The sequence below is a fragment of the Bradyrhizobium sp. 25ACV genome, assembly GCF_054863005.1.
The window spans coordinates 54,861-110,947 of the sequence record NZ_JAVAYO010000015.1 but is presented as its reverse complement, the minus strand read 5'-3'; the positions used below and the strand labels follow the sequence as shown (position 1 = coordinate 110,947).

General features: G+C 64.4%; 53 protein-coding genes and 1 pseudogene (1 of these 54 only partly in view). 26 read left to right on the top strand and 28 right to left on the bottom strand.

The window, feature by feature from the left end:
- Positions 1–20 precede the first annotated feature (20 nt).
- The 3 genes and pseudogenes from RAD04_RS29430 to mddA form a co-directional block, all read right to left on the bottom strand.
- Positions 21–773 (bottom strand): hypothetical protein, encoded by a 753-nt coding sequence (locus RAD04_RS29430; protein ID WP_461626600.1) that lies wholly within the window; start codon positions 771–773, stop codon positions 21–23.
- A 27-nt stretch (positions 774–800) separates the two neighbouring features.
- Positions 801–1,778: an NADPH:quinone oxidoreductase family protein gene (locus RAD04_RS29425; protein ID WP_461626599.1), complete on the bottom strand. Its 978-nt coding sequence runs from the start codon at positions 1,776–1,778 to the stop codon at positions 801–803.
- A pseudogene (gene mddA / locus RAD04_RS29420) lies at positions 1,775–2,556 on the bottom strand (methanethiol S-methyltransferase). The gene RAD04_RS29425 and the pseudogene mddA overlap by 4 nt, the downstream one beginning before the upstream one ends.
- A 147-nt stretch (positions 2,557–2,703) precedes the next feature.
- Between mddA and RAD04_RS29415 the strand changes: the two are divergent.
- Together RAD04_RS29415 and cynS are read left to right on the top strand one after the other, a co-directional pair.
- Positions 2,704–4,275, top strand: a complete 1,572-nt coding sequence (locus RAD04_RS29415) for a bifunctional AfsR/SARP family transcriptional regulator/alpha/beta hydrolase (protein ID WP_461626598.1) — start codon at positions 2,704–2,706, stop codon at positions 4,273–4,275.
- 72 nt (positions 4,276–4,347) lie between these two features.
- A complete protein-coding gene (gene cynS / locus RAD04_RS29410) occupies positions 4,348–4,836 on the top strand; it encodes a cyanase (RefSeq protein WP_104462481.1) in 489 nt (162 codons plus the stop codon).
- Here the strand turns inward: cynS and RAD04_RS29405 are convergent.
- Complete coding sequence (locus tag RAD04_RS29405) at positions 4,823–5,650, bottom strand: isocitrate lyase/PEP mutase family protein (protein ID WP_461626597.1); 828 nt, start codon at positions 5,648–5,650, stop codon at positions 4,823–4,825. The two genes, cynS and RAD04_RS29405, sit on opposite strands and share 14 nt — an antisense overlap.
- A 113-nt stretch (positions 5,651–5,763) precedes the next feature.
- Between RAD04_RS29405 and RAD04_RS29400 the strand changes: the two genes are divergently transcribed.
- Complete coding sequence (locus RAD04_RS29400) at positions 5,764–6,738, top strand: LysR family transcriptional regulator (protein WP_461626596.1); 975 nt, start codon at positions 5,764–5,766, stop codon at positions 6,736–6,738.
- 5 nt (positions 6,739–6,743) lie between these two features.
- On the opposite strand, the gene RAD04_RS29395 is transcribed toward RAD04_RS29400, so the two are convergent.
- Complete coding sequence (locus RAD04_RS29395) at positions 6,744–7,067, bottom strand: DUF1476 domain-containing protein (protein WP_461626595.1); 324 nt, start codon at positions 7,065–7,067, stop codon at positions 6,744–6,746.
- Positions 7,068–7,389: 322 nt separating this feature from the next.
- Between RAD04_RS29395 and purC the strand changes: the two genes are divergently transcribed.
- A complete protein-coding gene (purC, locus tag RAD04_RS29390) occupies positions 7,390–8,157 on the top strand; it encodes a phosphoribosylaminoimidazolesuccinocarboxamide synthase (protein ID WP_173015815.1) in 768 nt (255 codons plus the stop codon).
- Between the two features lie 13 nt (positions 8,158–8,170).
- A complete protein-coding gene (gene purS, locus RAD04_RS29385; RefSeq protein WP_179734149.1) occupies positions 8,171–8,413 on the top strand; it encodes a phosphoribosylformylglycinamidine synthase subunit PurS in 243 nt (80 codons plus the stop codon).
- Between the two features lie 139 nt (positions 8,414–8,552).
- Here purS and RAD04_RS29380 read toward each other — a convergent pair whose 3' ends face one another.
- Complete coding sequence (locus tag RAD04_RS29380; RefSeq protein ID WP_461626594.1) at positions 8,553–9,569, bottom strand: magnesium and cobalt transport protein CorA; 1,017 nt, start codon at positions 9,567–9,569, stop codon at positions 8,553–8,555.
- 166 nt (positions 9,570–9,735) lie between these two features.
- Between RAD04_RS29380 and purQ the strand changes: the two genes are divergently transcribed.
- Complete coding sequence (gene purQ / locus RAD04_RS29375; RefSeq protein ID WP_028142842.1) at positions 9,736–10,437, top strand: phosphoribosylformylglycinamidine synthase subunit PurQ; 702 nt, start codon at positions 9,736–9,738, stop codon at positions 10,435–10,437.
- The gene (locus RAD04_RS29370; protein ID WP_461626593.1) at positions 10,434–11,420 is read left to right on the top strand and encodes a tripartite tricarboxylate transporter substrate binding protein BugD; all 987 of its coding nucleotides are present in this window, start codon (positions 10,434–10,436) and stop codon (positions 11,418–11,420) included. The genes purQ and RAD04_RS29370 overlap by 4 nt, the downstream gene beginning before the upstream one ends.
- Positions 11,421–11,470: 50 nt before the next feature.
- On the opposite strand, the gene RAD04_RS29365 is transcribed toward RAD04_RS29370, so the two are convergent.
- Positions 11,471–11,860 carry a RidA family protein gene (locus RAD04_RS29365; protein ID WP_461626592.1) on the bottom strand — a complete coding sequence of 130 codons (390 nt, stop codon included), beginning with the start codon at positions 11,858–11,860 and terminating at the stop codon, positions 11,471–11,473.
- A 135-nt stretch (positions 11,861–11,995) separates the two neighbouring features.
- On the opposite strand from RAD04_RS29365, the gene RAD04_RS29360 reads away from it, so the two are divergent.
- Together RAD04_RS29360 and RAD04_RS29355 are read left to right on the top strand one after the other, a co-directional pair.
- Positions 11,996–12,592: a TetR/AcrR family transcriptional regulator gene (locus tag RAD04_RS29360; protein ID WP_461626591.1), complete on the top strand. Its 597-nt coding sequence runs from the start codon at positions 11,996–11,998 to the stop codon at positions 12,590–12,592.
- 238 nt (positions 12,593–12,830) lie between these two features.
- On the top strand, positions 12,831–13,568 hold the full coding sequence (locus RAD04_RS29355) for a hypothetical protein (protein WP_461626590.1): 738 nt from the start codon (positions 12,831–12,833) through the stop codon (positions 13,566–13,568).
- Between the two features lie 57 nt (positions 13,569–13,625).
- On the opposite strand, the gene RAD04_RS29350 is transcribed toward RAD04_RS29355, so the two are convergent.
- Positions 13,626–15,203 carry a TRAP transporter large permease subunit gene (locus tag RAD04_RS29350; RefSeq protein WP_461626665.1) on the bottom strand — a complete coding sequence of 526 codons (1,578 nt, stop codon included), beginning with the start codon at positions 15,201–15,203 and terminating at the stop codon, positions 13,626–13,628.
- A gap of 14 nt (positions 15,204–15,217) precedes the next feature.
- Positions 15,218–16,240: a TRAP transporter substrate-binding protein gene (locus tag RAD04_RS29345; RefSeq protein WP_461626589.1), complete on the bottom strand. Its 1,023-nt coding sequence runs from the start codon at positions 16,238–16,240 to the stop codon at positions 15,218–15,220.
- Positions 16,241–16,522: 282 nt separating this feature from the next.
- Here RAD04_RS29345 and RAD04_RS29340 point away from each other — a divergent pair, with 282 nt between their 5' ends.
- Together RAD04_RS29340 and RAD04_RS29335 are read left to right on the top strand one after the other, a co-directional pair.
- Entirely contained in the window at positions 16,523–17,428 is a 906-nt protein-coding gene (locus RAD04_RS29340; RefSeq protein WP_461626588.1) for a LysR substrate-binding domain-containing protein, read from the top strand.
- Positions 17,429–17,567: 139 nt separating this feature from the next.
- Positions 17,568–18,923, top strand: a complete 1,356-nt coding sequence (locus RAD04_RS29335; RefSeq protein WP_461626587.1) for an NAD(P)H-dependent oxidoreductase — start codon at positions 17,568–17,570, stop codon at positions 18,921–18,923.
- Here RAD04_RS29335 and RAD04_RS29330 read toward each other — a convergent pair.
- Positions 18,920–19,885, bottom strand: coding sequence for a DMT family transporter (locus tag RAD04_RS29330; protein ID WP_461626586.1), 966 nt, complete (start codon positions 19,883–19,885; stop codon positions 18,920–18,922). The genes RAD04_RS29335 and RAD04_RS29330 overlap by 4 nt on opposite strands.
- Before the next feature lie 76 nt (positions 19,886–19,961).
- Positions 19,962–20,441: a PaaI family thioesterase gene (locus tag RAD04_RS29325; RefSeq protein WP_038948054.1), complete on the bottom strand. Its 480-nt coding sequence runs from the start codon at positions 20,439–20,441 to the stop codon at positions 19,962–19,964.
- A gap of 184 nt (positions 20,442–20,625) precedes the next feature.
- On the opposite strand from RAD04_RS29325, the gene purL reads away from it, so the two are divergent.
- Positions 20,626–22,836 carry a phosphoribosylformylglycinamidine synthase subunit PurL gene (purL, locus tag RAD04_RS29320; protein WP_461626585.1) on the top strand — a complete coding sequence of 737 codons (2,211 nt, stop codon included), beginning with the start codon at positions 20,626–20,628 and terminating at the stop codon, positions 22,834–22,836.
- A 155-nt stretch (positions 22,837–22,991) separates the two neighbouring features.
- Here the strand turns inward: purL and RAD04_RS29315 are convergent, their stop codons facing one another.
- Positions 22,992–24,179, bottom strand: a complete 1,188-nt coding sequence (locus tag RAD04_RS29315; RefSeq protein WP_461626664.1) for an acyltransferase family protein — start codon at positions 24,177–24,179, stop codon at positions 22,992–22,994.
- Between the two features lie 206 nt (positions 24,180–24,385).
- Here RAD04_RS29315 and RAD04_RS29310 point away from each other — a divergent pair, with 206 nt between their 5' ends.
- Entirely contained in the window at positions 24,386–24,559 is a 174-nt protein-coding gene (locus RAD04_RS29310) for a DUF1328 domain-containing protein (RefSeq protein WP_007612121.1), read from the top strand.
- 50 nt (positions 24,560–24,609) lie between these two features.
- Here RAD04_RS29310 and RAD04_RS29305 read toward each other — a convergent pair whose 3' ends face one another.
- A complete protein-coding gene (locus tag RAD04_RS29305; protein ID WP_461626584.1) occupies positions 24,610–25,677 on the bottom strand; it encodes an alpha/beta fold hydrolase in 1,068 nt (355 codons plus the stop codon).
- Positions 25,678–25,777: 100 nt separating this feature from the next.
- Entirely contained in the window at positions 25,778–26,137 is a 360-nt protein-coding gene (locus RAD04_RS29300) for a DUF427 domain-containing protein (protein ID WP_212251766.1), read from the bottom strand.
- 176 nt (positions 26,138–26,313) lie between these two features.
- On the opposite strand from RAD04_RS29300, the gene RAD04_RS29295 reads away from it, so the two are divergent.
- Both RAD04_RS29295 and RAD04_RS29290 read left to right on the top strand, forming a co-directional pair.
- Positions 26,314–26,550: a BolA family protein gene (locus tag RAD04_RS29295; RefSeq protein ID WP_018316584.1), complete on the top strand. Its 237-nt coding sequence runs from the start codon at positions 26,314–26,316 to the stop codon at positions 26,548–26,550.
- 25 nt (positions 26,551–26,575) lie between these two features.
- Positions 26,576–27,769, top strand: coding sequence for a low temperature requirement protein A (locus tag RAD04_RS29290; protein WP_461626583.1), 1,194 nt, complete (start codon positions 26,576–26,578; stop codon positions 27,767–27,769).
- Positions 27,770–28,005: 236 nt separating this feature from the next.
- Here RAD04_RS29290 and egtD read toward each other — a convergent pair whose 3' ends face one another.
- Together egtD and egtB are read right to left on the bottom strand one after the other, a co-directional pair.
- Complete coding sequence (egtD, locus tag RAD04_RS29285) at positions 28,006–28,977, bottom strand: L-histidine N(alpha)-methyltransferase (protein ID WP_461626582.1); 972 nt, start codon at positions 28,975–28,977, stop codon at positions 28,006–28,008.
- A gap of 50 nt (positions 28,978–29,027) precedes the next feature.
- The gene (egtB, locus tag RAD04_RS29280; RefSeq protein WP_461626581.1) at positions 29,028–30,323 is read right to left on the bottom strand and encodes an ergothioneine biosynthesis protein EgtB; all 1,296 of its coding nucleotides are present in this window, start codon (positions 30,321–30,323) and stop codon (positions 29,028–29,030) included.
- Between the two features lie 239 nt (positions 30,324–30,562).
- Between egtB and grxD the strand changes: the two genes are divergently transcribed.
- Genes grxD through RAD04_RS29260 form a run of 4 tightly spaced genes read left to right on the top strand, consistent with a single transcriptional unit; the run spans position 30,563 to position 34,038 of the window.
- Positions 30,563–30,889 (top strand): Grx4 family monothiol glutaredoxin, encoded by a 327-nt coding sequence (grxD, locus tag RAD04_RS29275; RefSeq protein ID WP_018316580.1) that lies wholly within the window; start codon positions 30,563–30,565, stop codon positions 30,887–30,889.
- 3 nt (positions 30,890–30,892) lie between these two features.
- Positions 30,893–31,444, top strand: coding sequence for an O-acetyl-ADP-ribose deacetylase (locus RAD04_RS29270; protein ID WP_461626580.1), 552 nt, complete (start codon positions 30,893–30,895; stop codon positions 31,442–31,444).
- Between the two features lie 46 nt (positions 31,445–31,490).
- A complete protein-coding gene (locus tag RAD04_RS29265) occupies positions 31,491–32,777 on the top strand; it encodes a serine hydrolase domain-containing protein (protein ID WP_461626579.1) in 1,287 nt (428 codons plus the stop codon).
- 1 nt (position 32,778) lies between these two features.
- Complete coding sequence (locus RAD04_RS29260) at positions 32,779–34,038, top strand: serine hydrolase domain-containing protein (protein WP_461626578.1); 1,260 nt, start codon at positions 32,779–32,781, stop codon at positions 34,036–34,038.
- Here RAD04_RS29260 and RAD04_RS29255 read toward each other — a convergent pair whose 3' ends face one another.
- The 6 genes from RAD04_RS29255 to murI all read right to left on the bottom strand — a co-directional run bounded on the left by RAD04_RS29255 (position 34,039) and on the right by murI (position 39,030).
- On the bottom strand, positions 34,039–35,106 hold the full coding sequence (locus tag RAD04_RS29255) for a threonine aldolase family protein (protein WP_461626577.1): 1,068 nt from the start codon (positions 35,104–35,106) through the stop codon (positions 34,039–34,041).
- An 88-nt stretch (positions 35,107–35,194) separates the two neighbouring features.
- The gene (gene rpsD / locus RAD04_RS29250) at positions 35,195–35,812 is read right to left on the bottom strand and encodes a 30S ribosomal protein S4 (protein WP_018316575.1); all 618 of its coding nucleotides are present in this window, start codon (positions 35,810–35,812) and stop codon (positions 35,195–35,197) included.
- A 269-nt stretch (positions 35,813–36,081) separates the two neighbouring features.
- The gene (locus RAD04_RS29245) at positions 36,082–36,849 is read right to left on the bottom strand and encodes an acyltransferase (RefSeq protein WP_461626576.1); all 768 of its coding nucleotides are present in this window, start codon (positions 36,847–36,849) and stop codon (positions 36,082–36,084) included.
- Positions 36,850–36,951: 102 nt separating this feature from the next.
- Positions 36,952–37,335, bottom strand: coding sequence for a cupin domain-containing protein (locus RAD04_RS29240; protein ID WP_461626575.1), 384 nt, complete (start codon positions 37,333–37,335; stop codon positions 36,952–36,954).
- A gap of 68 nt (positions 37,336–37,403) precedes the next feature.
- Positions 37,404–38,177 carry an HpcH/HpaI aldolase family protein gene (locus RAD04_RS29235; RefSeq protein WP_461626574.1) on the bottom strand — a complete coding sequence of 258 codons (774 nt, stop codon included), beginning with the start codon at positions 38,175–38,177 and terminating at the stop codon, positions 37,404–37,406.
- 61 nt (positions 38,178–38,238) lie between these two features.
- Complete coding sequence (gene murI, locus RAD04_RS29230) at positions 38,239–39,030, bottom strand: glutamate racemase (protein ID WP_461626573.1); 792 nt, start codon at positions 39,028–39,030, stop codon at positions 38,239–38,241.
- Between the two features lie 242 nt (positions 39,031–39,272).
- Here murI and RAD04_RS29225 point away from each other — a divergent pair, with 242 nt between their 5' ends.
- Entirely contained in the window at positions 39,273–39,914 is a 642-nt protein-coding gene (locus tag RAD04_RS29225) for a glutathione S-transferase family protein (RefSeq protein WP_461626572.1), read from the top strand.
- A gap of 10 nt (positions 39,915–39,924) precedes the next feature.
- Here RAD04_RS29225 and RAD04_RS29220 read toward each other — a convergent pair whose 3' ends face one another.
- A complete protein-coding gene (locus tag RAD04_RS29220) occupies positions 39,925–40,731 on the bottom strand; it encodes a Crp/Fnr family transcriptional regulator (RefSeq protein ID WP_461626571.1) in 807 nt (268 codons plus the stop codon).
- 251 nt (positions 40,732–40,982) lie between these two features.
- Positions 40,983–42,062 (bottom strand): SecDF P1 head subdomain-containing protein, encoded by a 1,080-nt coding sequence (locus RAD04_RS29215; RefSeq protein WP_461626570.1) that lies wholly within the window; start codon positions 42,060–42,062, stop codon positions 40,983–40,985.
- Positions 42,063–42,310: 248 nt separating this feature from the next.
- On the opposite strand from RAD04_RS29215, the gene RAD04_RS29210 reads away from it, so the two are divergent.
- The 4 genes from RAD04_RS29210 (at position 42,311) to RAD04_RS29195 (ending at position 49,940) form a co-directional block, all read left to right on the top strand.
- Positions 42,311–44,218: an acyl-CoA synthetase gene (locus RAD04_RS29210; RefSeq protein WP_461626569.1), complete on the top strand. Its 1,908-nt coding sequence runs from the start codon at positions 42,311–42,313 to the stop codon at positions 44,216–44,218.
- Between the two features lie 165 nt (positions 44,219–44,383).
- Positions 44,384–46,225, top strand: a complete 1,842-nt coding sequence (locus tag RAD04_RS29205; RefSeq protein WP_461626568.1) for a caspase family protein — start codon at positions 44,384–44,386, stop codon at positions 46,223–46,225.
- Positions 46,225–48,102: a caspase family protein gene (locus tag RAD04_RS29200; RefSeq protein ID WP_461626663.1), complete on the top strand. Its 1,878-nt coding sequence runs from the start codon at positions 46,225–46,227 to the stop codon at positions 48,100–48,102. Before RAD04_RS29205 ends, RAD04_RS29200 begins: the two co-directional genes overlap by 1 nt.
- 23 nt (positions 48,103–48,125) lie before the next feature.
- Positions 48,126–49,940, top strand: a complete 1,815-nt coding sequence (locus RAD04_RS29195) for a caspase family protein (protein ID WP_461626662.1) — start codon at positions 48,126–48,128, stop codon at positions 49,938–49,940.
- Between the two features lie 123 nt (positions 49,941–50,063).
- Here RAD04_RS29195 and RAD04_RS29190 read toward each other — a convergent pair whose 3' ends face one another.
- Complete coding sequence (locus RAD04_RS29190; protein WP_028142874.1) at positions 50,064–51,236, bottom strand: M20 aminoacylase family protein; 1,173 nt, start codon at positions 51,234–51,236, stop codon at positions 50,064–50,066.
- A 147-nt stretch (positions 51,237–51,383) separates the two neighbouring features.
- Between RAD04_RS29190 and RAD04_RS29185 the strand changes: the two genes are divergently transcribed.
- Complete coding sequence (locus tag RAD04_RS29185) at positions 51,384–51,878, top strand: hypothetical protein (RefSeq protein ID WP_461626567.1); 495 nt, start codon at positions 51,384–51,386, stop codon at positions 51,876–51,878.
- Between the two features lie 58 nt (positions 51,879–51,936).
- Here RAD04_RS29185 and purB read toward each other — a convergent pair whose 3' ends face one another.
- Positions 51,937–53,244 carry an adenylosuccinate lyase gene (gene purB / locus RAD04_RS29180; protein WP_014494164.1) on the bottom strand — a complete coding sequence of 436 codons (1,308 nt, stop codon included), beginning with the start codon at positions 53,242–53,244 and terminating at the stop codon, positions 51,937–51,939.
- 558 nt (positions 53,245–53,802) lie between these two features.
- Here purB and RAD04_RS29175 point away from each other — a divergent pair.
- On the top strand, positions 53,803–54,390 hold the full coding sequence (locus RAD04_RS29175) for a TetR family transcriptional regulator (RefSeq protein WP_461626566.1): 588 nt from the start codon (positions 53,803–53,805) through the stop codon (positions 54,388–54,390).
- A 431-nt stretch (positions 54,391–54,821) separates the two neighbouring features.
- On the opposite strand, the gene RAD04_RS29170 is transcribed toward RAD04_RS29175, so the two are convergent.
- Entirely contained in the window at positions 54,822–55,472 is a 651-nt protein-coding gene (locus RAD04_RS29170) for a response regulator (protein ID WP_461626565.1), read from the bottom strand.
- Positions 55,473–55,479: 7 nt separating this feature from the next.
- Positions 55,480–56,087: the end of a sensor histidine kinase gene (locus RAD04_RS29165; protein ID WP_461626564.1), read on the bottom strand. 763 nt of this gene lie beyond the right edge of the window; 608 of the gene's 1,371 nt are visible here — the last part of the coding sequence; its start codon lies beyond the right edge, outside the window; it ends in the stop codon at positions 55,480–55,482.

Genomic DNA, 56,087 nt, shown 5'->3' with positions numbered 1-56,087 from the left:
TTTGCCTACCCTGCGCACCGTCACCGGCGCCCGAGCAGTACCTCGCGCTCCACCGCAATCCATGTCGTCCGCGCCAACGCCAGCAAGCTGCCGGCTTCATCATGCAGCGCGGCGTCGGCCGTGCGCTTGCGGCCGTCGCGGCCGGTGGGCCAGGCGGTGATGATGCAGCGCTCGCCGGGGCGGGGGCGCGCTTCGATGCGGGCTGACATCCGTCCGAGCAGGAGCGGGGTCTTCTCGAAGCTGCCGCTCTGCTGATCGAAATTGCAGGCAAAGCCGGTCGGGCAATCGAGCGCGGACCAGAGGAATTCGGGTGCGATGAGGCCATCCTCGGCGGCGAGATTCGGATCGGGTGCCCAGCTCGCGGCGAGAACGGGAGTTTGTGCTTGACGGCGGAGCGGGCCGGCGAAGATGCGCAGGCCGTCGCCTTTCGTCCTGGCAGGACCGCAGACGAAACAGTGTGGCAGCGGATGTTCGTGCGGCTTGAATAGCGCCAGCAATTCGGCCGCGCGGGCTTCCGGCAAGGTGGCCGTCTCCACTTGCGCGAGCTCGACGCTGACGGCGCGGGCGGTGGCGACGGCCTTGCCGCCGTCGCGGAGCTCCCATGTGTCGCCGTCCGTCGCGATGGCATCGAGCGGCGTGTCCAGCGGGGGCGGCGCGCGCAGCGTCACCTCTGCAGCCCCGGGAATGTGACGAGCGAGCCGGCCGCAGACATAGCCGCCGTTGCCGGAGTTCGGAGGACCGCAATAGCGCTTGTCGATGATGATTGGTGTCATCGGTTCTCTCTTCGTCGTTGGCGCACTCTACCTGATCTTGAGCACAATTCGTCCCTGAACCGTGCGATTGGCCACGGCCCGCATGGCGTCGCCGGCCTCCTCTAAGGGAAGGACGCGGTCGATGTGCGGACTGATCTGCTCTTCGGCCAGCAATTGCATCAACGTGTCATTCATGTGCGCGGCCTCGTGCGGGAACTTCTCCGCCCAGGCACCGGCAAAGACGCCAATGATGGAATAGTTCTTTAGCAGCGGCAGGTTCATCGGGATGGACGGAATCTCGCCGCCGGTGAAGCCGATCGGCATCAGCCGTCCGCCCCATTTCATCAGCCGGGCCATCTGCTCGAAGATCGCGCCGCCGACATTGTCGAAGCCGACATCGATGCCTTCTCCTGACGTGACCGACTTGATCCGGTCGCGCAGATCCTCGCTGCGATAATTGATGACCTCGCTGGCGCCGTAGCCGCGGACCAGGGCCGCCTTGTCGTCGGAGCCGACGCCGGCGACGACACGCAGGCCGAGATGGCGGCCGAGGTCGACGGCGGCCAGTCCAACTCCGCCGGCGGCGCCGGTGACGAACAGCGTTTCGCCGCGCTCGGCTCGTGCCCGCTCGACCAGCGCATAATAGGCCGTGCCGTAATTGTGCAGGATGGTTGCCGCCGCCTCGAACGCGACGCCGTCCGGCAGGCGCACGGTCTTCGATTCCTTCGCGATCATTCGTTCGGCGTAGCCGCCGGTCCAGCTGCTGCAGGCCACGCGATCGCCTGGCGCGAACCTTGTCACCCTGTCGCCGATTGCGACGACGGTTCCGGAGGCTTCCGTGCCGGGCACGAAGGGCGTCTGCGGCCGCATCTGGTAGAGACCCGAGACCAGCAACTGGTCCATGAAGCTGACGGAGGCCGCGTGGACGTCGATGAGGATCTCATCGCCGGCTGGCTTGGGCACATCGATCTCGCCGAGGCGCAAATCGCTGGGTCCGGTGAACGAGTGGCACAGAATGGCTTTCATCGCGGCGCTCCGATGCTCCGGGCCACGTCATGGTCTTTCGTCCGGGTCCGCGCGAAAAGGCGCGGCACCAGCATCGGGACGCGGCGGCGATACTGCCGATAGGTCTCCCCGAACTCTGCGATCAGATCCCGCTCTTCGAACTGCAACGCGGCCAGGATATAGGCGGTGTTCGCGAGCGCGAACAGCAGATGGCCGGCGGTCATCTCGGGCGTGGCCCAGAATGCGAGGAGGAAGCCCAGCATATCGGATGCCGCACGATCTTGTAGAGCAGCGGCGCCTTGAAGGAGTGACCCTGCGGCTCGGTCCCGCGTAGCGCCGAGATGGCCTGGCGCAGGCCAAACAGGTCGAAATGATCGATCATGTGGGTCGAGGCGAATGCGATCAGCCAGCCGAGCCAATGGACGCCGGTCAGCAACCACGCCACGATTCCGCTGGTCTGCCAAATCGGCATCGGGATCGGACGCCACTGCCAGAACAGCAGGAGGAGAATGAGGCTGGAGAGCAGCACGTAGGTGCTGCGCTCGCAGGCCACGGGAAGAACTTTGGTCCACCAGCGTTTGAAGGCCGGGCGCGCCATGACGCTGTGCTGGATCGCGAACAGGCTCATCAGCAGCAGGTTGACTACGATGGCCTCGGTCAGGCTGCGGACGTCGGTCCCCTGATCGACCGACTTCGGTACGACATAATTGCCGACGAAACCGAGCGCATAGAGAAATGACACCGTGAATAATGCATAGCTCACGATTGCGTAGAGCAGGATTGCGAGGCGTGAGAACATGGTTTTTCCTATTGTGCCTGATCCAGCGGTGCCGCATGCAGAGCTAGAGGCGGTCGCCGGCCAGCGGGCTCGATCTGGGCCTATGGCTACCGCGGCGCCGTCCCCTGTGCGTCCCCTAGGGACGTCCCAAGGGGTAAGAGGGTTTCCATGACGGCTTTCTCGCTGGAGACATTCGGGTTCCCGGAGGTCCATGCTGACGGCGGCCCGATCAAGTTGAACCTGCGCAAGGGTCTTGCGCTGCTCGTCTATCTCGCGGAGGCCAAGGCTGCGGTCGCGCGCGACGTCATCGCCACGCTGCTCTGGCCCGAGACCGATCGCGAGACGGGCCTTGCGCGGTTGCGGCGGCTGCTTCATCGCGTCGAGCTCGCGCTCGGCCAGCCGGTGTTCGAGACCGATCGCACCAGCGTGCGGTGGTCTCCGGCGGTCGTACTCAAGGTCGATGCGCATTCATTCGAGAGCGCCTGCGACCGCGGCGACTTTGAAGCGGCCTGCCGGGTCTATCGCGGCGACTTCCTTGCGGGCTTCGCTCTCGACGATTGCCCTGAATTCGACGATTGGGCGTTCTTTCGCCGCGAGGCGCTGAGAGGACGGCTGATGCATGCGCTCGAGCGTCTGGTGCAGGACAAGAATGCCGCCGGCGATCATTTTCCAGCGACCACGTATGCGGCGCGCCTGGCTGAACTCGATCCGCTCAGCGAGGTCTATGGCCGGCATCTGATCCGCAGCCTGCTGCTGGCCGGCGACCGCAGCGCGGCCGAGCGTTATCATGCGGCCCTGACACAGCGGCTGCGGGACGAGCTTGGGGTTGCACCGGAAGCCGAGACCGAGGCGCTCATGAGTCCCGCAACGGCGCTGCACGCTGTTCCGACCACGCGCTATGTGAAGGGCGCCGGCGTGCATCTGGCGTATCAGACCTACGGAAGCGGCCCGCTCGATATCCTGGTGATGCCCGGCTTCGTGTCGCATGTGGAGCGGGCCTGGGAGAGCCCTGCAAGCCGGACGTTCCTGGCGTCGTTGATGAAGCTTGGACGGCTGATCGTCTTCGATCGTCGCGGGATCGGGTTGTCCGACCGGGTCGGATCGGCACCTGGGATCGACGTGACTGCGGAGGACATCGGCACCGTACTGCGGGCAGTGGATTCGCGCCGCGTCGTGCTGTTCGGCGCCTCCGAATGCGGGCCGGCCTGCGTCAAATTTGCGGTCGATGAGCCGCGCCGTGTGGCCGGGCTCATCCTGTTCGGCGCACTGGCCAAGGGTTGCTGGTCGGAGGATTATCCGCACGCCTTGCGCGCCAGCCAGTATGACGCCTGGAGCAGGCAGCTCGTCGCGCAATGGGGCGGCCCGGTCGGCATCGAGACGTTTGCGCCGAGTCTGGCCGGCGATCCCCAGGCGCGCGCCTGGTGGGCCGGGCTATTGCGCGCGGCCTCCAGTCCCGGCGGCATCTCGGCCGTGCTCGAGGCCTTTCGCGACGCCGACGTGCGGCATCTCCTGGCGCAGATCGCGGTGCCGACGCTGGTGCTGCATCGGCGCGGCGACCAGGCGGTGCGGATCGCGGCCGGCCGCGATATCGCGAGCCGGATCAGCGGTGCGGAATTCGTCGAGCTCGACGGCAACGATCACTGGTTCTTTGCGGGTGATCAGCGACCGGTGCTCGGGGCGATCGCGCGATTCATCGACGGCTTGCAGAGGCGAGGCGAGGACGCCGGGGCGAGGCTCTAGCCTCATTTTTTGGCACGTTTCGTGCCTCTCAAAGCGGCAGGCTGATACGACGCCTTGCAAGGGAGACCTAACATGAAACGCGAAGACCTCACCGAGAAGCTGCTCGACATCAAGCGCGAGAAGGGCTGGAGCTGGAAGCACATCTGCGACAAGATCGGCGGCTATTCCGAGGTCCTCATCGTCGGCGCCATTCTCGGCCAGATGAAATTGACAAAGCCGCAGGCTGCCAATGCCGGCGAGCTGTTCGGCCTGTCGAAGGCGGAAGTTGCGATGCTCAACGAGGTGCCGATGCGCGGCACCGGCACGCCGATGCCGCCGACCGATCCCTTGATCTATCGCTTCTACGAGATGGTGATGGTGAACGGTCCTGCCTGGAAAGCACTGATCGAAGAGGAATTTGGCGACGGCATCATGTCGGCGATCGACTTCGACATGGGAATCGAACGCGTCGCCAACCCGAAGGGCGACCGCGTCAAGATCACCATGAGCGGCAAATTCCTGCCGTACAAATATTACGGCGCCAGCGGCAACGTGCCGGAATACGGCTTCAAGGAGGAGTGACCGCGGCGAAGGCGGCGCGCAGGTCCTTGATCGGTGCCATCTCGCGAACATAGGTGAAGGAGCCATTCTCCTTCATCTCGCGCGCGCTCTTCAGGAAGGCGGCCAGCGCGTATCGCGACATGGCGCCACCGACGCTGATGCGCTTGACGCCGGCCGCGGACAATTGCGCGACCGTCAGCGTCGGATCGGCAAAACCCATCACGAGGTTGAAGGGCTTTCCGACCGAGGCGACGACCGTCCTGATCGTGGCAAGGTCGTGGACCCCGGGGGCGTAGAGGACATCCGCGCCCGCCGCTTCGAACGCCTGAAGTCGCCGGATCGTGTCGTCGAGATCGTTGCGCCCGTGGAGAAGGTTTTCCGCCCGCGCCGTCAGCGTAAAGGGAAATGACAGCGAGCGCGCCGCCTCGACGGCCGCCTGCACGCGCTCGACCGCGAGCGAGAAGTCGTAGATCGGCCGATCGCGGTCGCCCGTTGCATCCTCGATCGAGCCGCCGACCGCACCGGCCTCGGCGGCGCGCAGGATCGCTTCGGCCGCGCGCCTCGGCTCATGTGCGCCACAGTTTTCCAAATCGACGCTGACCGGCAGAGCGGTGGCGGATGCAATCGTCCGGCAATTGTCGAGGATGGCGTCCAGGCTGACGGTCGACGTTCCCTGCATGTTGGCAAGGCCGAGGCTCGTGGTCGCAAGCGCCTCGAAGCCGAGGGCGGCGAGCAGCCTTGCGGTGCCGGCATCCCAGGGGTTGGGGATGATGAACGCGCCGGGGCGCTCGTGCAGCGCGCGAAACGCTCTCGCTTTGTCCAGCTGGCTCGTCATGTCTTGCCTCCGCTTCACCTTGTCCGTTCGAGGCAGCCTTAGGCCCGTTTTCTTCATCCGCCAAATTTGTTATTCCTCTGAACATTATCAGTTTTTTGCATGAGGTGTCCGGCATGGACAGCGACGCCCTCAACACCTTCCTGACCGTTCATCGCAGAGGCGGGATCTCGAATGCCGCCAAGTTTCTGCACCGCTCGCAGCCCGCCATCTCGCGCAGAATTGCATTGCTTGAGCAGGAGCTCGGCGTGCCGCTGTTCGAGCGCATAGCGGGCCGCACGCGGCTCAGTGAAGCCGGGCGCGTGCTGATCCCCTATGCCGAGCGCGCCGTCGCCGCGGCGGAGGATGCCGAGCAGGCGATACGCGCGCTGACCAAACACAATGCGGGGCCGGTCGCGCTCGCCGTGACCGGGACGCTGGCCGACGGCCGTCTGTCCGGCATCATGAAGCGATTTGCCCGGGAGAATCCCGCCGTCGCGCTGACCTTACGGACCGCGACCAGCGCGGAGGTCAGCGATCTCATCCGGCGCGGCGAGGCCACGATCGGTCTGCGCTACAACGTTGACCGCGCCGGCGATCTCGCTTGCGAGCTCGTGCTGACCGAGGCGTTGCAGGTCGTTTGTGCGCCCGAACATCCGCTTGCCGGCAAGCGCGTGAGGCGGCTTGCCGAGCTTCGCGGTGAACGCTGGATCGCATTCCCGGAAACGCGCGGACGCCGCGAGATCGCCGCCGCCCATGTGTTCGCGCTGTTTCTCACGCAAGGGCTAGGCGAGGTCGAATGGACGGCAGTCGACAGCCTCACCGCGCAGAAACGCCTCGTGGAGGCCGGCTTTGGTCTTGCGCTGCTGGCGAGAAGCCACGTCGTTGAGGAGCTGCGCGCGGCCTCGATCGCGACGATCGCCGTGGGCGATCTTGCCGCGGATCAGGATATCGTCCTTGTGACGCGCCGCAGCGGCTTCCTGAGCCTCGCCGCTCAGCGCCTCCTGGAGACGATCCGCAGCGACTATGGTGCGCCGGATGTCTCGACCGCGCAGGATGTCAGAAAGAAGACGCCGGCGCGCAAGGCCGTTGCGCGCCGGCGTCTTGCCTGAATGGCTTACTTCCCCGCCTTCACCTCGGCGGCCGCCACCGCGAGCAACTCGCTCATCTTGGCGCGAATCGCCTGCTCGGTGACGGCGACGTTCTTGGCGGCGAAATCGGCCGTGATCTTGCGCAGGACGTCGTCATCGCCGGCCTCCTCGAAATCGGCCGCGACCACTTCCTTGGCATAGGCGGTGGCGGCATCGCCGGACATGCCGAGCTTTTCGGCCGCCCACAGGCCGAGCAGCCGGTTGCGGCGGGCCTCCGCCTTGAATTTCTGCTCCTCGTCGAGGGCGTATTTCTTCTCGAAACCTTCCTGGCGCTTGTCGAACTCGCTCATGCCTTGTTCCAAATCCCGTGCTGATGGAGCGGGAGCCTTCCGTTGCGGCGACCCGACTGCATGCCTACATAGAGAGCACGAATCGGCAAAACAACGGGCCGTTAAGCCGCAGGGCAAGACGGTATAAGTTGGCGCCGGACGGCCGGATCGATTGTGCTCGGTCAGCCAATCGGATAGGTTGCCTGAAGGCTTGGTTCCCGTTCTGTTTCCAAGGGTTATAGAGGGGGTTCCGGGCTGTTCACGGCAGCTCCGCTGTGGGTCGTAATCCTAGTAACCGGAGCACACCAAATACATGGATTTCAACAAAACACGGTACATCCCCATGAGCCGTCGGCGTCGTATTTATGAAGGCAAGGCAAAGGTTCTGTATGAAGGCCCGGAACCCGGTACCTTGATCCAGCACTTCAAGGACGACGCGACCGCGTTCAATGCGAAAAAGCATCAGGTGATCGAGGGCAAGGGTGTCCTCAACAACCGGATCTCGGAGTACCTGTTTCAGCACCTCAACGACATCGGGGTGCCGACCCACTTCATTCGCCGTCTCAACATGCGCGAGCAGTTGATTCGCGAGGTCGAGATCGTGCCGCTCGAGGTGGTGGTGCGGAACGTCGCCGCCGGCTCGCTGTCGCAGCGCCTCGGCATCGAGGAGGGCACCCAGTTGCCCCGTTCGATCATCGAATTCTACTACAAGAACGACCAGCTCAACGATCCCATGGTGTCGGAAGAGCACATCACGGCCTTCGGCTGGGCGACGCCGCAGGAGATCGACGACATCATGGCGCTCGCCATCCGTGTCAACGACTTCCTCACCGGCCTCTTCCTCGGCATCGGCATCCGCCTCGTCGACTTCAAGATGGAATGCGGACGCCTGTTCGAGAACGAGATGATGCGCATCATCGTCGCCGACGAGATCTCGCCGGATAGCTGCCGTCTGTGGGACATCAAGTCGAACGAGAAGCTCGACAAGGATCGTTTCCGCAGGGATCTCGGCGGCCTGCTCGAGGCCTATACTGAAGTTGCAAAACGCCTCGGCATCCTCATGGAGAACGAGCGTCCGCAGGGCTCCGGCCCGGTGCTGGTGAAGAGCTGAGGGGATTTTCGACGTGAAGGCACGTGTCACCGTTACCTTGAAGACGGGCATCCTCGATCCGCAAGGCAAGGCCATCGAAGGCGCGCTGAAGTCGCTCGGCGTCGACGGCGTCGCCAGCGTCCGCCAGGGCAAGGTGTTCGACATCGAGCTCGCCGGCGCCGACAAGACCAAGGCGGAAGCCGCGCTGAAGGAAGCCGCCGACAAGCTGCTGGCGAATACCGTGATCGAGAACTATCGGGTCGAGCTGCTCAGCTAGGCCCGCCTTTGTAGCCCGGATGGAGCGAAGCGAAATCCGGGCTGTTCGCTGTGGCACTGTCCCGGATTGCGCGGAGCCTGTCATCGGGCGGCCCTTCGCGCCGACCCGTTGGCTCCATCCGGGCTACGAAGCAATTTCCTCACAACCACCCGGCGCGGCGAAACCGCCAGTACAGCGCGCCGCACGCCGTCAGCATCACGCCGAGCAGCATGAAGTAACCGTACTCCCATTCCAGCTCCGGCATGTGCTTGAAGTTCATGCCGTAGATGCCGGCAAGCGCGGTCGGGATCGCGATGATCGCAAGCCAGGAGGCGAGCTTCTTGGACACCGCCGTCTCCTGCGCCTGGCCGACCAGAAGGCTGGCCTCGAAGGCGAAGGCCAGCACCTCGCGCATGGAATCGATCCGCTCCTGGATGTTGCGGACGTGGTCGGTGACGTCGCGGAACAGCGGCTGCATGGCCTGCCGCACCATTGACAGCTCGTCATGCTCGAGACGGCGGCAGACCTCCACCAGCGGCCCTATGGCGTTGCGGAGCCGCAAGAGGTCGCGGCGGAGCATGTAGAGACGTTCGATCTGTGCTTTGGTGATCGCGTGCGCGAGCACGTAGTCCTCGATCTCCTCGACCTCTTCGTGAATACTTTCGAGCACGGGCGAGTAATTGTCGACGATGAAATCGAGGATCGCATAGAGGATGTAATCCTCGCCGCGCGCGAGCGCGCGCGGGCAGCTTTCGCAGCGTTCGCGCACCGGCTTGTAGGACGTCGAGGCGCCGTGGCGCACCGAGACCAGATACCCTTCGCCGACGAAGATGTGAGTCTCGCCGAAGACGATGCGGCCCTCGACCAGTTGCGCCGTTCGCGCCACGATGAACAGAGCCTCGCCATATTGCTCGATCTTCGGCCGCTGATGGGCGTGGTTGGCGTCCTCGATCGCGAGCTCGTGCAGGTCGAATTGCTTCTGCACCGCGCCGAGCAGCGCCATGTCGGGCTCGTGCAGGCCGATCCAGACCACGTGGCCGGGCTTGGCCCGCCAGCTCGAGGCCTCGCTGATGGCGATATTGGCGATGCGGCGGCCGTCGACATAGGCGCCGGCGGCGACGACGCCCTCGGTGGACACGGGCTCGGAGGGGGATGTGGGCGGCGACGGGACGTTCATGGCTTCAATCCCGGGCAAGATCGTCGGGCAAAAGTGCCTCGGCTATGGCCTGTGTACAAGGCCGCACCGCGAGGCTAGCACTGGTAAAATCCCCGTCAAATGGCTATGTCTCTTCACGAATTGGCCCTTTGGCCAGCCCGATTCCCATCACCGTCGGAACCTGAACATGAAAGCCGCGATCCTCGTCTTTCCCGGAATCAACCGCGAACGCGACATGGCGCGGGCGCTGAGGATGATTTCGGGCAGCGAGCCGGCGATGGTCTGGCACGCCGAGCCGTCGCTGCCTGCGGGCACGGATCTCGTGGTGGTGCCGGGCGGCTTCTCCTACGGCGACTATTTGCGCTGCGGTGCCATCGCGGCGCGCGCGCCGGTGATGGACGCGGTGCGGGACTATGCGGCCAAGGGCGGCCTCGTGCTGGGCGTCTGCAACGGTTTTCAGATCCTCTGCGAGTCCGGCCTGTTGCCGGGCGTGTTGATGCGCAACGAGCGGCTGAAATTCATTTGCCATGACGTGCATCTGCGCGTCGAGCGGTCCGACACGCCGTTCACCCGCGGCTACAATGCCGGACAGGTGATCCGCGTGCCGGTCGCCCATGGCGAAGGCAATTACGAGGCGGACGAAGAGACCATCAAGCGGCTCGAAGGCGAGGGGCGGGTGCTCTATCGCTATTGCTCCGCCGAGGGCGTGGTGGACGAAGCCCACAACATTAACGGCGCCGCGCATTCGATCGCCGGCATCGTCAACGACAAGGGCAACGTGCTCGGCATGATGCCGCATCCGGAAAACCACGTCGAAGACATCATGGGCTGCACCGACGGTCGCGGCCTGTTTGCCGGCCTGACCGCGCACCTGGAAAAAGCCGCGTGATTGCGTTCGCGGTGAAGCGGGCTCTCGCTGCAATCGCGGCGCTGTCGCTCGCGTCTTTTTCGCTCGCAACTGGCGCGTTCGCGCAGGATTATCCCAAGCGTCCTGTTACCATGATCGTGCCGTTCGCGGCTGGCGGCACCTCGGACGTGATCGCACGCGCGGTGGCCGAGCAGATGGGCATCGCGCTCGGCCAGACCATCGTGATCGAAAACGTCGCCGGTGCCGGCGGCTCGACCGCGCTGGCGCGCGCCTCTCGCGCCGAGCCCGATGGCTACACCATCGCGATTGGCAATGCCGGCACCAATGCCGCGACCTACACGATCTATCCAAAACTGCCGTTCACGCCGGACTCTTTCGTGCCAATCGCCATGGTGGCGAAGACGTTCGGCATCATCGCGCTGCGCAAGGATTTTCCGGCGAAGGACCTCAAGGAGTTCATCTCCTACGCCAAGGCCAATCCCGGCAAGATCAATCTCGGCCATGCCGGCGTCGGCTCCTCGAACTATCTGATCTGCAAGAGTTTCGTCACCGCCGCTGGCATCGACGCGACGCTGGTCGGCTATCGCGGCGCGGCGCCCGCGCTGACCGACGCCGTCGGCAGCCAGATTGACGGCGTCTGCGACGCCGCGGCCTCGGTCTCGCAATCGATCAACGAGAAGCTGGTGAAGGGGCTCGTGGTCGGCTCGACCGTGCGGCTCGCCACGCTGCCGGACCTGCCGACCTCGGCGGAGGCGGGCCTGCCCGAATTCGAGGCACAGGGCTGGAACGGCCTGTTCGCACCCAAAGGCACGCCGCCGGCCGTCATTGCCAAGCTGAACGCCGCCGCGCGCACCGCCGTCGAGACCGACGCGGTCAAGAAGCGCTTCGCTGACCTCTCGACCGTTGCGCCCGATGCAGGCGAGCATACGCCGGAGCTGCTGCAGCAGCTCGTCACGCGCGACGTCGAAAAATATCGGAAAATGCTGGCGGACGACGCCAAGTAGTAGGCCGCTCCTGCCGGCTCCGGCATTGGCGGGAGACGGCTTTGCGCGACTCAAGGAATCCGCGCGACGACCTTGATCTCGAAGTCGAACCCGGCAAGCCAATTCACGCCAACAGCCGTCCAATTCGGATAGGGCGCGTCGCCGATCTCGGTGCTACGGACAGCCATCACCGTATCGATCTGTTTGGCAGGATCGGTGTGAAACGTGGTGACATCCACCACATCGTCCAGCGTGCATCCGGCAGCTTCGAGCACCGCGCGCAAATTGGCAAACGCACGCCGGACCTGGTCCTCGAACACGGGCTCGGGTGACCCGTCCTCGCGGCTGCCGACCTGTCCCGAGACGAACAGCAAGTCGCCGGTCCGGATCGCGGCAGAATACCGATGGGCTTCATAAAGTGCGTGACGGTGAGCGGGGAAGATGGCCTCGCGCTGGAGCATGGGCTGTGCCTTTCGAAAGGGGGCAGGCGACCGCGAATTGCCTTGCGGCGCCGGCCGTGACATTGTTGATATACGGTTCGTATGTGAGCTTATCTCTCACATACGTGGCGTATGTCAACAGAAAATGGGTCGAGCATGCTCGAGGGAAAACGTGCCGCAGCCATGGCGGAAAATCGGGCCAAGCTCATCCGCGCTGCGCGCAAGGCCTTCGCCACGCAGGGTTATGCAGAAGCGTCGATGGATGAGCTGACGGCCTCGGTCGGGCTGACGCGGGGCGCGCTCTATCACAATTTCGAAGACAAGAAGGGGCTGCTCGGGGCCGTCGTCGCGCAGATCGATAGCGAAATGGCGGAGCGGCTGCGCGCGATCCGGGAGCAGGCGCCAACCTTGTGGCAGGGCCTGCTCGCAGAGGGCAGTGCCTATATCGAAATGGCGCTCGATCCTGAAATTCAGCGCATCATGCTTCTGGATGGCCCTGCCGTACTCGGTGATCCATCCAAATGGCCCGGCGAGAACGCCTGCCTGGATATCACCATGCGAACGATCCGGTCACTGATCGACGAGAAGGTGGTGAAGCCTTTGGATGTTGAAGCAGCCGGGCGACTGCTGAACGGCGCCGCGCTCAGTGCCGCGTTATGGGTCGCCGCAGCCGACGATCCGAAAGTCGTGCTGGACAAGGCCGTGGACGCGTTTCGAGCGCTGGCAAGCGGATTGTTGCTCAAGCCGGTTTGACTGCGCATGATGCACATGTTCGTGTCCCGCTATGCGCAGCTCGCGGCGCCAGACATCAGGCGCGCTGCTGCTGTCTCATGAACCTTCATTGCGTTCAAGACGACTGACTCCTCGTTGCCATCAAGGCGCATGCGTTCGATATCGTGGATTTTCGCGAGAAGCGGCAACTCAAAGTTGTTTCATCGCATGAGTTGCGATATCAGGAAGCCTGTGCTGTCGTTGTGCTTCCGGATGTCACATGCCCGTTGCTCTCGTCGTTCTGCTGCTCGATATCACGCTCATCTATCACGCCTCGCGGACCGGGCGGTTGCAGCCCTGGGCCTTCATCATCCTGATGGTGCCGCTGATCGGCGCGCTCGCCTATATCGCCGTCGAGCTCGTTCCCGAATGGTTTTCCAGCCCCGGCGCGCGTCAGGCGCGGCAGCGCGTCGCCAATCGGCTCGATCCCGAGAAACGCTATCGTGAGCTGTCCGACCACCTGGCTGGCGCCGACACCATCGCCAATCGCGCAGCGCTGGCCGAAGAGTGCGCAAATATCGGCCGGTTCGGCGAGGCCGCGCAGCATTATGATCACATTCTGAAGCTGCCCATGGGCCACGATCCGGCCTATGCGCTTCGCAAGGCCCAAGCGGAGTTTTCCGGCAGGTGTCCCGCAGATGCGCTCGCGACACTGGACGATCTGCAGAAGCAATGGCCGGATTTCGATTCCGCCGACGCGCATCTGCTCTATGCCCGCGCGCTCGCCGAGGTCGGGCGGCTCGACGAGGCGCTAGAGGAGTATCACGCGCTCGCCGGCTACTTCCCGGGCGCCGAAGCGCAGGTGCGCTACGGCATCCTGCTGCAAACGGTCGGCCGCAGCGCCGAGGCACGCATGGTCTTCAACGAGCTCCTGATCCAGATGCGGCGCGCGCCGAAATATCTGCGCAAGGCGCAGGCCGAATGGCTGTCGATCGCGGAGAAGCAGCTTTCGACCTGAGCGGGGCGGGCCGGGAGCTTCATAGGAACGCCAGCGATATCCAGGGCACGAAGGTAATCAGCAGGAGGCCCAGGAATAGCCAGGCGAGATAGATCCAGATCCTGCGCATGCCGGCATCCGGCGGCTGCGCGCCGCCAGATCGTGTGAGAACCCGGATTGCGCCAGCGCCCAAGCCATCGCGCTCGCGGCGCCCACGATGAACAGGATCGAGCCGGAGAGCGAGGCCGTCTGGACCAACATCGGCAGCACGTTCTTCCATGTCAGGCTGCCGCGGTAAATGGCCAGGCCGAGCACGAGGCAGTAGGCGATGCCGATCGTCGAGACTTCGGTTGCGGTCGCAACGCCTTCGACCACGGCGCTGCGGATCAGGAACGGCAAAGCGAGCGCCGGCAGCGCTACCCAGAGCGTTCTTGCGACCACGGACGGGGGGGCGCGCGCGACCTTGACCCCGGCATTCTCCTCAGTGCCCGCCCGATAACGCGCGACGAAGGCAAGCACGATCGCCAGCACGATCCCCGGCAGGATGCCGGCGGTGAACAGGGCCGCGATCGATACGCCGGTGACGGAGGCGATCGCGATCAGAACGATCGACGGCGGAATGGTCTCGCTCATCGCGCCCGACGCCGCGAGCAGCGACACCAGCTCGCCATCCTTCATGCCGCGCTTGCGCATTTCGGGAAACAGCACCGGCGCGATCGCGGCCATGTCGGCGGTCTTGGAGCCGGAGATACCCGAGACCAGCAGCATGGCGCCGAGCATCACGTAGGATAGCCCGCCTCGGACATGACCGAGCACGGAGGCGAGGAAGGCGACCATGACGCGCGCCATGCCGGTCTGTTCGACCAATTGCCCGAGCAGCACGAACAGCGGCACCGCGAGCAGGATCAGCGAGCTCATGCCCTCGTCGATCCGTCCGACCACGACCAACAACGGCGTCCGCGTCGTCGTCAGCAGGAAAGCGACGGTCGCAAGACAGAAGGAAAACGCGATCGGCACGCCGGCCATCACGGCGCAGCCGAGCAGCCCGACGAAGAAGATCAGCAGGTTCCAGTTGCCGAGCGACTTCAGCGAAGGCCCGGCGAAATAGAGTGCACCGGCGATCGCTGCGAACAATAGTCCAACGGCCAACAGATCCTTGGCCGAACGCTTGACCAGCGTGAGACAGATGCTGGCCAGCGCGACGATGCAACCGGCCGGAATCGCCGCGGCACGGACCACGCCGGACCAGCCCAGCGCAGGCGTCTCCACGAATGCCTGGTCTTCCACATAGTCCAGCGCCGGATGCAGGATGATTGCTAGGAACAGGGCGACGGAGCCGGCTGCGAGCGTTGAGGTCCACGCCTCCGCGCGGGGCGACAAATGGGAGGTGAAGAAAGTCAGGCGCATATGCGCCGAGCGCTGCACCGCGATGGCGCTGCCGAGCATGGCGAGCCACAGGAACAGGATCGAGGCGAGCTCGTCCGACCAGATGATCGGTCGATGGAAGACGCCGCGCGCGACGATGCCGGCGAACAGGATGATGACCTCCGCGACAACGGCCATTGCCGCTGGGATCTCCACCAGCCAGCGCAGCGCCTGCTCCGGCCAGCGTCCCCGGATCGACCGTGCCTCGCCGAGCGTGACCGCCTCGGGCATCCCGACGACGGCGCTCACGCGAGCGCTCCGACGGCGGCCTCGAGCGTCTTCCAATTGTCCTCACCGAACTTGCCGCGCCACTCCTTGTAGAATCCGGCGCTCGACAATCCTTTGCGGAAGGCCTCCTTGTCGGACGCCTCGAAGGTAATGCCTTTGGCGACCAGCTGATCCTTCAGTGTCATATTGAGCTTTGCAGTGTCCGCACGCTGCTCCATCGCGGCATGGTCGAACTCTTTACGGACCAGCGCCTGCAGATCGTCGGGCAGCGCTTTCACCGAACGGCGGTTGCCGAGGATGAAGAACGGATCCCAGATGTGATTGGTCTCGGAAATATACTTCTGTACCTCATAGATCTTGCCGGCTTCGATCGTGACAAGGCCGTTCTCCTGCCCGTCGACCAGGTGCGTCTGCAACGCCGTGTACAATTCGTTGAAGTTGATCGAGGTTGGGTTGGCACCCAGCGACTTGAACAGCGAGGTGAAGATCGGCGACACCGGTACGCGGATGCGATAGCCGGCGAGATCGCCCGGCGTCTTGATCGGCTTGGTGAAGGAGGAAATTTGCCGGAACGTGTTGTCTGCGGGCTTGGCCACGACCAGCGCGCCGGTCTTCTCGATCTGGATCGCGATCAGCTTTCCAAGATCGCCGTCCATCGCGTTCCAGACCTGGGTGTAATCGGAGAACGCGAAGCCCACGTTCGCGATTCCGGCCACCGGCGACACCGTCGACAGCACAGAGCCGGCGATGTTGAGGAAATCGACGCCGCCACTGCGGATCTGGGTCAACAGATCCGTGTCGGAGCCGAGCTGCGAGGCCGGAAAGAACCTGATCTCCAGCCGCCCGCCGCTGGCTTCCTTGATCCGCTTCACGGCCTGGTCGAGCCGGGTGTTGATCGGCTGCGTCAGCGACTGGCCGGTGGCGAGCTTGTACTCGAACTCGGCGGCCTGCGCCGGCCTGGTGCGGATTGCGACCAGAGGTATGGCCGCGGCAGCAGTCATGAAATTGCGGCGCGAGATGGTGTGGCGCTGACCCGACATCGTTCGTCCTCCCCTGGTGCTCGTTTGCCGCGCCTTTTCGACGCGTGTTTGTTCATTGCCGCGCGCAAGCCCTGCGGCGGTGTCGTCAAAGTCGCTTGTCTGGTGAAAGGGCTTAAGCCGTACGTTCCTTCCCCCGGGCGGATCGGCGCTCTGGGCCGTCCTGTTTCCTCGATCGGCGCCCGTCTGTCGCGGGCTGCTTTGACCCTGAAGCCTAGATCGCTGGCCATGCACGACAATTGAATTATATTCTTCGTCACTTTAGCTGGCCTAAAAGGTTTTCCGATGCAGATACCGTTCCGCGCCATCATTGTCTTCCACGCGGTGGCGCGTGCGGGCAGCATTTCCCGTGCGGCGGACGAACTGCGGGTGACGCCGTCGGCCGTCAGCCAGCAGATCCAGGCGCTGGAGCTGCACCTCGGCACCGCCCTGACCTCGCGGGTCGGACGCAACATCACGCTGACCGAGGCCGGTGAGCGCTATTTCGAGATGATCAGCCGCGAGATCGAGCATGTCACCGACGTGACGCAGCATGTCCGCGGCATCCGCTCCGCCACCACCTTGACGGTGCGCGCGGCCCCGAGCGTGTCGAGCAAATGGCTGCTGCCGCGGCTCGCGAGCTTCGTCGATGCCAATCCCGACATCGAATTGCGGCTCGACGGCACCAATGAGCCGACCGACTTCCGCAAGGAAAATGTCGACCTAGAGATCCGGCACGGCGAAGGCGGCTGGGCCGGTCTGTTCGTCGAAAGCCTCGGCAAAGAGCGATTTTTTCCGCTGTGCGCGCCTTCATCGTTTGCGGCGGGCAGCCTATCCGCCCAAGACCTGCTCAAGCACAGGCTGATCCATTCGGTGAAATCGCAGATGCAATGGCCGCGCTGGTTCGCGCAGGCCGGTATCGAGCCCGCGGAACGCTGGAAGCGCGTGCTGTTCGACCGCAGCCACATGGCGATCGACGCCGCCATCGACGGCCTCGGCATTGGCCTCGAAAGCGAGCTGCTGGCCTGGCGTGAATTGCGCGACGGCCGCCTGGTCTGTCCGGTCAAGAATCCGCCGGAGGTCGTCCTGACCACGCAGTGGATCGTCTGCCTGCACGGCCATCTGCGCCATCGCAAGACCCGCACTTTCCTCGACTGGCTGCGCGGGGAACGTGACAGCTGGAATGAGCAGCAAGCCGCACGGATTGTTTAGCGCGTCTACATCGTCGCGGCAGATAATCTGAATTGCTCCCGGATTCGCCGCTGCCTAACGTTTCCGTGCAAGGCGAGCACGGCCGGACCTCACGGCCGCAACGATCGCCGTCACCCGAGGAACGTTTAGGGAAATCCAGATGAATCTCCATCGCATGCTGCTGGAGCGCAAGGCCGCCGGCAAACCTGTGACCATCGGCCTGATCGGGGCCGGAAAATTCGGCCTGATGTTCCTGTCGCAGGTGCGCCAGACCGACGGCATGCATCTCGTCGGCGTCGCCGACCTGAACACGGCCCGCGCCCGCGCGCAGCTCAAGCTCGGTTGCTGGCCGGAACAGCAATACGCGGCTGCCACGATCGATGACGCGCTCAAGCATGGCAGCACGGTCGTCACCGATAACGCCGACGCGCTGATCACCCATCCGGCGGTCGAGGTGATCATCGAGGCGACCGGCGATCCCGGCGCCGGCATCCGCTTCGCGATGAAGGCGATCGAGAACGGCAAGCACATCGTGATGGTCAATGTCGAGGCGGACGCAGTCGCGGGCCCGATCCTGGCGCGCAAGGCGAAGCAGGCCGGCGTCGTCTATTCACTCGCCTGGGGCGACCAGCCGGCGCTGATCGCCGATCACGTCGACTGGGCGCGCGCAGCCGGCTTCAAGGTCGTCGCCGCCGGCAAGGGCACGCGCTACCACCCGACCTATCACCAGTCGACGCCGGATACGGTCTGGGACATTCTCGACAAATACATGAAGATCAAAGACCGCAACTCGATCAATCCGAAGATGTTCAACTCGTTCGTCGACGGCACCAAATCGGGCATCGAGATGACCGCGGTCTGCAATGCAACCGGGCTGCATGCGCAGAGCGAGGGCCTGTCGTTCCCGCCCGCCACGCGCTTCGAGCACGCCGAAATCTGCAAGCCGAAATCCGATGGCGGCATGCTGGAGAAATCGGGCGTCACCGAGGTGACCTCGTCGGTCTATCGCGACGGCTCCGACGTTCCGCAGAGCCTCGTGATGGGCACCTATGTCGTGTTCGAGACCGACAGCGCCTATTCGGAGGAGTGTTTCCGCGAATACAGCATGCTGCCGGACAAGACCGGCAAATATGCCTCGCTGTACCGGCCGATCCACATGATCGGGCTCGAGCTCGGTATCTCCGTCGCGTCCGCGGCGCTGCGGAAGGAGCCGACCGGCGCGCCGATCGTGTTCAACTCCGACGTGGTCGCGACCGCCAAGCGCAAGCTGAAGGCCGGCGAGATGCTCGACGGCGAAGGAGGCTTCTGTGTCTGGGGCAAGCAGACCCCGGCCGACGCTTCACTGAAGCAGGGGTATCTGCCGCTTGGCCTCGCCCACCATGTCAAGCTCAAGACCGATATCGAGTCGGGCCAGCGCCTGAAATGGGCTGATGTCGAGTACGATCCCGACAGTCTCGCGGTGCGGGTACGCCGCGAGATGGAAGCGGCCTTCCGGCAACCCAACATGGCTGCCTAGCGCAGCTTCAGCCGCTCCGCCGGTATGGTCATGGCGGCGACGCCCGCCATGACCAGCAGCAGGCCCAGCGCCAGGTTCGACGGCACGCTCTCGCCGAGCAGCAACACGGAGAGGCCGACGCCGATCGGGATGCGCAGATAGCCTTGAGCGTTCGTGGTCAGCGTGCCGAGGCGGCCGAGGCAGACGTAGAACAGCATCAGGCCCAGCGCGCTGGAGACGATGCCCATGACGATGGTGGCGATGATCGCCGCCGGCGTCGGCTGCAGCGTCCAGGGCTGATCGATGATCAGCGAGGGCGGCAGCAGGATGAGACCGCCGAACAGCAGCGAGCCGGCCGCCACCACCATCGGGTCGTATTCGGACAGCCTGAGGCCGAAGATCGTGGCGCAGGCAAAGGAGATGGTGGCGAGCAGGATTGCGATCTCCGCCACGATCTCGCTCCCGAAGCCGCGTAGCGCGTCGAGGCCCACGATGAGAATCGTGCCGGCGAGTCCCAAAATCGCGCCGGCGAGCTTGAGCAGCGTTGCCGGCTCATGCCGGGTGATCAGCGAGGTGATCAGGAACGCGAAGATCGGCGTGGTCGAGGCCAGCACCACCGTGTTCGACGCCGGCACATATTGCTGCGACCAGGTGATGATCAGGAACGGAAAGGTCGAGTTGATCAATTGCTGGGTCGCGAACAGCTTCCACGCCTTCGCGTCGGTTGGGACCCTGATGCCGCGCATCCACAGGATCGCGAACAGGAAGGCAGCCGCAATCAGCGAGCGCGCCGAGATGAAGGTGATGGGCGGGATGGTGGGAAGCGCCAGCTTGGCCAGCGGATAGGTCGAGCTCCAGCAGCAGGCGAGTGCGAGCAGCAGCGCATAGTCGCGCCAGTTGCGTGCGCCGGTAGCGGCCATGGACGGCAGCGGTGACGATGCGGCCGCCGTCGCGCGACTCGCTTCCGATGTGCTCTGCGCCACCTTGTTCCTGCTCCCCGGCGCGATGGCGCTTGCCGCGAAGTCTGGGCGAGGGGACCCGAAAAGGGAAGGCGCCGAGCTATGCGTTTGGCTGAGGTAGCGCCTTCCGCTTCATCCGCTTGATCGTGCCGGAAAAGGTGAGCAGCACCCGCGTCCCGGACATCATCTTGCCGCGCAGGAAGATCAGCGAGCCGCCGGCGCGGGTGACCTCGCCGGTGCATTCGATCAGTTCGCCCTCGCGTGCCGCGTCGAGGAATTCGCAGGCGAAGTTGGTCGTCACCGCCCGGCTGTCCAGGACATGGGTGGCGATCGCAAACAGGGAGTAGTCGGCAAAGGCCATGTAGCAGCCGCCGTGGACGTTCCCGGACCCGTTGAGGTGCTTTTTCTCGACCCGGAAGGCGCTGCGGACGTTGCCGTCCGCCTCGATCCGGTGCCAGAAGGGGCCGACATGGGACTCAAAACTGTCGCGAATCCAGGTCCGCCAGCCCACAAATTCGCCCTCGGTGGCGACGTGGAGGTCGGGGCGGCGGGGCGGGGGCGCTTTGGTCAATTCGTGCAAGGAAATGGGCCTTCAATTACGGGTCTTTAGCCCTTAAATCCGATCCGTCCGCGCCGTGCAATTCCCGTTCCCGCCGTCCCCGCCTGCAAAACGTGGGACAGCGGGAAAATGCGTCATAAAGGGCTTTCCGGAAGCCCTCGATGTTCCTAAGAACGGCCAAACCGCCGCCGAAAGCCTGGAATCCATGAAGAACGAACCCAAGATCACCCCCGAACTGGTTGCCGCCCATGGGCTCAAGCCCGACGAATACGAGCGCATCCTGAAGCTGATCGGGCGGGAGCCGACCTTCACCGAGCTCGGCATCTTCTCGGCGATGTGGAACGAGCACTGCTCGTACAAGTCGTCACGCATCCATCTCAAGGGCCTGCCGACAAAGGCGCCCTGGGTGATCCAGGGCCCCGGCGAGAATGCCGGCGTGATCGACATCGGCGACGGCCAGGCCGTGGTCTTCAAGATGGAGAGCCACAACCACCCGAGCTACATCGAGCCCTATCAGGGGGCGACCACCGGCGTCGGCGGCATCTTGCGCGACGTGTTCACGATGGGCGCGCGCCCCATCGCCTGCCTGAATGCGCTGAGCTTCGGTGCGCCCGAGCATGCCAGGACGCGGCATCTCGTCTCCGGTGTCGTTGCCGGCGTCGGCGGCTATGGCAATTCCTTCGGCGTGCCGACCGTGGGTGGCCAGGTGCGCTTCCACACCCGCTATGACGGCAACATCCTCGTCAACGCGATGGCGGTCGGCCTCGCGGATGCCGACAAGATCTTCTATGCGGCGGCGTCCGGTGTGAACATGCCGATCGTCTATCTCGGCTCCAAGACGGGGCGCGACGGCATCCACGGCGCCTCGATGGCCTCGGCCGAGTTCGATGACAAGTCCGAGGAGAAGCGCCCGACCGTGCAGGTCGGCGATCCCTTCGCCGAAAAGCTGCTGCTGGAGGCCTGCCTCGAGATCATGGAGAAGGGCTGCGTCATCGCGATCCAGGACATGGGCGCGGCGGGCCTGACCTGTTCGGCGGTCGAGATGGGCGCCAAGGGCGACCTCGGCGTCGACCTCGATCTCGATGCGGTGCCGACCCGCGAGACCGGGATGAGCGCCTACGAGATGATGCTCTCGGAGAGCCAGGAGCGCATGCTCATGGTGCTCAAGCCCGAGAAGGAAAAGGAAGCCGAGGCGATCTTCAAGAAGTGGGGCCTCGATTTCGCCGTGGTCGGCTACACCACGCCGAGCAAGCGTTTCGTGGTCAAGCATGGCGGCGACGTCATGGCCGACCTGCCGATCAAGGAGCTCGGCGACGAGGCGCCGCTCTACGACCGTCCGCATGTCCCCTCCGCCGCGTTGCCGGTCGTGCATGCGCGCGAGGTGCCGGCGCCGATGGGCCTCGGGCCTGCGCTGGAGAAGCTGATCGGCACGCCCGACATGTGCTCTAAGCGCTGGGTCTGGGAGCAGTACGATCACGTCATCCTCGGCAACACCATGCAGCGCCCCGGCGGCGATGCCGCCGTGGTGCGCGTCGAGGACGGGCCGAAGGGGCTCGCCCTGACCGTCGACGTCACGCCGCGCTATTGCGAGGCGGATCCGTTTGAGGGTGGCAAGCAGGCCGTCGCCGAAGCCTGGCGCAATATCACCGCGGTCGGCGGCAAGCCGCTCGCGATCACCGACAATCTCAACTTCGGCAACCCCGAGCGGCCCGAGATCATGGGCCAGTTCGTCGGCTGCCTGAAGGGCATCTCGGAAGCCTGCCGCACGCTCGACTTCCCGGTCGTCTCCGGCAACGTCTCGCTCTACAACGAGACCAATGGCCGCGCGATCCTCCCCACGCCCTCGATCGGCGGCGTCGGCCTGCTCGACGATTTCACCAAATCAGCCTCGCTCGCCTTCAAGGCCGAGGGCGAGGCGATCCTCCTGGTCGGCGAGACCCACGGCTGGCTCGGCCAGTCCGTTTACTTGCGCGACATCTGCGGTCGTGAGGAGGGTGCGCCGCCGCCGGTCGATCTCGCCGCCGAGAAGCGCAATGGCGATTGCGTGCGCGGCATGATCCATGGCGGTACCGCGACCGCCGTGCACGATCTCTCCGACGGTGGCCTCCTGATCGCACTCGCCGAGATGGCGATGGCGAGCGGCATCGGGGCCAAGCTGCTGGCGGCGCCGACGTCACTGATCTCGCAGGCCTATTGGTTCGGTGAGGACCAGGCGCGCTATCTCGTCACCGTGCCGGAAACCGAAGCCGGCCGCGTGCTTGCCAAGATGCGCGGCTGCGAAGTGCCCTGCGTGCGGATCGGCACCACCGGCGGCAATGCGATCGCGATCGCGGGCGAGGCGCCTGTTACGATCGATGCGCTCCGTAAGTCGTTCGAGCGCTGGCTGCCGGAATATATGGGTGGGAAGGCGGCGTAGCGACGCCATCTCTCCGTCATTGCGAGGAGCCACCGGGTCCCGCCTTTGGCGGGCCCGATGACAGGCTCCGCGACGACGCAATCCACACTGCTGCCTGCGGTGAGATGGATCGTTTCGCTGCGCTCGCAACGACGATAGGAGGCCGTGCCGCTTCCTCAAAGCACCTTCGTCGCGCCCGGGATCTGCCGCAACGCTCGCGTCAGCGCCCAGCTCGCCATGACTGTCAGTACAAATCCGATCGTGGCCTTGACGATCGCCGGCAGGTCATAGTCGAACAGCCAATACTGCAGCCACAGTGCGATCGGATAGTGCACCAGGAACATGCCGAACGCGTCGCTCTGCATTGGATCGAGCAGCTTGGCTGAGCCTGATTGCCTGAACCTCTGGAAAAAGGCCAGGATCAGAAACATGATGGCCACGCTGAAGACAGTGAAGCAGATGGCATAGAGCGCTTCATACCAGTCCGGCAACGGCGACGGGTTGCCCAGTATTTCGCGCTTGATGAAGATCAGCACCCACAAGAGGCAATACGGAACGATCGCCAGCACCATCCAGTCCCAGCTGACCTTTGCCATCCGGCCGTCCACAGCGAGCAGCCCGCGATCCATTTGCGCAACGCCGATGCCTGCACCGAAAAAGAAGTAGGTCGCGTAGAGCATCACGCGCCCGTGCTGGACCGAGAACGGCCCGAACTCGAACCAACTGCTTGGTCCGAAGTGAACCCTCCCGGGAATGTAGAACGCCGCGGTGACGGTAAGCATGACCGCGAAGAACACGGCGGGCCGACGGCGACCGTGTAGCGAGAGGCGATTGATCGGATCGAGCAGATTGGGCGACAGCCGGTGCAGCAGGCAGGCAACCAGGTCGAAAGCGAACAAGACCCAAAGGAACCAAATCGGCCCGCTCGGCCACGGGCCCTTCGTGACCATATTCCACCAGAATTCCGAAAAGCCGATCTCGGGATGCTGCCGCACGGAAATCGCGTAGTAGGCGAGCGGAATGACCGTAAGGGCGCAGATCGCGAAGGGTAAGCCAAGCCGAAGCAGGCGATCTGCCAAATAGCTCCGTGCTCCCTTCCGGGCGATGCCAGACCAGGCGAACAGTCCCGACAGGAAGAAGAACATCGCCATGAAGAAACTGTCGGTGGCGAGCACGATCATGTCGAAGCCGAAGAAGTACTTCGGATCGGTATGACCGAAATAAGTATAGGGGATCACCGCGTGATGCAGCAGCACCACCAGAGTCAGGAAGGTGCGGGCGCGATCAATCGCCAAATTGCGCGCCTTGCTCTTCGGCGCGGCATGTACCTCCGCGCCGATCGTCGCTGAATCTGCCATCGTCATCTTGGTCGCCCCGCACTCCTGCCCCGGGACCGGACTGTGCCGCCGCGAGCCGGATTCAGCAAGGCTCGTTTGCGCCGTAGTTGAGCCCCCACTTGACCCCGACTTGGGTCCTGACACCCGTAGGAACCAGTTCCGCGCAGCGAAGTTAGCGTCCGCCGAAGGGAAGGGCTGACGGCCGCGACAAGCGGCGCAATTCGGAGCTGGCAATGACGATCCTGAAATGGGCGTTGATCTTCCTACTTGTCTCGATCGTGGCCGGCGTGCTCGGCTTCACCGGCATTTCGGCCGCCTCCGCCGATATCGCGCGCTTCCTGTTCTACGTCTTCGTCGTGATCTTCCTGGTGCTGCTGATATTAGGGCTGACGATCTTCAGGGCGTAGCGGGCAGTAGGTCGGACCGGAACAGGGCGCCGGCTCCCAGGCGCAGGCCGTCAATGGCTTGCGAACGGTCTTATGCGAGCCATCAGCTCCGCCAAGAACTCATCGGGGCGATCGAACGGAATGAAATGGTCCCCGCCGCGAACCCAGACGAATTCCTTGTGCGGGGCCGTGATCAGGTGGAAAAACTGCTCGGCAGGTCCTCCCGGCGTCACGGCGTCTGCATCGCCCTCAATGAAGAACATGGGTATTGAAAACTCGAATCCGAGCGAGGCCGTGTCGCTCTGAAACATCGGCCCGTTCCGTCCCGTCAAATACTTTGCGGAGAAGGCGGCGCCCTTCCGCCAATTGTACAGATCAAGCAGCGAGACGTCCGGCATGAAGAGCGGCGGGATGGGACCGGCCGGCTGGAAGCCGTCGGCGAGCGGCAGACCCAGCACATTGCTCCATTTGTCCGCAATCAGGCGATTCTCCGGAGTGAGGACCGGCCGCGAAGCGATCGGCGCTAATTCGGCCAGAGCCTCCTTGTTGGTGGCCACTGCCGCAAGCCGTTGCAGACGCGCGATCGTGAGTTCGAAGGCCTTCTCGAAGGTCGCCCTGCCGACCACCTGGCCTGTGCCGACATAGGCCGAGAACAGATCCGGACGTTGCTTCGCCATTCGAATTCCCAGGAATGAGCCCCAGGAATGCCCGACCAGGACGATCTTGTCCTTGTGCAAATGCGTGCGCAGGTACTCGGCCAGTTCGATGCCGTCTTGCGTCATCCGCTCCAGTGTCATCGTGGGGGCGAGCGCGTCTCCAGCCGCGCCAAAGGTGCGGCCGGTGCCGCGCTGGTCCCATTGGACAACGGTGAAATGCTCTTCCCAGGGGCGCCAGCCCGACGAGATCGGCAGGGTAGAGCCGCCAGGGCCGCCGTGGACGAACAGGAGAACCGGGTTATCCCGATCCTCACCGCGGATTTGAATCCATTGCTTGATGCCGCCGATCTCGATGAACTCTCCCTCCTGCACGCCGGCAGGAGAGCGGATCGCGAGAGTTTGGGCAGCCAGGTGCTGACGATAGGCACGAAAACCCAGCCCGGCAGCAGCGAGCACAACAAAAATGCCGGACAATCCCAGCAACGAGACCCCAATCAGTCTTGTGGCCCGGCGCGGCATCTCGTGCCTTGTGTCGACTGGAAGGAGGCGATCCAGGATCGCCCCGGCGTCACAGCGCGTGCGCCTACCCCACTTCCTCGATCTTCACCTTATCCGGATAGAAGGCGAGATGGCCGGAAATCTCGCTCATCGCGGGAAAGGGCGTCTCGTAGGTCCAGATCGCGTTGTCCAGCACCTTGCCGTCGGCCTTGACGCTGTAATAGCTCGCATCCCCCTTGTAGGGGCAGTGGGTGACGCGGTCGGTGCGCGCCAGCAGGGCCATGTTGGTGTCCTCCCGCGGCACATATTGCACCGCTGGATATTTGGCCTCCTTCAGCGTCAGCGCCTTGCTGGTCTCGGCGATCACGATGTCGCCCGCGGTCACACGGACCCGCCGGGGATTTTGGGTGATGGTGATGGGATGGTCGGGCCCTGGAAGCTTCATGATTTCACGCCTTTTCGATCAATCTGCCGCGCGCGGCACTTTGTCGTGCCTTTATCCTGATGGGATCATGGATATAGTGCCGGAAAGCGTGACGCAGAAGTCCGTTCACGCTAAGTTTGGCCCTGCCGGAGAGGGGACCCCGGCAGCGATTCGAGACCAGAAGGAGCGAGACCCGAATGCCCATGGACGCCCACGATATCGAGGCGATGATCAAGGCAGCGATCCCCGATGCCGAGGTGACCATCCGTGACCTCGCCGGCGACGGCGACCACTATGCCGCGACCGTGATCTCGGAATCCTTCCGCGGCAAATCCCGCGTCCAGCAGCACCAGATCGTCTATCAGTCCCTGCGCGGCCAGATGGGCGGCGTGCTGCACGCGCTGGCGCTGCAAACCGGCGTGCCGGGCGCCTGACCTGATCGCGCGACGGGAGACGACGATGGCTGCGGACAATTCTCGCGGCGCGATGTTTCGCGTCATCGTGCCGAACCAGCACAGCCGCGTCACCAATGTCGAGCTGTTCTTCGACCTCGTCTTCGTCTTCGCCATCACGCAGGTGTCGCATACGCTGCTGCACCATTTCACGTCGCTCGGCGCGGTGCAGGTCACGGTGCTGTTTCTCGCTGTGTGGTGGGTGTGGGTCTTCACCGCCTGGGTCACCAACTGGCTCAATCCCGAGCTGACGCCGGTCCGCATCATGCTCTTTTTGATGATGCTGGGCGGGCTTGTGCTGTCAACGACGATCCCGACCGCCTTCGAGGGGCGGGGTCTGTGGTTTGCGATCGCTTACGCGGCGATGCAAATCGGGCGCACGGCCTTCTGGCTGTTCGCGACGCCGCGGCATCGAACCGCGGTCCGCCACAACGCGATCCGCATTCTAACCTGGCTCGCGATCTCCGCGGTGTTGTGGATCGCAGGCGGCCTGTCCGAAGGCGAGACGCGGCTATGGCTGTGGATTGCGGCAGTCGCCTGGGAGTACGTCTCGCCGGCGGCACGCTTCTGGGTTCCGAAGCTCGGCTTCTCGTCGGTTGAGGCCTGGGCCGTCGAGGGCGGCCACATGGCCGAGCGTTGCTCGCTGTTCGTCATCATCGCGCTCGGCGAAGCCGTCGTCGTCAACGGCGCGACCTTTGCCGAGTTGGACTGGACTGTGGACAACATCATGGCCTTCGTCTCTGCACTGGTCGGCGCCATCGCGATGTGGTGGGTCTATTTCCACAAGGGCGCCGAGGCCGGCTCCGAGCGGATCTCGAAGTCCGCCGAATCCGGCCGCCTGGCGCGGCTCGCCTATACCTATCTGCACACGCCGATCATCGCCGGCATCATCCTGACCGCGGTCTCGGACGAGCTGGTGCTGAAGCACCCGACCGGCCATTCCGATATGAGGACGGTTCTGAGCACGATCGGCGGGCCGCTGGTGTTCCTGATCGGCACCATCCTGTTCAAGCACGCGATCCGCGGCTTCCTCCAGCTCTCGCACGGCGTCGGCATCATCGCGCTCGCGGTGCTGTGGTGGTTTGCCGCCGACCTCCCGCCGCTCTGGCTGTCGGTCGCTTCGACGGTGATCATGATCATCGTCGCGGTGTGGGAGTCGGTGTCGCTGGGGGCGGACAGAGAAGAGGCCAAGGAACATTGAACTGCGGAGCGGCCTGAGCAAGCGCCTCGTCCTTCGAGACGACCGCGGAGCCTGTCATCGGGCCGCGCTTTGCGCGGACCCGGTGGCGGTCTCCTCACAGGATGAGGCTATTTGGCGTCGGCGCTCGTTGAAACTGCCTGCCACGCACTCCGTCCTCATCTGAGCAGGCCGTCTAAGCGGGCGTCTCGAAGGATGCGCTGCGGGGAAAGCGCTCTCGCGGATAACCGCCTGAGCGTCTACTCCGCCACCTCCAGCGCATGCACCGAGAACATCTTCGCCGCATCCGTCCAGCTCTCGCGGACGCGCCAGCCGGCGCCCTGTGCCAGCGCAGCGAAACGCTCGACGCTGTATTTGTAGCTGTTCTCGGTGTGGATGCTCTCGCCGGGGCGGAACGAGAAGCTGGTACCGAGCAGGCGCACGGTCTGGCTCTTCTTGCTGATCAGGTGCATCTCGATGCGGTGACGCTCGCGGTTATAGATCGCGCGGTGGGTGAATGCGGAGAGGTCGAAATTGCCACCAAGCTCGCGGTTGATCCGCACCAGAACATTGAGGTTGAAGCGTGCGGTGATTCCGGCGGCGTCGTTGTAGGCATCGAACAGCACGCGCTCGTCCTTCTCGAGGTCGGCGCCGATGATCATCTGCGCGCCGCGGCCGAGGATCGCGCGTGCGCTCTTCAGGAACGCCTGGGCTTCATGCGGCTCGAAATTGCCGATGGTCGAGCCCGGGAAGAATCCGACCTTGGGCATGGATGCGACCTGCTTGGGCAGCTCGAACGGCGTGGTGAAATCGGCGGTCACCGGATAGATGCCGAGCGACGGGAAGTCGCGCTTCAGGCCGTTCGCCTGCGCCTTGAGGAAGTCACCGGAGATGTCGACGGGGACATAGGCTGCGAACCTGCACTGGTTGAGCAACAGACGAACCTTCGTGGTCGCGCCGGCGCCGAACTCGACCAGCGCGGCATGCTCCGGAATGATCTTCGCGATCTCGCTGCCACGATCCTTCAGGATCGAGAGCTCGGTCCGCGTCGGATAATATTCCGGCAGCCGCGTGATCGCCTCGAATAGCTCCGATCCGGTCGCGTCGTAGAAATATTTCGGCGACAGTGTTTTTGGCTGCTGCGAGAGGTCCTTGATCGCCTCGCGGGCGAAGGCGGTGGTCTGCTCGTCGGGAAGATGGGCTTCGGCCAAAGCGCTGGCGTGCACATTCATGATACTCTCCTGAACGCGCTGTCCGGCGCGCATTTGTCGTCGGATGAGAACTAGTCGTAATCGGCGAGCCGCAGTCCGGTGAACTGCCAGCGGTGGTGCGGATAAAAGAAGTTGCGATAGGTGATACGGCTGTGGCCTTCCGGAGTTGCAAGCGAGGAGCCTCGCAGCACCAGCTGGTTGACCATGAACTTGCCGTTGTACTCGCCGAGCGCGCCTTCGATGGCCCGGTAGCCGGGATAGGGCGCGTACGAGCTGCGGGTCCACTGCCAGACGATGCCGAAGGCGTCGTTGAGTTGGCCGGCGCGGGCCGCGACCTCCCACTCCATCTCGGTCGGCAGATGTCTGCCGGCCCAGCGCGCGAAGGCGTCGGCCTCGTAGTAGCTGATATGACAGACCGGCGCGGTGGGGTCGACCGGCTTCACACCGGCCAGCGTCATCACGTGCCACTGGCCATCGATCTCGCGCCAGTGACCCGGGGCCTGCCAGTCTTCCTGGCTGGCCGCGGCAAAGCCGTCCATCAGCCACAGCGTTGCGGTCCGGTACCCGCCGTCCTGCATGAAGGCGAGCCATTCGGTATTGGTGACCAGATTGCGGGCGACCTTGACCGGGCCGACGAGGGCGCGATGCGCGGGCTTCTCGTTGTCGAAATGAAAGCTGTCGTCGACATGGCCGACGGTGTGGATGCCCTCGTTCAGCGTCAGCCAGTCATCGGCGGCGCGCGTCGCGGCCGGGAAGCGCCAGTCCGGGTCGTAGGCCGGATAGACCGGGTTCTGCGCGAAGGCGTGCAGGATGTCGGTGAACATCAATTCCTGGTGTTGCTGCTCGTGGTTGAGCCCGACCTCGACCAGCGGTGCGATCGAGCGAAGCTTGTCTTCCCCAGCCTCGCGGAAGAATTTGACGACGGCCGCATCGACATAGTTGCGATAGACGCCGACCTCGTTTGCGCCGGGACGGGTGATATCACCGCGATGATTGCGGGCATGACGCGGGCCGGCGCTGACGTAATAGGAATTGAACAGGAACGCGAAATCCGGGTGGAAGGGCCGGTAGCTGGCCGCGTGCTCGCCGAGCAAAAATTGCTCCCAGAACCACGTGGTATGGGCGCGGTGCCATTTCGTCGGGCTCGCATCCGGCATGGATTGGATCTGCTGGTCCTCCGGCGACAGCGGCGCGGCCCGGCGCTCGGTCTCGTTGCGGACGGCAAGAAAGGCGTCTTCCAGCCGCTGGGCGAGATTACCGGCAGAGGACAGTGACGAAAGCGAGGGGGCGGCCGTAGCGGAGGCTTGTTTCGTCACGTTTTTCTCCAGACAGGACAAGAGAACGTTGTTGGCGTTGCCCGGTTCCAAAACCTGGGTTCGTCCTAGATAGGGGCTCCGTTACGGTATGAAAGTCCTCCCAGGCGATGATATTGATGTCATCAGCCTATGGATCCGGCTGGGGGACAAACCGGCCAGCGGGGCGTGTCGCCGCCATTTTACTTTGGATGCACAACGGTTTGGGCTACATATATAGGCAGGTATCGGGTTAGATCGACGGAGCCAGCCCGAATTGATTGGTGAGGGCTCCGCCCCAGAAGGACACGGAAATGAGCATCGAGGAATTCATCGCCAACGAAGTGAAGTCGAACGACGTGGTTCTGTTCATGAAGGGCACGCCGCAATTTCCGCAGTGCGGTTTCTCCGGCCAGGTCGTCCAGATCCTCGACCATATCGGCGTCGGCTATAAGGGCCTCAACGTTCTCGAATCCGCCGAACTGCGCAACGGCATCAAGACCTTCTCCAACTGGCCGACCATCCCGCAGCTCTATGTGAAGGGCGAGTTCGTCGGTGGCTGCGACATCGTCCGCGAGATGTTCCAGGCCGGTGAATTGCAGCAGCTTTTCACCGAGAAGGGCGTCGTCGTCGCGGCCTGATAGGTGACCCGGCTGACGCGCCGGATTGGCGGCGCCGAGCTCGAGGTCATTGTCGCAGACATCACCACACTGAGCGTTGATGCCATCGTCAACGCGGCCAACACGTCGCTCCTTGGTGGGGGCGGCGTGGATGGTGCGATCCATCGGGCGGCAGGGCCCGATCTGGTCGCCGAATGCCGCATGCTCCACGGCTGCAAGACAGGTGATGCCAAGATCACCAAAGGCTACCGGCTCAAGGCTGCCCATGTGATCCACACCGTCGGGCCGGTCTGGAATGGCGGCACGCTCGGAGAGGACGATCTGCTCGCGTCCTGTTATCGCCGCTCGATGGAGCTGTGCGGGAAGCACAAGCTGACCTCGGTGGCATTTCCCGCGATTTCGACCGGCATTTTCCGCTTTCCAGCCGACCGGGCCGCCGATATCGCCGTTCGTACCACAATCGAAGGGCTCGCTGTGGCGCCGTCCGTGGCTCGCGTGGTGTTCTGCTGCTTCGCCGAGCCGAGCGCCAAGCTCCATGCCGAGGCACTTGCGCAACACGCCGGCCCTTGTGCCTGATGACGCGGTCGGTACACTCCGCCGGACCATGTTCCGGGGAGGGGATATGATTTCACAGTCTGGACTGCGTGCGCTGGTCTGCGGCGTGCTGGTGTCGCTCGGCGCGATGTCGCTGGCGCGAGCGGAAGGCACCTACGAGATTCCGGCCGGTGCGCATTTCAATCAGGACAAGCTCGGCAAGATCAGCGAATTCTTCAAGAACGAGGTTGCGACCGGCAAGATCGCCGGCGCGACCGTGCTGATCCGGCAGCATGGCAAGCCGGTCTACCACGAAGCCTTCGGCGTGCAGGACGTGGTCAGCAAGGCGCCGATTACGGACAAGACGATCTTCCGCCTGTTCTCGATGTCCAAGGCGATCACTTCGGTGGTCGCGATGCAATTGGTCGAGGACGGCAAGATCAAGTTGGATGATCCCGTCTCGAAGTACATTCCGTCCTTCGCCAACGTGAAGGTCGGCGTCGAGAAGAAGGCGGAGGACGGCACCAAGTCGCTCGAGCTGGTGCCGCCGAACCGGCCGATGACGGTGCACGATTTGATGACGCACACCTCGGGCATCACCTATGGCTTCTATGGCGACAGCCTGGTCCGCAAGGCCTATCGCGATGCCAACATCTACGCAGGCGATTTCGACCTCGCCGAGTTCGCCGAGCGCATCGCAAAACTGCCGCTGCACAACCAGCCGGGCGCGCTCTGGCAGTACGGCCATTCCACCGACGTGCTGGCACGCGTGATGGAGATCGCAGCCGGCAAACCGCTGATCGACATCATGCGGGAGAAGCTGCTCGATCCGCTCGGCATGGTCGACACCGGCTTTTTCGTCACCGCTCCCGAGAAGCAGAAGCTTCTGGCGCAGCCGGTGCCGAACGACGCCGACTTCCGCGTTGGCCGGATCAACGATCCGACCGTGGCCAAGAAGATGCAGTTCGCCAGCGGTGGCATGGTGACGACCATGGCCGATTATGAGCGCTTCGCGCAGATGCTGCTCAACGGCGGCAGCCTCGACGGCAAGACCATTCTCAAGCCTGAGACGTTCAAGCTGATGACGACCGATCAGCTCGGCCCCAAATCAGGCGTCGACCGCGACTATTTCTATTTCCCCGGCGACGGTTTCGGCTTCGGCCTCGGGCTCGCGGTGCGCACCGATCCCGGCAACGCCAAACCGCCGCCGCCCGGCAATCTCGGCGAGTTGAAATGGGACGGCGCCTCCGGCTGCTATTTCGTGATCGATCCCAAGCAGGACATGTTCTTCGTGCTGCTGGAACAGACCCCGACCGAGCGTCAGCGCGTGCAGCGGACATTGAAGCAGCTGGTCTATGAAGCCATGGAGAAGTGACATGAACGGGCGTCGCGCGCTGATCGCGGCGCTCGCCTTTCTGTTTGCTGCCGTGAGTGCGCAGGCGAGCTCCGAGCGCGCCGCGCGCAACTTCTCGCCCGAGGGCCTGGCAAAGGTTTCCGACTACATCCGGAACGAGATCGCCACCGGCAAGATTCCCGGCGCCATTCTGCTGCTCCAGCAGCATGGCAAGCCGGTCTATTACGAGAATTTCGGCGTTCGCGATGTCGCGACCGAGAGTTCGATGAGCGCGGACACGATCTTCCGTCTCTATTCGATGTCGAAGCCGATCACATCAGTCATGGCGATGATGCTGGTCGAGGAGGGCAAGCTCGCGCTCGACGATCCGGTCTCGAAATACATTCCTGCTTTCGCCGGCATGAAGGTTGGCGTGGAGAAGAAGGCCGCGGATAGCAAGGTCGCTCTGGCGCTGGAGCCGCTGGAGCGTCCCGTCACGATCAAGGACCTCTTGCGCCATACCTCGGGGCTGCCTTACGGCTATCATGGCGGCGGCGCAGTGCGCGAGCTCTATGCCGAAGCCAATCTCTTCAACAGCAATCTCAGCAATGCCGACTTCGCCGCGAAAATCGCCACGCTGCCGCTGGTCGAGCAGCCGGGCACGGTGTGGGACTACGGCTTCTCCACCGACGTGCTCGGCCGCGTCGTCGAGGTGATCTCGGGAAAGACGCTGCTCCAGTTCGAGAGGGAACGGCTGCTCGATCCGCTCGGCATGACCGAGACGGCATTCTTCGTCGCCGATCCCGCTAAATTCCCGCGCATTGCCGAGCCGATGCCGGAGGATCGCAACATCAATCCGACGACGCAGGTTCGCGATATCAGGCGGCCGGTGAAGTGGGAATCGGGCGGCGGGGGGATGGTCGGCACAGTCGGCGACTACGCCCGCTTCGCGCAGATGCTGCTGAATGGCGGCAGCTATGAAGGCCGGCGCTATCTCAAGCCCGAGACCATCGCGCTGATGGCGTCGGATCACATCGGGCCGGAAACGAAGATCGCGCGCGATCAGAACTATTATCCGGGCGGCAGCTCTGGGTTCGGCCTCGGCTTTGCGGTGCGCACCTCGGTGCCACCGGGGACGTCATGGCCGCTTGGCGAATATCGCTGGGACGGCGTCGGCGGCACCTTCTTCTTCATCGACCCCGAAGACGATCTGTTCGGGATCTTCATGGTGCAGACCCCGTCGCAACGCGGCCGGATCCAGCTGGCGTTGAAGACGCTGATCTATCAGGCGATGGGGCGGTGATCACGCCCCGCGCACGATCTCTCTGACGTACCCGATCGTCTCCTCGATCTGGGCCGCATTCACGTCGAGATGGGTGCAGGCGCGGATGCGGCCGTCCATCATCGCAAGCGTCACGCCGCGCTGGCGCAGCGCCGCAACCATCTTGTCGCCAGCAATGCCGGCGCCGTCCGGCTTGAAGAACACGAGATTGGTCTCGGGCTCCTGCACCTCGATTCCGGGGATCTGCGACAGCCCGCGGGCGAGCGCGCGCGCATTGGCGTGGTCGTCGGCGAGGCGGTCGACGTGATGGTCGAGCGCGTAGATGCAGGCGGCTGCGCAGATGCCGGCCTGCCGCATCGATCCGCCGAGGCGCTGCTTCCACTGCCAGACCGCATCGATGAAGGCGCGCGAGCCCGCGAGCACGCCACCGATCGGCGCGCCCAGGCCTTTGGAGAAGTCGATCCAGGCCGAGTCCCAGCCGGCGGTCATGTCGCGCGGGGAGATGCCGCTGGCGACGGTGGCGTTGAGCAGGCGCGCGCCGTCCATGTGGGTGACGAGGCCGTGCTGCTTGGCGATCGCGACGATCTCGTCGAGCGCGGCCTTCTTCCAGATCGTGCCGCCGCCGATATTGGCGGTCTGCTCGACGCTGACGACGGTCTGCGGCGGCTGGTAGCGCGTGCGTGGATGCAGGGCTTTCCGGAATGTGTCCGGCGTGAACTGGCCGTCGGGACCTTTCAGCTGGGTGACCTGGAAGCCGCCGATCGCGGCATGCGCGCCGCCTTCGCGGGCGATGATGTGCGCGGTCTCGTGCGCCAGGATCTCGTCGCCGGGACGGCAATGCACCAGCGTCGCGGTGACATTGCACATCGTACCCGACGGCATGTAGACCGCGGCTTCCTTGCCCATCAGCGCGGCGACGCGCTCGCACAGCGCGTTCACGGTCGGATCGTCACCGACCTGCTCGTCGCCGACCTCTGCGCGCGCCATCGCCTCGCGCATCGCGGCCGTCGGCTTGGTCTGCGTGTCCGAGAGCAGATTGATGCGCACCGGCGGCGCCTTGGGATCGATCGGGGGAGGGGTGTAGAGCATGCGACGGCTCCTAACGCATTGCGGCCACTGAATTGTGGCTCTTAAGCAAAAAGGCCCCGGCGAACCGGGGCCTTTCGATATTCAGATCTTAGCGCGAATAGAATTCGACGACCAGATGGGGCTCCATCTGCACCGGGAACGGCACGTCGGAGAGGCCGGGGATGCGCACGTACTTCGCGGTCATCTTGCCGTGATCGACTTCGAGATAGTCGGGAGTGTCGCGCTCGGGGAGCTGGCTGGCTTCGAGGACATGGGCGAGCTGCTTGGAGGCTTCCTTGACCTCGATCACGTCGCCGACCTTGAGCTGATAGCTCGAGATGTTGACCTTGCGGCCGTTCACCTTGATGTGGCCGTGGTTGATGAACTGACGCGCGGCGAAGATCGTCGAGACGAACTTGGCGCGGTACACGACCGCGTCGAGACGACGCTCCAGCAGGCCGATCAGGTTCTCGCCCGTGTCACCCTTGAGGCGGCTCGCCTCGACATAGATGCCGTGGAACTGACGCTCGGAGATGTTGGCGTAGTAGCCCTTCAGCTTCTGCTTGGCGCGCAGCTGCACGCCGAAGTCCGAGAGCTTGCCCTTGCGGCGCTGGCCATGCTGGCCGGGGCCGTATTCGCGGCGATTCACGGGGCTCTTCGGGCGGCCCCAGATGTTCTGGCCCATACGGCGATCGAGTTTGTACTTCGCCTCACTGCGCTTAGTCATCGCGTCCTCTTCAGGTACATGGTTTGAGGAAACGCGCCCTCCTGTGTGACGGGCTAGCCCGGCACTGACAGGTCCGATCCCCAAAGCTTCAAGGGAGAGGACCACGGGTCGCGAAACGCTTCGCGGGCCGAAATCGGCCCGCGAGCAGGCGGCTTTTAGGGGAGTTTGGGGTTCGCTGTCAATTGTTTAGCCCGTCATTCCGGGCGATGCGCCAGCATCGACCCGGAATCTCGAGGTTCCGGGTTCGGCTCTGCGACCCGCCCCGGTGCTTATGTCCCGACCACTCTTATCGGCTTTGATCCCGCCGCCCGCAATTCGCCAGCGATTTCAGTGTTCAGGACCTGTTCCAGCCGGGTCAGGACCCGGGCGATCGGGGCCGCATCGGTAACCCGGTGGTCCCAGCGGATCACGACATGAATGGTCTGGTCGGGCTCAACCAGGCCGTAGCTGACGATGAAGGGGCCCGGCGTGATCGGGTGGAGCTCGCCGCCGCCATAGGCGGCCACCGAGCTCACCGCAAAGCTGCCGAACCAGTTGCCGCGCTGGCGGCCGAAATTGAGGCCGATCGCCCAGGACAGGCGCCGCAGCGGCAGCGGCAGGCGGGTTGCCCGCATGATCTTCCGGAACATCGGGACGTCTGCGATCGGCGCCGTCTTGCCGCGCCGGATCTCGGCATCGACCGCGGCCAGCGCCATGGCCTCGGGGGCCGCGATTCGCTGCGGCATCACGCATTCCTCGCCGTCCTCGACCCGGGCGATCGCCACCGACGCCACGCTGTTCGGCAATTCGTAGAACGTCGGCCAGGGCCATTTGGCGTAGACGGTGCGCAGGATCGGCTCGTCCCTGGCGACGAGGGCGAACGCCTTGACGAAGGTCGCAGCCCAGCCCGCTGGCGCGGCAGCTCCGGCGCGTGCCTCGAGCAAGGGGCGGATATTGAGTGAACGGGAAAGCGAAACGAACGGCACGTCCATCGACGCGCGCATGAGGTCGCAAATCAGGCGGCGCGGCAGCGAAATGGGCTTTGGCGTCCCGCGCATCGGTCTTCGGTTCCCACAGATGAAAAAATGTGCAGCGAGCGGGTCCCGCTCGCCGTTCCTTTAGCACGAACCAACCCGCCAGGGGTTGAACGGTTCGACCAGTCAGGGAGCCGGCGAAGCCAGCGGCTTGGTCTTGTCGACGACGTAAACTCCCAGCACTTTCATGGCCTTCTCGCCATGAGCCTTGGCGTCGTGCACGACGCCTGCCGGGATCTGGTAGGAATCGCCGGCTTTCAGGGTCTTCTCCGGCTGCCCCTCGACGAGGAGATTGAGCTCGCCTTCCAGCACATAACCGGTCTCAATTCCGGGATGGGTATGGCGTCCGGCCGCGCCGCCCGCCGGGACCTCCGCAATGGCGGTGATGGTATTATAGCCCTCCGGAAATTCGACCTTCTGAAGCGGGGTGCGCTTGATGCCGGGCTGCTGGGCGAAGGCGGCGACGGCAAGGCCGGTAAAGGTCAGAGCGAGCAAAGTCTTCTTGAGCATGGTTTTTCCTCCCGATGCGGCCGACCCTAGCAGGGCCGCAGTTCCCGGCAAGGCGGCAATCGGCCTGCTCAGCGCCTGATGCCCTCGAACGCCGCCATGATGCCGCGCTGGAGCAGCGACCAGTCGAAGCCGAGCGCGATCGCGCGGTAGCCGCGGTCGACCAGGGCGTTGGCCTGGTCGGCGGTGCGGGCCACGCCGCCGACCGGCACCCCGCTTCTGAGGATGCCGGCCTCGGCGCGCGCGACCAGCTCCAGCAGTTCCGGATCGTCCATCTGGCCGCGCTTGTTGATGGAGGTGGCGAGATCGCCAGGGCCGATCACCGCGACGTCGATGCCCGGCGTCGCCATGATCTCGTCGATGCGGTTGACGGCATCGACATGCTCGATGGTGATCATGCAGATCATCTCGTCGTCGGCGCTTGCCATGTAGTCCGGCATCGACTGGCCCCAGCGGAACGGGGCGTGGAACGGACCCCAGAGCCGGTCGCCGCGCGGCGGGTAGCGCACGCTGCGGACTGCCTTCTCGGCCTCAGTGCGGTTCGTGATCATCGGAAAGTTGATGCCGAAGGCGCCGATGTCCATCGGCGCTTTCGCAAGCCACGGCTCATTCGCCGCGATCCGCACCAGGGGCGTGCACGGCGTGCCGGTGGTCGCGGCGATCATCCCGTGCGCTTCAGTGAGGCCGATCGGTCCATGCTCGAGATCGACGATGATCCAGTCGAGCGAGCGCGCCATGATCTGCACCAACTGCACGCTCGGGATGGTCGCTATCGCGCCGAAAGCGGGGCGGCCATCGCGCCACAATTGGCGGAGGCGGTTGAGCGGCGGGGTCTGGACCGACATGGAAAGGCCTGCGGTGAGGTGACGACGGCAAAACCTAGCAGCGCGGCGCCGATGCGCAAAGTCAGGCCAGCGCGCGGCCGCCGAAGAACGGCGTCAGCGTGGCCGAAAGGCCGTGCACGCGGTTCGAGGTGAAGATCATCTCGGCGCCGGCCTGTGCGATGCCGACGATGCGCGGGCCGAGCAGATCCGAGACGCGACGGGCGATCGCCGGCGCGGGATCGATCCAGTCGACCGGCCAGGGCGCCAGCCGCTTCAGCCGGTCGAGCAGCAGCGGATAATGTGTGCAGGCGAGCACGACGGTGTCGGTGCGCGAGGCCGCGTCTTCGCCGACGAAGCAGGGGGCGAGTTCGGCCAGGATGTCGCCGTCGCTGACGGAGGTGCCGCTGAGCTCAGCTTCAGCCAGCGAGGCTAGCTCGGGCGAGCCGACCAGCGTCACCTCGCAGCCCTGCGCGAAATCGCGGATCAGGGCCTTGGTGTATTCGCGCTTCACCGTGCCCTTGGTGCCGAGCACCGAGACGCGGCGGGTCCTCGATTGCGCGCAGGCCGGCTTGATCGCCGGCACCGTGCCGACGAAGGGCACCGAATAAGCGGCGCGCAAGTGGGACAGGACCAGGGTGGACGCCGTGTTGCAGGCGATGACGATGATATCAGGGTCATGCGTGGCGATCAGTTCCCCCATCAGCGGCACGACGCGGGCGATGATCTCGTCCTCGCTGTGGTGGCCGTAGGGAAAGAAGGCGTCGTCGGCGACGTAGGCGAAATGGGCGTCCGGACGCGCGGCCACGACCTCGCGGAGCACCGTGAGCCCGCCAAGGCCGGAATCGAACACCAGGATCGTCGGAGGATTGGTCACGTCATTACCCTAGCCCGTCATGGTTACCATTCGGTTTTTAGGGCGATTTTGCGGCGGGGCCGTTTGGGGGGAGGCTGGACGCGCCGCGGACAGGACATACCCGGTTGGATGGGCCCCGGCTCTGCAGCACCGTCGAAGAGGCGCCGCGCTGCGTCCGGGACACAAGACCGAGATGCGTCCCCGGCAATGGCAGGCTATAGGCGTCTTCACGACGCGCTCAACTGACCGCTGCAGGAGGCCTCATGCTCACCGTCCATCATCTCGGCAAGTCTCAGTCCGAGCGCATCGTCTGGCTGTGCGAGGAGCTGGGGGTTGACTACGAGCTGAAGCGCTACGCCCGCGATCCCGTCACCATGCTGGCGCCGCCGGAGTACAAGGCGCTGCACCCGAGCGGGGCAGCGCCCGTCGTAACCGATGGCGATCTCGTGCTCGCGGAGTCCGGCGCCATCGTCGACTACATCGTCGCAAAGTACGGCAACGGCCGTCTGGTGCTCGGCCCCAATGATCCCGCCTTCCCGCAGTTCCTGTACTGGCTTCACTTCGCCAATGGCACGTTGCAACCCGGGATGGGGCGGATGATGATTCTGAATCGACTCGATCTTGCAAAGGACAACCCGACCCTGCTTGCCATGAAGGGACGGCTCGATCGCTCCTACGATCTCCTCGACGCGCGCCTTCGCGACGCCGAATATCTGGCGGGCAATGTCTTCACCACCGCCGACATCATGACGGGCTTTTCGCTGACGACGATGCGCTACTTCCAGCCCTATGATGTCCAACGCTGCCCGAACGTGGTCAAATATCTCGGCCGCGTCAGTGCACGCCCGGCCTACCGGCGCGCGATGGAGAAGGGCGATCCCGGCATGGCGCTGCTGCTAGGCTGAGCAGCGGCGATCACGCGATCCTGTTCGTCGTCGCCGCCCGCTCCGTGGCGAGCTGCTTCTGCAAACGATCGATGTTCTGCAGCAGGCGCTGGCTGGTTAGAACCAGGAAGTAATAACCGAACTGCGGGTCCTGGAAGTAGATCTCGAGCAGCCGGTCATAGGTGATCGTCAGCACCTGACCGTCCTCGATGCATTCGATCGTGCCGGTGCGGCGGTTGTCCGGTGTCAGGAAGCCGAGCTCGCCCATCAGAGCTCCGGGCCCGATCTCGACATTGATCTCCTTGACCAGGAATTTGCCGGTGACGGTGAGGAGCATCTCCTTGGCGGGATCGCCGAGCTTGAACAGCGTGTCGCCGTGGCGATATTTGCGTTCGGTCATGAACGGCTTCAGCCATTCGATCGACATGTCGCCTTCGGCGGCATGGCGCGCCTTCTTGACCAGCTTGAGCATCTGCCGCAGGCGCAGGGCGTTGATCGGAAGCAGCAGCAGATAGAGCAGGAACGTCGCAACGTTGGCGGAGAGCGCGCCGAAAACGGCAAAAAACGCGCAGCCGATCATGTTGGCAACGCGCAGCGGCACCATGGTCCGCATCAAGAGGGTGGCGACGAAGAAACCGGCGCCGACCGCGGCGAACAGATTAGCAAACGTGATGTTGTGGACGAAGATCTCAAGGAGCCTATTGAAGATCGCGTCATAGGTGACGTTGTTCGGATCCAGGCCCATCTGGACCAGGATCTTCGCGATCCTGAGGTTGTCCGTTGCCGCATCGAGAATGCGGTCGAGGATCGAGGAAATGTCTGCGCTGCCGGACGGCATGGTACTAACCCCGCGTAAGGCTTTCAGTCCTGGTCGGTATGCTCGACACGTATAGCCGAAATCGAATGACGGCCGCCTGAAATGAAGCCTTTGGCCGTCACGCCGCAAGAGGCAAATTTTAGCCTGATCGGGCGTTTCGGCAATTGCCCGTTGGTTGTGCGTCCGGGCGCAACACGGCCGTGATTCGGGGCGGGCTTCGGCGGCGCGGAGCGGCCGGATGGCCCCGGGCGGGGCGTCTGACGATCTTCGCCTTATGGCTTGGCGGCGGGTTGGATGACCTGCTGCTCGACGAGGCCAAGACGTCCGGGCAGCGAGCCGGCGCGCAGCAGCATGGCGACGCTGTTGGCCTCTTCCAGGGTGAAGTTGCCGGAAATCTGGACGGAGCCGCCGGTGATGGGCTCGCGGATCACGGGGGAGGAGATCACCTTGTCGTCGAGCGCGATGGCGAACGGCATTCCAACGTTCTCTGCGGTGATGTGAGCGAAGCGCCGCGTACCGCGGCCGTTGAAGCGGAACGAGGCGATCGGCTCCTTCGTGCCGCTCGTGAATCCCGATCCCGCGTAGCTGATGTCGTCGCCGTCGAGCGCGCTGGCCTTGACGAGATAGGGAAGCTTGTCCTTGAAGCCGAACATGACTTCCGTGCCCGCCGGAGGCGTGCCGGATTGCGCCTGCTCCGCCGACATCGTGACATCGATCAGGCGGAAGCTGACCTTGACCTTCCTGGCGAAGATCGCGGTGATGCGCTCGGGCTCCATCGTGCCCGGCAGGAAGATGCGGATGCGGTCGGTTCCCTCGGGCTGGACGCTGGCCAGTGTGACGCCGGCGTCCTTGAGGCGCTGCTCGATCATGGCGATGGAATCCTCGACGAGATCGCGCAGCCGTGCGGCGGATGCGGCATCGGTCGGCGCAAGCCTGGTCAGCCCGTCTCCGGCGTCGGTCACGGCGAGCGCGTGCGTGGGCAATCCCTCTGCCGCCGAGGCGAGCTTGCGCGTGAGCAGTTCGCGGCCCTTGGCGTCCGCGATCTTGACGTCGACGCCGCCATCACGAATCGCAAGGCCGGAGAAGGCGATCCGGCCCTCGCGCAGGGTCTTGTAGACGTCGTCGCGCAGATCCGTGGTGACCGCCTCCCGCAAGGCGTCACTGTCCGCCTTGTAGATGATGCGCGATCCGCCCAGCTTCTCCATCTTGTCGGTGATGAATGCCGCGATCTTGGCGCGCATCTTGTCGAGCTGGCCGTCCGCGGCGAGCGCCGCGCGGGGCAGCGTGATCGTCGATGCGATGGCGAATGCGGCGATCAGCCATGTGATGCGGTTCCGCAGGGGCGTCGTCATGATGACCTCAAGTCTTGCGGCAGGGCGCTGGCGAGCGAATGCAGTGCCAGTTCTTGGTCCCCGGATCAGCCGCGGAGGTTCAAGCGCCGCTCAGGTCACGTTCGATCGCCGGGCCCGTTGGCAATGGACGAACGCCAAATCATCCATCATTCTGTCCGCGCCCGGCCGGACATCGGTCGGGGCCTCGCCGACCCAAAATGTCAAAAGACAGGGGGCGGGGACATGTATCTGAGGGAGGACGGAATTCCATGGTGGGCATCCACGCGCTCGATCGGCTCATTGGCAACGATTATCCGGATCTTTTGACCGACGAGGAGGTCCGGGCGTTCGAGCGGGTCCCCTATGCGGACCGCATCGCTGCCGAGAGCACGTTTGACGCCATCAAATTGGGCGCGGCGCGCAATCCGGACGGTGCGGCGATCCAGTTTCTGCAAAACGCTGATCCCGCCGATACGCCGCTGGTGGTCACCTATCGCGATTTCATTGCGCGCGTCACGCAGGCTGCCAACATGTTTCACGCGCTCGGCGCGGAGAAAGACGACGTCATCAGCTTCATGCTGCCGCTGGTGCCGGATGCCTTCGTGACGCTGTTCGGCGCGGAGGCCGCCGGCATCGCCAATCCCGTCAATCCGCTATTGGAGCCGCACCAGATTGCGGAGATCCTGGAAGCTGCGAACACCAAGATCCTGGTGGCGCTCGGGCCGATGCCGGGTACCGATATCTGGCAGAAGGTCGAGCAGATCCGCCCGCAACTCAAGCACCTCAAGGCGATCGTGCAAGTGTTCGGCGGCGGCGATCCGGCGAATGGCATCTTTGCTTTCAGCGACCTGATCAAGCCGCAGCCATCGGATCGGCTTGTCAGCGGGCGCAAGATTTCGGGTGCCGACATCGCGGCCTATTTCCACACCGGCGGCACCACCGGCATGCCCAAGCTGGTGCGGCACACGCATACCAACCAGGTCTATCAGGCATGGGCGCTCAACCTGCTGCTGAGAGCGAAGCCCGGCGCCAATTTGCTGTTCGGCATGCCGCTGTTTCACGTCGGGGGATCGCTGACACAGGTGCTGACGATGCTGTCGAGCGGCGGCTCGCTGGTCGTGCTGTCGCCGAGCGGCTGGCGCAATCCGAGTGCAGTGAAGAACATCTGGAAATTGGTGGAGCGCTTCAAGCCGGAAGCGCTGTCGAGCGTGCCGACGGTGCTCGCCGCAACGCTCGCGGTGCCACCAGGCGATGCCGACATCTCCAGCCTCAAATATGCCGCCGGTGGCGGCTCGGCGATCCCCGTCGCGGTCGGCTCGGCGATCCAGGACAAGCTAAAGCTGCCAGTGGTCGAGGTCTACGGCATGACCGAGACTTCGAGCGTGCACACGCTGGCCTATCCATCACGGCCGATCCGGCTCGGCTCGGTCGGCCTTCCCATGCCTTATGCGCGCGTGCGCATCGTGCAACTCGATGCCGATGGTCGCCTGATCCGCGACTGCGCGCCTGATGAGATCGGCGTCGTCATCATGGCAGGGCCCGGCGTGTTCGGCGGCTATCTCAACGACGAGCACAACAAGGGCGCCTTCGTCGACGACGTCTGGGTCAATTCCGGCGACCTTGGCCGGCTCGACGCAGACGGCTATCTCTGGATCACCGGTCGCGCCAAGGACCTCGTGATCCGTGGCGGCCATAACATCGATCCCGCGCCGGTCGAGGAGATCATGTTCCGGCATCCCGCGGTCGGCTTCGCCGCCGTCGTCGGCCAACCCGACGCCTATGCCGGCGAACTGCCGGTGGGATACGTGCAGCTGAAGCCCGGCGCGACCGTGGAGCCCGGCGAACTGGAATCCTGGGTTCGCGAGCGCACGCCGGAGCGGGCCGCCGTCCCGGTGCAGGTCATTCCGATCGACCCGATGCCGGTGACCGGCGTCGGCAAAGTGTTCAAGCCGCAGTTGCGCTGGGACGCGGCCGAGCGCGTGTTCACCAAGGTGCTCACGCCGCTGGTCGAGCGCGGCATCGATTGCAGGGTTAAAGTCGGTGCCCATGGCAGTCACGGATCGATCGCCACCGTGACCCTTGCCGGCCTGCCGTCGGAGCAGCGCGAGGCGGTTGCGAGCGAGGTACACGCGCTGCTTGCACCTTTCGTGATGCGCCACGAGGTGGTGCAAATGTAGCGGCCCCGACAGACGGCGGCGTCACCTGGAAAAACCAGGGTGACGCTTCGCCGCATTATCCTTACCCCCGTTAGACCGGCTTGTGTGACAGAAATCACATAGGAAGAATTAGCAATCGGCGACGCTAGCGAATAGTCTCAGGGAATTGCATCCGGGGGGACGCAAGTGATTCCGTTTCGGCTATTTGCTGTGTTGATATTTGCGATTGGCTTTGCCTGCGGACCGGCGCATGCCGACCGCCGGGTTGCGCTCGTGATCGGCAATTCTGCCTACAAGAGCGCGCCCAAGCTCGGCAATCCCGTGAACGACGCCACGCTGGTCGGCGGCATGTTCAAGAAGGCGGGCTTTGATTCCGTCGACGTCAGGCTGGATCTCAGTGCCAGCGAGATGCGGCGCATGCTGCGCGAGTTTGCCGGCAGGACTCGCGACGCGGACATGGCGGTGATCTATTACGCTGGCCACGGCATCGAGCTCGACGGCAACAATTATCTCATTCCGACCGACGCGACATTGGAGACGGATGGCGACGTTCTGGACGAGACCATTCCGGTCGAACGCGCGCTGTTCGCGGTCGAGCCGGCGAAGCAGCTGCGCCTGATCATCCTGGATGCCTGCCGCGACAACCCGTTCGCCAAGTCGATGAAGCGCACGCTGGCCTCGCGCGCCGTCGGGCGCGGCCTGGCCAAGGTCGAGCCGACCAGCCCGAACACGATGATCGCCTTCGCGGCAAAGGCAGGATCGACGGCGTCCGATGGCGATGCGCGAAACAGTCCGTTCGCCGCTGCGCTGGTCGAGCATCTGCCGAAGCCGGGCCTTGATCTGCGCAAGGCCTTCGGGTTCGTGCGCGACGACGTGCTCAAGGCTACCGGCTACAAGCAGGAACCCTATGTCTATGGCTCGCTCGGCGGCGACGACGTGCCCCTCGTCGTGCGGCCGGCCGCGACCGGTCCGCAGGCCAACCCGCAGGATGCCATTCGCAGGGATTACGAGCTCGCGCTTCAGCTTGCGACGCGCGACGGCTGGGAAGCGTTCCTGGCGCAATATCCTGAGGGATTCTATGCGAATCTCGCCAAAGGCCAGTTGAACAAGATCGGCGCCGAAGAGACGCGTGCCTCAGCCGAGCAAAAGGCCAAGGCGGCCGAGCAGGAAAAGACGAGGCTGATCGCCGAGCGCGCCCAGAAGGCAGAGCAGGAGAAGGCAGCAGCTGCTGCCAAGGCGGCGGAAGAGGCGCGGATCGCCGCAGAGAAGCAAAAGCAGATCGAGCAGGCGAAAGCGGAAGCGGCCGAGCACCATCGCAAAGTGGCTGAGGCGGCGGCTGCGAAGGCGCTTGCCGAGAAGCAGGCAGTGGAGAAGGCCAAGGCCGAGCTTGCCGCGAAGCAGGCGGCGGAGAGGGCTGAGCAGGCCGCCAAGCCGACGGCCGATCGGCAGATACCCGAAGTCGAGAACCAGAAAGTCGCGGCGCTCTCGCCCGCGCCGGCATCCACGTTATCGGCGGCTGATTTGACAAAATCCGTGCAGAGCGAATTGCGCCGCGTCGGCTGCCTGTCGGCCGCCGCAGACGGCGACTGGAGCGCGACGTCGCAGCGCTCGCTGACGCTGTTCAACAAATATGCCGGCACCCAGCTCGACGTGAAGCTCGCGAGCGTGGATGCGCTCGATGCGCTGAAGGCGAAGCCGGGAAGGGTGTGCCCGCTGGTGTGCAATTTCGGCTTCAAGGCCGACGGCGACCAATGCGTCAAGATCACCTGCCGCGCCGGCTATCGCGTCGGCGACGACAATGAATGCGAGAAGGTCCAGGAGAAGAAGCCGGTCGCGACGCGCGAGGATGCGAAGAGGCGGGATGCGGATCGGAAACAGAGCGAGTCCGCGCCATCGGCGCCGCAGGCGTCGGGACAGATGATCTGCAACAACGCCGGATGCAGGCCGATCGCCAAGGGATGCCGGCTCGGAACTGCCAATCATCCTGCTACTCCTACGGTGAAGATACCGGCTGAAATATGCAACTGATGATGAAGCACATCTTTCGGGCTTGCTCCATCGCGCTGACGGCCTTTGCCTTTTTTGTTGTTGCAGGCTGGCTCGGTTGCAGCCCGGCGCTCGCCGACAAGCGCGTCGCGCTCGTCATCGGCAACTCCGCCTATAAGAGCGTGCCGAAGCTTGCCAATCCCGCGAGCGACGCCGGCTTGATCGGCGGCATGTTGAGGAAGGCCGGCTTCGACACGGTCGACGTCAGGCAGGACTTGAACGCGTCTGAAATGCGCAAGGCGCTGCGCGAATTCGGCGGGCGGACCCGGGATGCCGATGTCGCGGTGATCTACTATGCGGGCCACGGCATGGAGGTGGACGGCACCAACTATCTGATCCCGACCGATGCCGCGCTCGAGACCGACACCGACGTCTACGACGAAGCGTTACCGATCGATCGCGTGCTGGTGAGCATCGAAGCCGCCAAACAGCTTCGTCTCGTCATTCTCGATGCCTGCCGCGACAATCCGTTCGCCAAGTCCATGAAGCGCACGGTGGCCTCGCGCGCGATCGGCCGCGGCCTCGCCAAGGTCGAGCCAACCACTCCGAACACGATGATTGCGTTTGCGGCCAAGGCCGGTTCGACGGCGTCCGATGGAGACTCCCGGAATAGCCCGTTCGCCACGGCTCTCTCGGACCACCTGCCAAAGCCCGGCCTGGATCTGCGCAAAGCGTTCGGCTTCGTGCGCGATGACGTGCTTCGGAGTACTGCGAACAAGCAAGAGCCTTTCGTGTATGGCTCGCTCGGCGGCGATGACGTGCCGCTCGTTCCTGCCAAGCCCGTGGCGACCGGCCCGCAAGCCAATCCGCAGTCTGAGCTCAGGCGAGACTATGAACTTGCGCTCCAACTCGGCACCCGTGACGGCTGGGAAGCGTTCCTGGTGCAATATCCCGAGGGATTCTATGCCAATCTCGCCAAAGGGCAGCTGAACAAGATCGGCGCCGAGGAGACGCGTGCCTCAGCCGAGCAAAAGGCGAAGGCGGCCGAGCAGGAAAAGACCAGGCTTATTGCCGAGCGCGCCCAGAAGGCCGAGCAGGACAAGGCGGCCGCTGCGGCCAAGGTTGCCGAAGATGCTCGCATCGCCGCAGAGAAGCAGAAGCAGATCGAGCAGGCGAGGGCCGAGGCGGCCGAGCAGCAGCGCAAGGTCGCTGAGGCGGCCGCAGCGAAGGCATTGGCCGAGAAGCAGGCGGCGGAGAAAGCCAAGGCCGAGCTCGCCGCAAAGCAGGCGGCAGAGAAGGCGGAGCAGGCCGCAAAGCCGGCCGCCGATCGGCAGCTGCCCGAAGTCGAGAACCAGAAAGTGGCCGCGCTCTCGCCGGGGCCGACACCCACATTGTCGACGGCTGACCTCGCCAAATCCGTACAGAGCGAATTGCGCCGCGTCGGGTGCCTGACGTCGGCTGCTGAGGGCGAGTGGAGTTCGGCCGCGCAGCGCTCGCTGACGCTATTCAACAAATATGCCGGCATCCAGCTCGACGTGAAGCTCGCGAGCGTGGACGCGCTCGATGCGCTGAAGGCGAAGCCGGGGCGGGTCTGCCCGCTGGTGTGCAATTTCGGCTTCAAGGCCGACGGGGATCAATGCGTCAAGATCACCTGCCGCGCCGGCTATCGTGTCGGCGACGACAACGAATGCGAGAAGATCCCGGAGAAAAAGCCGGTTGCGACGCGGGAGGACTCAAAGAAGCGGGAGACGGAGCGCAAGCAAGTCGAGTCGACGCCATCCAAGCCGCAGGCGTCTGGCCAGATATTCTGCAATGCTGCCGGTTGTCGCCCCGTTGGCAAGGGATGCAGAATAGAGCGCGCCAGCACCTCCGATGCGAGCTCGGTGATGGCTGGCCGCACGAGAGAGGTCTGCAATTGAGTGCGTATCGTCTCATTGCTGTGATGGCCTTCGCGACGTGGCTCGTTTGCGGGCCGGCCTATGCCGAGAAGCGCGTCGCGCTCGTGATCGGCAATTCCGCCTACAAGAACACGCTGCGGCTCACCAATCCCGTGAACGATGCTGCCCTTGTCGGCGACATGTTCAAGAAGGCCGGCTTCGATGCGGTCGACGTCAAAACAGATCTCAACGCCTCCGAGATGCGGCGGGTGCTGCGCGACTTTGCCGGGAGGGTTCGCGATGCCGACATGGCGGTGATCTACTACGCCGGCCACGGCATCGAGCTCGACGGCAACAACTATCTCATCCCGACCGACGCGATGCTGGAGACCGACGGCGACGTTCTCGACGAGACCGTTGCGCTCGATCGTGCGCTGTTCGCCGTCGAGCCGGCCAAGCGGCTCCGCCTCGTCATCCTCGACGCCTGCCGCGACAATCCCTTTGCCAAGACCATGAAGCGCATGGTGGCCTCGCGCGCGATCGGGCGAGGTCTTGCCAAGGTCGAGCCGACCAGCCCGAACACGATGATTGCGTTCGCGGCCAAGGCGGGATCGACGGCATCCGACGGCGATTCCCGCAACAGTCCCTTCGCCACGGCGCTGGTCGAGCACCTGCCGAAGCCGGGGCTGGATCTGCGCAAGGCATTCGGTTTCGTGCGGGACGACGTTCTGAAGAACACCGGCAACAGGCAGGAGCCCTATGTCTACGGCTCGCTCGGCGGCGACGACGTGCCGCTGGTGCAGGCGAAGCCGGCCGCTGTCGCGGGGCCGCAGGCCAATCCACAGGACAGCGTGCGCAAGGACTATGAGCTTGCGCTTCAGGCGGGCCTGCGTGAGGCCTGGGAAGCTTTCCTGCAGACCTATCCGGACGGCTTCTACGCCAACCTCGCCCGCGTGCAGTTGAAGAAGATTGCGGCCGAGGAGGAGCGCACGGCGGCGACGGAGAAGGCACGGCTGGCCGAGCAGGAGAAGGTGAAGCTCGCCGCCGAACGGGCCCACAAGGCGGAACTGGAAAAGGCGGCCGCTGCCGCCAAAGCCGCCGACGACGCGCGGATCGCCGCGGAGAAGCAAAAGCAGATCGAGCAGGCGAAGGCCGATGCGGCCGAACGCGAGCGCAAGGTAGCCGAGGCTGCGGCCGCGAAAGCGTTGGCCGAGAAGCAGGCGGCAGAGAAGGTCAAGGCCGAACTCGCTGCGAGGCAAGCCGCCGAGAAAACCGAGCAGGCCGCAAAGTCGGCGGCCGATCGACAGTTGCCCGAGGCCGAGCAGAAAGTTGCTGCCCTCTCGCCTGCACCAGCATCCACCTTATCGGCGGCTGATCTTACAAAATCCGTCCAGAGCGAGTTGCGCCGTGTCGGCTGCCTCACCTCGGCTGTGGAGGGCGAGTGGAATTCGGCCGCGCAGCGCTCACTGACGCTCTTCAACAAATATGCCGGCACCCAGTTCGACGTGAAGCTCGCCAGCGTCGATGCGCTCGATGCATTGAAGGCGAAGCCCGGACGGGTCTGCCCGCTGGTGTGCAATTTCGGCTTCAAGGCCGATGGCGATCAATGCGTGAAGATCACTTGCCGCGCCGGCTATCGTCTTGGCGACGACAATGAGTGCGAGAAAGTATCCGAGAAGAAGCCGGTTGCCATGCGTGAGGATACGAGGAAGCGCGACCAAAGCCGAAAGGAAGCGGAAACCGCTGCCCCAAAATCGGAAGCCTCAGGACAGATAATCTGCAGGAGTGGTGTATGTAGGCCGGTCGCGAAAGGATGTCGCATCGTGCGAGATCCTACCCCGGGTGGCGCTGGCATGGGTCAAGCGGAAGTGTGTAATTAGTCATGCATCGCTGAGCCTGTGCAACGTGTCGAACTCCGGCGGTTGCGCGAAGGCTGTTGTCATGGCTCGCGTTGGGGCCATTGCGAGTAGGTCGGCTCGATCATCCGGCTCTGCGAATGAGATTTATCCCGCTGGCATCCGCGTCTCGACCAAACGCGCCCAGAACGAGGCGCCGTGGCCAAGGATGTTGTCGTTGAAGACATAGGCCGGGTGGTGGCACTCGTTGCCGTCGCCCATGCCGACCAGCACCATCGCGCCGGGACGTGCTTCCAGCATGAACGAGAAATCCTCGGCGCCCATCATCGGGATGAACTTGTCGTTGACGCGATCGGTGCCGACGATGTCGCGGGCGACGTCGGCGGCAAGGCCGGCCTCGCGCGCATGGTTCATCGTCACCGGATACATCCGCGTGTATTTCGTCTCGGCCGAGCCGCCATAGGCGCGGGCGACGCTCTCGGCGACTTCGCCGATGCGGCGCTCGACGAGATCGCGTACCTCGGGATCGAGCGTGCGCACGGTACCGCCGAGCTCGGCAACCTCGGGAATGATGTTGAAGGCGGTGCCAGAGTGAAATTGCGTGATCGAGATGACGGCTGACTTCAGCGGATCGACGTTGCGCGCCACGATCGATTGCAGCGCGTTCACGATCTGCGAGCCGATCAGCACGCTGTCGACGGATTTGTGCGGACCCGCGCCGGCGTGGCCGCCCTTGCCGTGGACGGTGATCTGGATGTTGTCCGAGGAGGCCAGCATCGCGCCGGGCGTGGTTGCGAAATGGCCTTCGGGCAGGCCCGGCATGTTGTGCATGCCGTAGACCTCCTGGATGTTCCAGCGCGTCATCAACCCGTCCTCGACCATGGCCTTGCCGCCGCCGCCGCCTTCCTCGGCGGGCTGGAAGATCATGATCGCCGTGCCGTCGAAATTGCGCGTCTCGGCGAGATATTTGGCGGCGCCGAGCAGCATCGCGGTGTGGCCGTCATGGCCGCAGGCGTGCATCTTGCCGGGGACCTTCGACGCATAAGGCACGCCCGACGTCTCCATGATCGGCAGCGCATCCATGTCGGCGCGGAGACCAATGGTCTTGCCGGAGGCGGATTTGCGGCCGCGGATCACGCCGACGACGCCGGTGCGGCCGATACCCGTCACCACCTCGTCGCAGCCGAACTCGCGCAACTTCTCGGCGACGATGCCGGCAGTGCGGTGGACTTCGTAGAGCAACTCCGGGTTCTCGTGGAAGTCATGGCGCCAGGCGGCCATTTCGTCGGAGAGGGCGGCAACGCGGTTGACGATGGGCATGGGGATCCGTTTCTTCTGTGTTCGCAGGGGTCGATGGGCTGGAAGCGTACTCCGCAGCATCGCGGTCCGCAAATGGTCGCCGGGCTTTCGTCCCCCCGTTCCGTGGCTATAAGGTGAGGCAGCGATACGCTGGGGACGAGGGCAGCCATGACGTTCGGACGCGATAGTCTTGTGCTGGCGGCCTGCTTCTCGGTCATGGCGAGTCCGGCCTTTGCCTGCGATGTCGGCCCGACCGCTGCCGTGATTGGATCGATCAGTCAGAAGATCCAGGCGGGCCAGATCAAGCGGATCGATCTTCTGAAGATCTCCGATCGGCTGCTCGCCAGCATCCCGATCTCGCCGGAGCATTTTTCGAGCTACGCGAGCGAACGCAAGACGCTGGTTTTGACCGCCAGCGACGCGACCGAACTGGCGGCAGCCGTCAAGGCGCTGGCGCCCATACAATTGTCTTACCAGCCCGATTTGCGCTGGCAACTCGTCTTCCTCGATGACGCCGGCAATAGGCTGCACACGATCTTCTTCAGCAAGCGCTACGTACAGGGGCGCGGCCGCGCGGGCTATGTCGACGGCAATATGTGCGGCTTCATCACCGCCACCCTTGGCAGCCCCGCGCTGGTGAAATGGCTGCAGAAGCGACTATAGACCGCAATCGCTCGTGCCCCGGCAGCCACGAGCGTGGCTCCCGGGCGACGAGCGGTGCTCAGCTCTCGCCGAACACGCGCTTGAAAATCGTGTCGACGTGCTTGAGGTGATAGCCGAGGTCGAACTGCTCCTCGATCTCGGCGTCGGTGAGATACTTCTTCACCTCCGTGTCCTTCTTCAGCAGCTGAAGGAAATCGCCTTCGCCGCGCCAGACCGGCATCGCGTTGCGCTGCACCAGCTTGTAGGCGTCCTCGCGGCTCGCGCCCTTCTGCGTGAGCGCCAGGAGCACGCGCTGCGAATGCACGAGGCCGCCGAGGCGGTCGAGGTTCTTCTGCATGTTGGCGGGGTACACTAGGAGCTTGTCGATCAGGCCGGCGAGGCGCACCAGTGCGAAGTCGAGAGTCACGGTGGCGTCAGGACCCATCATGCGCTCGGCCGAGGAGTGCGAGATGTCGCGCTCGTGCCAGAGCACGACGTTTTCCAGGGCAGGCGTCACATAGGCGCGCACCATGCGGGAGAGGCCGGTGAGATTCTCCGACAGCACCGGGTTGCGCTTGTGCGGCATCGCGGAGGAGCCCTTTTGTCCTTCCGAGAAGAATTCTTCGGCTTCCAGCACTTCGGTGCGCTGCATGTGGCGAATCTCGACCGCGATGCGCTCGACCGAGGAGGCGATCACGCCGAGCGTCGAGAAATACATCGCGTGGCGATCGCGCGGGATCACCTGGGTCGAGATCGGCTCGGGGACGAGGCCCATGGCTTTCGCAACGTGCTCTTCGACGCGCGGATCGATCTGCGCGAAGGTGCCGACGGCGCCTGATATGGCGCAGGTCGCGACCTCCTTGCGTGCCGCGATCAGGCGCTCCTTGGCGCGCGAGAACTCGGCATAGGCATAGGCGAGCTTGAGACCGAAGGTGACGGGCTCGGCATGGATGCCGTGGCTGCGGCCGATGGTCGGCGTCATCTTGTGCTCGAAGGCGCGCTTCTTGAGTGCGGCCAGCACCTTGTCGAGGTCGGCGAGCAGCAGGTCGGCGGCGCGAGTGAGCTGGACGTTGAGGCAGGTGTCGAGCACGTCCGAGGAGGTCATGCCCTGGTGGACGAAGCGCGCCTCGGGGCCGACGATCTCGGCGAGGTGAGTGAGGAAGGCGATGACGTCGTGCTTGGTCTCGCGCTCGATCTCGTCGATGCGGGCGACGTCGAAGGTGGCGTCCTTGGCCTTGGCCCAGACCGTTTTGGCGGCCTCTTTGGGGATGGTGCCGAGCTCGGCGAGGGCGTCCGCCGCATGCGCCTCGATCTCGAACCAGATCTTGAACCGGGTCTGCGGCTCCCAGATCGAGGCCATTTCCGGGCGGGTATAGCGGGGGATCATCTGACGGCTCCAGGAAGGTGGGCGGGCGGTCCCAAGGGGCGGCGCCGGCCAAAATGCTTTTTACGCCGTGATTTAACAGAGCAGGCACGGCGAAACAAACGGTCTGGGCCCCGGGAGAGGGGGATCGCCGGGCTATCCACCGGACCGGTTAGCAGGGGTGGCGACCCCAGCCGCAAATATTAACTGTCAATCACGGATCATTGACTGACAGATATTGAAATCTGTCAGCGGGACGTGTATATCCGTTCTCGGACGCTCCGATTGGGCGTCCCGCGACAAGCCCCGGGGAGCCCGACATCCGAACCAAGCTCGGATCGGAGGGCGGATTGAAGAGCGGGGACCGCGGACGAATGGAGACTTAAGACAATGACAACCGAAATCATCAACCTCACCGGCGCTATTGGGCATTGGCTCAATTTGCTGGTGGCGCGCCAGATCGCGGCGCAGGCTGCAAAACTGCCTCATTAGGGCGAGAGCTTTCCGAAACGGCCGGCAGGGGCGCTTCGGAAGCAGCTCTATCGCCGGATAACTGAGCCCAAACGGGAACATGGTGCTGGCATGAATGAAGCCGTTGTCTTGACGCCGGAGCGGATCCTCGAAGTGACCGAGGACGTCTTGCGGCGTTACGGGCTTGCCAAGGCCACCGTGGTCGACGTTGCCCGCGCGCTCGATGTGAGCCACGGCAGCGTCTATCGCCATTTCCCGAGCAAGGCCTCGCTGCGCGAAGCCGTGGCCAAGCGCTGGCTCGACCGCATCGATGCGCCGTTACGTGCGATCACCGAGGAGCAGGGCCCGGCCCCTGACCGGCTCGACCGCTGGCTGCGCACTCTGTTCGCCGCCAAGCGTTCGCGCGTGCTCGACGACCCCGAGATGTTCGAGACCTATCTGACGCTGGCGCGCGAGGCCTGCGCGGCCGTCAAATGTCACAAGGACACCATGATCGACCAGATCTCGGCGATCCTGACTGACGGCGTGAAGCAGGGCGCATTCGCTATCGGCGACGTCAAGACCACCGCGCGCGCGATCTTCGATGCCACCGTCCGCTTCCACCATCCGGCGCATGCCGACGAGTGGAAGGATGCCGATCTCTCCGCGCGCGTTGATGCGACGCTCGCGCTGCTGCTGCGCGGCCTGAAGGCGGCCTAGACCCGGAAGCCTATCTCAACCTCTTGCCTTGTGAAGAAGCGCACTCTCCCGAACGGGGGGCGCGGCCGTTACGTGCCTGCGCGGCTGAAACGCACCGCCGTTGGTCGCCGGTACGACTGGCGGGCTCTCCGGATATGCATTGACCGCGATTTCGACGGCATCCTTTGACCGCTTTCGAAGGCGGTAGAATGTCAGCTCCTGCTCGAGCATGGGGCAGCGGAAGTGGACGACGGCCGTATCGGGCAGGCGGCAAAGTTCATCGATGAGCTCGCCTACGGTGATGATCGGGGGATGGTCGACTGCCTTGTGATGAGCCTTACTCATGGCGATTCCTCCACTCTACTCCTAACCGGAGCCGGATGGCCTCCGTTCCATCGGGCCCGGCAGATTCGAAATCTTCAAGTGACGTGGGGAAAGCGGCAGCCCCGCTGCTAGATCTTCGTCAATCCGCAACTCGCTGCCAGCCGCACCAGCTGCGCGTCGGTGCGCGCGCCGGTCTTGGTCTTGATCAGATAGTGGTAGTTCTGCACTGTCTTCACACTGAGATTGAGATGCGTCGCGATCTGCTCGGTGGTGGCGCCGCCGGCGAACTGGCGCAGGATCTCGATCTCGCGCTCGCCCAGCTGATCCAGCGCTGAGCCCGCCGATAGACTGTCCTCGGCGAGGATATGCGCGATATCGTCGCTCATGGCCCGCTCGCCGCGCGCGACGGCGCGGATCGCGGTGACGACGGCGGACGGTTCGCTGCTCTTGGTGACGAAGCCGCTGGCGCCGGCACCGAAGGCGGCCTTCACCAGCACGGCCTCGTTGTGCATGGTGAAGACGAGGATCCGCGCCCGCGGACTGCGCGCGCGGATGTTGCGGATCGCCTCCAGCCCGCTCGCGCCGGGCATCGAGATGTCGAGCAAGACGACATCGGGATCATGCGCCTTGAACGCGCTGTAGGCGTCCGCGGCGTTGTCGGCCTCCGCCACGACATGCAGATCGCCCTGGCTTTCCAGCACGCGCCGGTAGCCTTGGCGGACGATCGGGTGGTCGTCGACGAGCAACACGGAGATGCCTGTTGCTGCAACCTCGCTCATTTCGCCCTCACGCGGCGAGCGGGATGGTGGCGGCGACACTGAGGCCGCCGCGGGCGGGCAGGATCGAGAGCGATCCGCCGGCCGCCGTGACGCGCTCGCGGATGCCGGTCAGGCCGAAGCCGGCCGATTGCGAGACGCGCTCCGCATCGCCGCCGCCGTCGTCCTCGACGCGGATCAGCAGCACGTCATCCTCGCCGGCCCGGCGTTCGATGCGCAAAGAGATCTCGCGCGCCGCACCGTGACGCAGCGCGTTGGTCAGGCATTCCTGTGCCACGCGATAGGCCGTGGTGGCGGCCGGACCGCTGATGTCAGTGAGGTCGCCCCTGAGATCGAGCTGGATCGTCGGCCGCGCCGCGCTCTGCGAGCGCCAGCTGTCGACGAGATTGACGAGGCTTGCCTCGAGCCCGAGCTCCTCGGGCAGGGGATTGCGCAGGCGTTTCAGCGCATCGCGGAGCGAGGCCATCAGATGATGGGTGGCCTGCGAGATCATCCGCGCATCCTGCGCGATGCCATTATCCCGATTGTCCTTCGTGCTCGCCGTTTCGATCGTGTTGGCGAAGGCGAGAATGGCGGAAAGATTCTGCCCGAACTCGTCGTGCAACTCGCGGGCGAGGG

Bases quoted from the DNA above. Each gene is read 5' to 3' on its own strand.
- RAD04_RS29430 (WP_461626600.1), bottom strand. From the start codon at position 773: ATGACACCAATCATCATCGACAAGCGCTATTGCGGTCCTCCGAACTCC.
- RAD04_RS29425 (WP_461626599.1), bottom strand. From the start codon at position 1,778: ATGAAAGCCATTCTGTGCCACTCGTTCACCGGACCCAGCGATTTGCGC.
- RAD04_RS29415 (WP_461626598.1), top strand. From the start codon at position 2,704: ATGACGGCTTTCTCGCTGGAGACATTCGGGTTCCCGGAGGTCCATGCT.
- cynS (WP_104462481.1), top strand. From the start codon at position 4,348: ATGAAACGCGAAGACCTCACCGAGAAGCTGCTCGACATCAAGCGCGAG.
- RAD04_RS29405 (WP_461626597.1), bottom strand. From the start codon at position 5,650: ATGACGAGCCAGCTGGACAAAGCGAGAGCGTTTCGCGCGCTGCACGAG.
- RAD04_RS29400 (WP_461626596.1), top strand. From the start codon at position 5,764: ATGGACAGCGACGCCCTCAACACCTTCCTGACCGTTCATCGCAGAGGC.
- RAD04_RS29395 (WP_461626595.1), bottom strand. From the start codon at position 7,067: ATGAGCGAGTTCGACAAGCGCCAGGAAGGTTTCGAGAAGAAATACGCC.
- purC (WP_173015815.1), top strand. From the start codon at position 7,390: ATGAGCCGTCGGCGTCGTATTTATGAAGGCAAGGCAAAGGTTCTGTAT.
- RAD04_RS29380 (WP_461626594.1), bottom strand. From the start codon at position 9,569: ATGAACGTCCCGTCGCCGCCCACATCCCCCTCCGAGCCCGTGTCCACC.
- purQ (WP_028142842.1), top strand. From the start codon at position 9,736: ATGAAAGCCGCGATCCTCGTCTTTCCCGGAATCAACCGCGAACGCGAC.
- RAD04_RS29365 (WP_461626592.1), bottom strand. From the start codon at position 11,860: ATGCTCCAGCGCGAGGCCATCTTCCCCGCTCACCGTCACGCACTTTAT.
- RAD04_RS29360 (WP_461626591.1), top strand. From the start codon at position 11,996: ATGCTCGAGGGAAAACGTGCCGCAGCCATGGCGGAAAATCGGGCCAAG.
- RAD04_RS29355 (WP_461626590.1), top strand. From the start codon at position 12,831: ATGCCCGTTGCTCTCGTCGTTCTGCTGCTCGATATCACGCTCATCTAT.
- RAD04_RS29350 (WP_461626665.1), bottom strand. From the start codon at position 15,203: ATGCCCGAGGCGGTCACGCTCGGCGAGGCACGGTCGATCCGGGGACGC.
- RAD04_RS29345 (WP_461626589.1), bottom strand. From the start codon at position 16,240: ATGTCGGGTCAGCGCCACACCATCTCGCGCCGCAATTTCATGACTGCT.
- RAD04_RS29340 (WP_461626588.1), top strand. From the start codon at position 16,523: ATGCAGATACCGTTCCGCGCCATCATTGTCTTCCACGCGGTGGCGCGT.
- RAD04_RS29335 (WP_461626587.1), top strand. From the start codon at position 17,568: ATGAATCTCCATCGCATGCTGCTGGAGCGCAAGGCCGCCGGCAAACCT.
- purL (WP_461626585.1), top strand. From the start codon at position 20,626: ATGAAGAACGAACCCAAGATCACCCCCGAACTGGTTGCCGCCCATGGG.
- RAD04_RS29315 (WP_461626664.1), bottom strand. From the start codon at position 24,179: ATGACGATGGCAGATTCAGCGACGATCGGCGCGGAGGTACATGCCGCG.
- RAD04_RS29310 (WP_007612121.1), top strand. From the start codon at position 24,386: ATGACGATCCTGAAATGGGCGTTGATCTTCCTACTTGTCTCGATCGTG.
- RAD04_RS29300 (WP_212251766.1), bottom strand. From the start codon at position 26,137: ATGAAGCTTCCAGGGCCCGACCATCCCATCACCATCACCCAAAATCCC.
- RAD04_RS29295 (WP_018316584.1), top strand. From the start codon at position 26,314: ATGCCCATGGACGCCCACGATATCGAGGCGATGATCAAGGCAGCGATC.
- RAD04_RS29290 (WP_461626583.1), top strand. From the start codon at position 26,576: ATGGCTGCGGACAATTCTCGCGGCGCGATGTTTCGCGTCATCGTGCCG.
- egtD (WP_461626582.1), bottom strand. From the start codon at position 28,977: ATGAATGTGCACGCCAGCGCTTTGGCCGAAGCCCATCTTCCCGACGAG.
- grxD (WP_018316580.1), top strand. From the start codon at position 30,563: ATGAGCATCGAGGAATTCATCGCCAACGAAGTGAAGTCGAACGACGTG.
- RAD04_RS29265 (WP_461626579.1), top strand. From the start codon at position 31,491: ATGATTTCACAGTCTGGACTGCGTGCGCTGGTCTGCGGCGTGCTGGTG.
- RAD04_RS29260 (WP_461626578.1), top strand. From the start codon at position 32,779: ATGAACGGGCGTCGCGCGCTGATCGCGGCGCTCGCCTTTCTGTTTGCT.
- RAD04_RS29255 (WP_461626577.1), bottom strand. From the start codon at position 35,106: ATGCTCTACACCCCTCCCCCGATCGATCCCAAGGCGCCGCCGGTGCGC.
- rpsD (WP_018316575.1), bottom strand. From the start codon at position 35,812: ATGACTAAGCGCAGTGAGGCGAAGTACAAACTCGATCGCCGTATGGGC.
- RAD04_RS29245 (WP_461626576.1), bottom strand. From the start codon at position 36,849: ATGCGCGGGACGCCAAAGCCCATTTCGCTGCCGCGCCGCCTGATTTGC.
- RAD04_RS29240 (WP_461626575.1), bottom strand. From the start codon at position 37,335: ATGCTCAAGAAGACTTTGCTCGCTCTGACCTTTACCGGCCTTGCCGTC.
- RAD04_RS29235 (WP_461626574.1), bottom strand. From the start codon at position 38,177: ATGTCGGTCCAGACCCCGCCGCTCAACCGCCTCCGCCAATTGTGGCGC.
- RAD04_RS29225 (WP_461626572.1), top strand. From the start codon at position 39,273: ATGCTCACCGTCCATCATCTCGGCAAGTCTCAGTCCGAGCGCATCGTC.
- RAD04_RS29220 (WP_461626571.1), bottom strand. From the start codon at position 40,731: ATGCCGTCCGGCAGCGCAGACATTTCCTCGATCCTCGACCGCATTCTC.
- RAD04_RS29215 (WP_461626570.1), bottom strand. From the start codon at position 42,062: ATGACGACGCCCCTGCGGAACCGCATCACATGGCTGATCGCCGCATTC.
- RAD04_RS29210 (WP_461626569.1), top strand. From the start codon at position 42,311: ATGGTGGGCATCCACGCGCTCGATCGGCTCATTGGCAACGATTATCCG.
- RAD04_RS29200 (WP_461626663.1), top strand. From the start codon at position 46,225: ATGATGAAGCACATCTTTCGGGCTTGCTCCATCGCGCTGACGGCCTTT.
- RAD04_RS29195 (WP_461626662.1), top strand. From the start codon at position 48,126: ATGGCCTTCGCGACGTGGCTCGTTTGCGGGCCGGCCTATGCCGAGAAG.
- RAD04_RS29190 (WP_028142874.1), bottom strand. From the start codon at position 51,236: ATGCCCATCGTCAACCGCGTTGCCGCCCTCTCCGACGAAATGGCCGCC.
- RAD04_RS29185 (WP_461626567.1), top strand. From the start codon at position 51,384: ATGACGTTCGGACGCGATAGTCTTGTGCTGGCGGCCTGCTTCTCGGTC.
- purB (WP_014494164.1), bottom strand. From the start codon at position 53,244: ATGATCCCCCGCTATACCCGCCCGGAAATGGCCTCGATCTGGGAGCCG.
- RAD04_RS29175 (WP_461626566.1), top strand. From the start codon at position 53,803: ATGAATGAAGCCGTTGTCTTGACGCCGGAGCGGATCCTCGAAGTGACC.
- RAD04_RS29170 (WP_461626565.1), bottom strand. From the start codon at position 55,472: ATGAGCGAGGTTGCAGCAACAGGCATCTCCGTGTTGCTCGTCGACGAC.